Genomic DNA, 55802 nt, shown 5'->3' with positions numbered 1-55802 from the left:
TGGCTTTTGAAAAATTTGGGCGACAAATCAAACCGCATGGGAATGAGTGGAAATATTCTTTTCAACGATTGATGATTCCTTACATTCGACCAGAAATTTTCCCTAATCATTTATTGCCTTTACTGGCGAGACATTTCAAAAATCCAACAGCCAGCAGCGATACTGATGCTACTTTGGCTTTGGCACTGAAACAATTTGACCAGCAAAATGATAAAAATTATGTATTTGAAATCCCTTATGGAAGTGTTTTCCGAATCCAAAACGGAAAGATTTTTAAGAAAATAGCAGTAAGAACGAAGCGTTTTGAATGTCTCGAAATGAGTTCCGGGAAAACCTATTTATTTAATCCAAATGCTGAGGTCGAGCTGTTGAAATCAAGCTAGCTTTTTACTTTTTTAAATACGCTTCACGTAGTTTTTGGGATGTATAATAATTCTATAAAAACCTCATTATTAATTGCTTATTTTGCTACTTTAAAAGGAAAAAGGTTTTTTACGATAATTCTATGTAAATTTTATCTTATATTTACAGTGCTGTCTCTACTTCACATAAAAGAATATAATTATGAAAAATCTACTATTCCTATTCGCAACTATGCTCATATTGTCTAAAGTTTTATCATTTTAGTTAATAGAAATATGAAAAATGCATTCATTTGTTTCGTATTTATCTTTATACCTTTTTTGATAAACGCACAAGAAACTGCAGAAACCGCAATCGTCAATCCAAAAGGGAATTGGTATTTTGGTGCAGAAATGGGTTCGAATACCATAACCTCTTTCAAGCTAGGGGAGCCCAATAAATCATTTCAGGGAGGAGTTTTGGCAGAATATTATACTGGGAGGCATTGGAGTTTGAGTGGACGAATTAAATATTTTGAAACCGGAGTTTCATTTTACAAACCAGATACACATAGTGGAAGTTGGTTTGATTTGGGTAGCGATGCGTATTCTGGTATTTTTAAGGGAGCCGTTGTTTCTATTCCTGTAGCTATAAAATGGGAGTTTAGAATTTTTAAAAACCTTAGCGGAAGTTTGAAAATGGGGTATGCGCACAGTTTTGAAACCAAAAGTAGTTATACCAATTACTCTAAGAATTTAAAAACTGACTATCCGAAAAATTATGGAAGTTCAATTTCAGGATTGGGTTTAAATTATTTTTTGAACAATAAAACTGCGATCTATGTTGATTTTGAAACCTATTTTGGTGGACGAAAAGCAAAAATACCAGCGCTTATTTTTGACAATGATCAACATGTTATGAATAATCTAATCAACATTGGTGTAAAACATGACTTTAAAAAATAGATATATGCAAATACAATTATTTGTTTCGTATTTATCTCTGTCTAAAATCATTGTCAGCAAAAAATCATTTTGGATTACGTAGTTGCGTATTAAACCTTTGTCAAATATATTGTTGCTGTTGATGAAAAAAGAGCATTTGATTTAGAGTGTTTTTACTCTTTCAAATACGCTTCCCGTACTTTTTTGAATAAATTTGAAGAATAAACAAAGGCCACAACAGCCTCATTATCGGTTCTGAAAATTTCTTCTTTGTTTCCTTCCCAGGCTTTTAAACCATCTTTCAGGAATAGAATTTTCTCTCCAATTTCCATCACGGAGTTCATATCATGCGTGTTTATAACCGTAGTGATATTGTATTCTTCGGTGATTTCTTTGATAAGATTATCAATCAAAATAGCTGTATTAGGATCTAAACCAGAGTTGGGTTCATCACAAAATAAGTATTTGGGATTGTTTACAATGGCGCGGGCAATAGCAACGCGTTTTTGCATTCCGCCAGAAATTTCCGAAGGTAATTTTTTGTGTGCTTCTGTTAGATCAACTCTTTTTAATACAAAGTCAACGCGCTCCTGAATTTTTTTATTATTGTCTTTGGTGAACATTCGTAACGGAAAACCAACATTTTCCGCCACAGTCATGGAATCAAACAAAGCGCTTCCTTGAAAAACCATTCCGATTTCAGTTCGTAATTCTCGTTTCTCATCCGGATTTAATTCGGAGTAAATTCGGCCATCAAATGAAATAGTTCCAGATTCTGGAGTATGAATGCCTAAAAGGCTTTTTAGTAGAACCGTTTTTCCAGATCCACTTTGTCCAATTATCAGATTCGTTTTTCCAGTTTCAAAAACCGTTGAAATACCTTTAAGAATTTTGTTTCCGCCAAACGATTTTTCTATATTTTTTACCTCTATCATGATCCTAGTAACAACTGTGTTAATATATAATTGAAAAGTATTATGGAAACCGATGTCCAAACAAAGGATACAGTGCTGGCTTTACCTACCTCGAGTGCGCCACCTTTCATGTAATAACCATGAAAAGAAGGGATTGTGGCTAATAGCATCGCAAAAATTAATGTTTTGATAAAAGCGTAAACAATATGAAACGGAATAAAATCCATTTGGGTTCCATTTATAAACTCAGCGCTTGAGATAAAACCGCCATATACTCCAGCCATCCAACCGCCCAAAACTCCCAAGAACATTGCGATTCCTATCAGGAACGGGTATAGTAACAAAGCTATTATTTTAGGGAAAACAAGGTAGTTTAAGGAATTTACTCCCATCACTTCTAAGGCGTCGATTTGTTCCGTAACCCGCATTGTCCCTATGCTGGAAGTGATAAAAGATCCCATTTTTCCGGCCATAATAACGGAGATAAAAGTGGGAGCAAACTCTAATACTACCGATTGTCGCGTAGCAAAACCAATAAGATATTTTGGAATTAAAGGATTGGTTAAATTAAGTGCTGTTTGAATGGCAACAACACCTCCAACAAAGAAAGAAATGAAGGCAACTATACCAAGAGAATCTATGATCAAATCATCAATTTCTTTAAAAATTAGCTTTTTCATTACAGACCATTTTGTCTGTTTGTTGAAAATTTCTTTAAGCATTAGAAAGTATCTTCCTATTTGCGTTATATAGCGGATGAGCATCATAAGTTTTTCAATTATGGGCTAAATTACAAAAAATGTCAGGAGTTATCCTTTTGATTCAGGAGTTTTTGATTTTTAAAGTTAAAAATGCTTTTCCTTCATTTTCTTCAGCCGATAGTTGCGAATGAATTTTGCTTGTTCTGTGGTTACTAGCAAAGGAGTTTTAGCCGTTTTAGCTTTCCAGAAACCTTTGATATAATCGAAAAAGAGTAATGGTTTTTTTTTCATCATCGCCAGTTTTGCTGAAGCGATACAGGTGATAAGAAACCCGTAACCTAAAGTGTAAAATGCCTCGCCTTGTTTGTAACGGGCCGTTTTGTTGTAGTTTGCTCCAGTTGGTTTTAAATGTTTCACGATTAATGAAGCATCCGTAACCACTTTCCATCCATGAAATTTTGACAATAATTCATCAACGGTATCCCAACCCATAGCGGGTTTTAAATTCCCTATCTGCTCGAAACATGCTTTTCTGTAGGCTTTGAAGGCACCACGGATATGGTCTTTATCGGTAAGATTTTCTAAAATCCATTTGCCGTTTTTTTCAATATAAGCAAATCCGCCAGCCATCCCTATCGAAGGATCTTTTTCGAAAATGGTTAAGATAGTTTCAAAATAATTGTTGGGTAGAATCAAGTCGGCATCCAGTTTTACGATAATGTCATACTCTTTATCCAATGTTTCATACCCTTTTTGAAAAGCCTGAATGACTTTGCTTCCCGGCAAATGAATCGCTTCGGAGGTTTTATTTACCAAAGTTATAAACGGATTTTCTTTAGCGAAAGCAGTTACTATTTCGGCAGTTTTATCCGTAGAATTGTCATTGACAACAACAACTTTTTTGGGTAAAACGGTTTGCGAAATCAAAGAATTTAAAGTTAAAGCGATAAATGCTTCCTCGTTATGCGCCGGAATGACGATATAATAATTCATTATTTTATTTTTTCGGCGTAAACGATGTAATATCTTGGGGTGAATTTTCGTAATAGTGGTCGGATACCAAATTTGTTAACGGGATTGGTCCATTTTTCTCTGTCGATTATTTTCCAGCCGGTTTTCTCCAAAAGCCAATCGAGTTGCCAATCTTCAAATTCGTGGTAATGTCTGTCCCACATGTCCGTTTTACTGCGGTAAGCTGGTGAAAACCACAAACGCAATGGAATAGAAATAAAAAGTTTATCAGATTTGATTTCACTTAAAATGGTGAAAGGATTCAGTAAATGTTCGAAGATTTCGAAAGCAGTTACTACATCCTTTTTTTCATTTGAAAATACGGACTGGTCCAAATCTAAATCTTCTCCAGTTGTATTAGAAACGGAAAATCCCTCGGATTTCATGATTTTAGAAAAAGGATTTTCAACACCTAAATCTAATATGGTCTCCGATGTTGAGACATGTTTTTTTAGGAATTCTAAAGTGTGTTTGAATCTTTTATTGGGAAACGTTTTTTCGTACATGTTTTTTGGATTTTGCCGCAAGGGCACAAAGGCACAAATATAGTAATAAATGTGTTTTTTGGCATTGTTTTTTAGCCCGGATGGGAATGAAAATCCCGGAGCTTCAGAATGTAGTTTTTCAAGGTACAAAAAGCGACTAAAAGAAGCTTTCTTGTACCTTGGAAAAACAAATTTTGTAGTGAGGAATTGCAATGTACAGCCGGATTAGCTCTTCAATAACATATTCTAAAAGAATTAATATCGATATATAAAGGCATTGATGTTCATTCCTGCTCCAACAGAAGCGAAAATCATTACATCACCTTTGTGTATTGTTTGATTTTCAATTTCGCCGCGAATTAACAAGTCAAAAAGCGTTGGGACGGTAGCCACACTGCTGTTTCCCAGTTCATGGATGCTCATGGGCATAATGTCTTTAGGAACAGATCTATCGTATAATTTATAAAAACGTTGGATTATCGCTTCATCCATTTTTTCGTTGGCCTGATGGATTAGAATTTTTTTCACGTCGTCAATGCCAAGTCCGCTTTTGTCCAAACAACTTTTCATGGCTGCGGGAACTTGATTTAATGCAAACTCATATATTTTGCGTCCGTACATTTTTATGTAGCGCGTATCTGGATCTAAATCAGGATTGTATGATTTTCCGAAGAACAAATACCCCGCTTCGTCATTTGCATACGTTGCACTTTCATAAGCTAGCATTCCAGTTTCGTCATCTGAAGCTTCAATAATAGAAGCGCCGGCTCCGTCTGAATAAATCATAGAATCCCTGTCGTGCGCATCTACCACTCTAGAAAGGGTTTCAGAACCTATAACTAAACAACGTTTTGCCATTCCGGATTTGATGAACGCGTTAGCTTGAAGCACTCCCTCAATCCAACCGGGACAGCCAAAAAGGATATCGTAAGCGACACATTTTGGATTTTTTATCTGTAATTTATTTTTGACGCGGGTGGCTAAACTAGGAAGCATATCAGATTGAATTGTTCCGTGTTTTACATCTCCAAAGTTGTGTGCAAATATAATGTAGTCTATAGTTTCCGGATCAATTCCAGCATTTTGTATGGCTTTTTGCGAAGCAAAAAAAGCCAAATCAGAAGAATTTAAATGGTCTTCCGCATAACGCCTGTGTTCTATGCCGGTAATGCTTTTAAATTTATTAATGACTACTTCATTTGGGTAGGCGAAATCTGTTCCGTCTTCATTCAAAAAAACATGATTATTAAAGTCAGTGTTGCTTACTTTTTTCTCAGGAATATAACTTCCTATTCCAGTTATTTTTATTTTCATCGGTTTGGGTTTCCAAAAATTTAGGCTAATTTAATGATAAATAAATTAGTACACTCACAAAATTTACTATGCATGCATATAATTATGATATAATAATTTATTAGCAAAAATATTGATTATTGTGTCACGAAATGTGATAAATAATGCGATATTTATTTCCAATGCTTGCAATTGATAAAATTTTTTTTTGACAAATCGAACTCGATAATTTTTAAGCGTGAAAATTTTTAATATACTTATGTGTTTATTTTTGCGCTACGTTTGTTTTGAAAGAAAACAAAAATTAGATAGTGTAGTATCAATACTAAAAAGAGCCACTAACGAGTGGCTCATATAAGGACTATCTGATATTTATTTTTTCTAGATGTATATTTATTTCCTTTAATTTTTTATCATATTCCAATAATAAAACATTTCCAACCTTAGCAGGTAAAACTCGAAAATCTTTATTGTTAGTATCGCTTTCTAAGTAAATTTTATCTTCAGAGAGTTCTCCATTATCACAAATTATAGTTTTAAAAGCATTTTTGTTTTTCTCGCCTTTTATTCGTTCATAATCTATAAAACAAGCGTAGAAACGATCATTTGTTTTGTCTATTTGGGTATATTCGTAATCAAATGCTCCAAAAGATTTTAATGCATGTGCATTTAATTGTGGGCTACCAAAATCAGATAAACTGGGCGCTCTTGATTTTCCTTTTTCAAATTCTTGAATTCCCGTAAGTTTGAAATCGGAATTGAATTTAAAGACCACAGAATTTGCAATTGTAAGTTGCGTAACACTTGCGCCGCCACCGCCACCGCCACTTAATAAGGATAATGTTGTAAGTGCTATGCCTCCAGCATTGGCGGTTCTTTTATAAAATTCACCAATTGCATAATACTCGTTGTTATTTGTTTTTGCAATATTGTGGAAATAGATGTATCCCTTGTCTTCAATGTAATTTCCATCGACTTTTGCAATTTTTGCAACATCTTCTTTCCAACTGGTAAAATTTTCTTTTAAAGTTTTGCCGGATAAATCGACAACTTCAGTAAACAGACCTAAACTTTTATCGCCAATGATATTATCACCTTCGTTAAAATATTCTCCCATTAAAACGACATTATTGTCTTTGTCCAAGAAGGCATTATTAATTAAGCGGGGCTTGCTGTTTTTACTATATTCTTTTTCGTACAACAAAACACCAGTATTTACATCGATTATTTTTGTTTTTAATGTAATTTTGCGAGATAAAAGTCCTGGTTTTGATGTTTCTAAAGCAACAATTACTTTTTCATTTACTTCAATAGGATTTATTGCCATCATTTCTTTGGAATCATCTGGAGAATTGTATTCCCAAGATTTTCCGCCATCAGTTGGGTAATATTTCAATGAATATCCAATTTTTTTATTATCTTCAAACTTGTTGAAAAGAAATCCTTTATTCTCTACAGGAAATAAAATATTAAAATCACCTGTTTGTTGCATGTATTGTATGTATCGGATTTCTTTACTTTCTAAAGAAATGTCAACAGTGGGTAATTGGTTGACTTTTTTATCATAGCTAAGCAGGCTGATTTTTTTTTCTTTAAAATTAGCCATTGCAAACATTATTCCTTGATTGTTAAAGCTGCTTTTCATTAACAAAGTATTTTTATTGTCGATGTAAGTTTTCTTTGCAACTTCAACCAGATTTTTGTCTAAAACTTGAATTGCAAATTCGCGGTCACCTTTTTTTAGTTTGTCTAATTCATAGAAAAAATAATAACCATCAACATCTTTCTCTTTGTTTAGGATTGCACCTGAATTTTTTACTTTAAAAGTATTGACTTCGTTGATTTTTTTCTCTTGTGCAAAAGTTAAATTTGCCGCTAATGTGATTAAAAGTAATGTACTGATTCTTTTCATAATTGGTTTGTATTTGATTAGTATTAATTTTTATTTAATCCCTTGAAAAAAGTATATGCATTTTGAAATTCCGTATCGTTTTTGGATATCAATTCATTTTTTTGGCAAAAATAATAACCAATTTTTTTTAGGTCTTTTAGTTCAATATTGTTTAAAAATAATCTTATTTGGTTGATGTATATTTCCTCGGAAAAAGAGTTTATCGGACCTACATATTTTCCGAAAACATGATGTTCTTTTAAAAGATATACTTTTTTCAATAAATTAGACACTTGACTAATGAAGGTCTTTTGGTCCAATTCATTTTTTTCATGCAGTGCTAATAATTGATACAAAGCAAAGTCTAATTTTGAGGTGTCTAAAAATATTTTAATGCTGTTGTCAACTGTTTTTTGCTTTATCAAGGCTATTTTATTGTCATTTGAATTTGTAGCGGTAATATTATAATTCTGAAGAATATTGTTGATACGAAATGGAATGTCTGGGTGCGTTTTTAAGGAATCTTTGTCAAGAGTAAAATCATTTGAGCTTTCAGTAGTATCAAACATTTTGTCTTCATTCTCAATCCATACGTCTTTAAAAGGATATTCTTTATAATTAAAATTTTGTTTTAAATTTATTGGATTATTAAAAATTATATCGTCAGTCAACTCCAGTTTTTTTAAAATATTTAAAGAAGCCTGCTGGTTGAATTTTGTGTTTTTAAACAAAGTAAAGCCAAGGGAATCAGCTTGGGTTTCTGAACTTCGACTTCTTTTCATAAAATTAAAGTTCAAATCCTTCAGTAATAAAGTTACAGCAGATCTTCGTCCATACTTTTTATTAAAGGCGCTATTAAGTTGCTGTTTAACAACCTTCGAGCTGAACGTTTTGATGTATTCTTCGAGCGTTTTGTCAGTATGTTTTAAAATATGGTGTGCTAATTCATGACAGATAATAAAAGCCATTTCGTCATTATTTTCAATAAGCGTGAATAAACCTAAATTAATGGAAAATATTCCGTTTCCATGGCAGGCAGCATTAGGAATTAAAGATTTATTGATCAAAAAATAAAAATCTTTCGTGTCAATTTGGGGATTTGAACGGTATATTTCAGCAACTATTTCTTGAAGAAATCCAGTAAGGGTTGGGTCAAAAATAAATGTGCTATCCTTTACATTTTTTAAAAATGAAACTTTTCTTTCTAAAAGTATTTCCTTGACTTTCTTTCTTTGATTAACACCAAACTCATTTATTTTATTATTCGTAATTTTAGTAAGGTAATTGTCTAACGAATCAATGCTCTTAGGAGAATAACTAAATTCATAAGATTGGGCTTGACAGGTTCCGAAATAAGATAGTAATAGAAATAATATGATTTTTGTTCTCATAATACACTTGTAAGAATTGTTTTGCTAATACAAGTATAATAAAAATACCCCGATTTATCGAGGCATTTTTTTTTTTTTTTGAGCAAATCTAAAATTAGCTTTCCATGTAGGCTTCAATTGGAGCGCAAGAACAATTTAAATTTCTGTCGCCATACGCTTCATCTACTCTACGAACCGTAGGCCAGAATTTATTCTCGGCAATGTATTCTAAAGGAAATGCTGCTTTTTCACGTGTGTATGGAAAATTCCAGTTATCAGTTGTAACCATCATCAAAGTATGTGGCGCATTTTTCAATACATTATTAGGATTATCTACTGTAGCAGTTTCAATTTCTTTTCGTATCGCAATCATAGCGTCACAAAAACGATCTAACTCTTCAAGATTTTCACTTTCAGTAGGTTCAATCATTAAAGTTCCGGCAACAGGAAAGGAAACCGTTGGAGCATGAAATCCATAATCCATTAAACGTTTTGCAATATCTGTCACTTCAATTCCTTTTTGTTTAAAAGGTCGACATTCCAAAATCATTTCGTGTGCCGCACGACCCATTTCTCCTGAATATAACGTATCATAATGACCGTTTAATTTCTCTTTGATGTAGTTTGCGTTTAAAATTGCATATTCAGTAGATTGTTTCAAGCCTTCGGCACCAAGCATACAAATATATCCGTAAGATATTAAGCAAACTAATGCTGATCCCCAAGGTGCTGCAGAAATTGCCGTAATAGCGTTTTCTCCACCTGTTGGAATTATTGGGTTGGTAGGTAAAAACGGTACTAATTGTGGAGCAACACAAATTGGTCCTACTCCTGGTCCACCGCCTCCGTGAGGAATAGCGAATGTTTTGTGTAAGTTCAAGTGACAAACGTCAGCACCAATAGTTGCAGGATTTGTTAATCCAACTTGGGCGTTCATGTTCGCGCCATCCATATAGACTTGCCCACCGTTATCGTGAATCAATTGTGTAATTTCTCTAATCGCGCTTTCAAAAACACCGTGAGTTGAAGGATAAGTTACCATTAAACAAGAAAGATTGGCTGCGTGCAAAAGTGCTTTTTCACGCAAATCTTCCACGTCAATATTTCCGTTTTCCAATGTTTTAGTAACCACAACTTTCATTCCGGCCATCGCTGCCGAAGCCGGGTTTGTTCCGTGCGCTGATGATGGGATTAAAGCAATATTTCTATGGTGATCTCCTCTTGATTGGTGGTACGCACGAATTACCATTAATCCGGCGTATTCGCCTTGAGCACCTGAATTAGGTTGTAATGTTGTTCCGGCAAAACCAGTAATGACGTTTAGCTGATGTTCTAATTTAGCCAACATTTCCTGGTATCCTTGTGCCTGATCAAGCGGTGCAAACGGGTGAATGTTATTCCATTGTGCCATGCTTAAAGGCAACATTTCTGAAGCGGCATTCAGTTTCATGGTACAAGAACCTAATGAAATCATTGAATGATTCAGCGCTAAATCTTTTCTTTCTAACATTTTGATGTAACGCATCAAAGCTGTTTCTGATTGGTGTTTATTAAAAACATCGTGTTGTAAAAACGTTGATGTTCTGTTTACGTTTTCAGGAAAATGATTGGTTTCGGACAAACTTTTAATGGTGTTTACCGCAGTACCATTTGCGGAAGCGAAAACAGCAATAATTTTATTTAAATCGGTAATACTTACTGTCTCGTTTAGAGAAATTGAAATCGTATTATCGTCAATGTAATAGAAATTAATTTCGTTTTCTTCAGCAATTGTTTTTACTTTTTTGGCATCAGCCTTTACAACTATCGTATCAAAGAAAGCGGTATTGGTTTGTTGATAACCTGATTTTTCTAGAGCGTTTGCCAATGTCGCTGCCGAAGCGTGTACTTTATCAGCTATGTATTGTAAGCCTTTTGGACCATGATAAACGGAATACATTCCTGCCATAACTGACAATAAAACCTGCGCTGTACAAATGTTTGATGTTGCTTTATCACGTTTAATGTGTTGCTCGCGGGTTTGTAACGCCATACGCAAAGCGCGATTTCCATCAGTATCAACAGTTACACCGATGATTCTTCCCGGCATACTTCTTTTGTATTCGTCTTTTGTAGCAAAATAAGCAGCGTGTGGTCCACCATAACCTAACGGAATTCCGAAACGTTGTGTTGTTCCAAGAACTACTGCAGCGCCCATTTCTCCCGGTGGAGTTAGTTTTACTAAACTCAAAATATCAGCGGCAACAGCTACTTTTATCTCGTTTTCAGCAGCTTTCGCGATAAATTCAGCGTAATCATAAACTTGTCCAAATTTCCCTGGATATTGAAGGATTGCTCCAAAATATTCCGAGGAAAAATCGAATGTTTCATGGTTTCCAATAACTAATTCAACTCCAATTGGCGTCGAACGTGTTTGTAAAACCGATAAAGTTTGTGGGAATATTTCTTCAGAAACAAAAAATTTATTGATATTTTTTTTCTTTTGGTCGCGAGAACGAACGTCAAAAAGTAATGCCATTGCTTCTGCAGCGGCAGTTCCTTCGTCCAATAAAGAAGCATTAGCGATTTCCATTCCGGTCAATTCGATAACCATCGTTTGGAAATTCAGAATTGCTTCCAGACGACCTTGCGCGATTTCGGCTTGATAAGGTGTGTAAGCAGTGTACCATCCCGGGTTTTCAAAAACATTTCTTTGAATCACCGCAGGAATAATGGCGGCATTGTATCCTAGACCAATGTAGGATTGAAAAACTTTATTTTTATTCCCTAATTTCTGAATGTGATTTGCAAACTCATATTCGGTCATTGCAGGTTCTAAATCTAAATCAGATTTTAAACGAATGTCACTTGGAATCGTTTCTTGAATTAATTGTTCCAGTGTTCCTGCTCCAATTGTCTTCAACATGTGTTCTAGATCATTTTCTCTTGGGCCAATGTGTCTTAATGCAAAAGCGTCTGTTTTCATTGTATATAAAATGGGTTGTGTGTTTCTAGTTTTAAAGGCTGTAAAATTAAATATTAATATGCTATTAATTGCCTTTTTTAACGTGATTTTCTGTGAATTTTTCAACTAAAAGCCGTTCTTATTAACACTTTGATTAATTTTGTCTAATGAGGTTTTTTAAACTAATATTCAATTTTTATGTAAATGGTAGCATCCACGTGGCTTTGTCGTGTTACGCCTTGGTGCGAATGACGCAATATATGTTCCACATTCCTGAAGGTGATGCAGTTGCTAACTTTGTTTTTTTTGGTACTATTGTAGGATATAATTTTGTAAAATATGATGCTTTGGCTCGAGCCAAAAAAATACAAATGCGGTCAGAACTTAAAATAATTACTTTGTTCAGTTTTTGTTCGTTTATTTTGGTTGGCTTTTATTTTTTTCAGATGGAACGCGTTACCCAAATTGTTGCCATTGCGTTTTTGAGTATTACGTTGCTGTATACGCTGCCCTTTTTTCCGAACAAGAAAAACGCGAGAAATTGGGCCGGTGTCAAAATTTATATTGTGTCATTGTGTTGGGTGGGAGTCACGTTGGGATTACCAATTTTAGATTCGGCAATACCAATTACTCCAGACTTTTATTTAAAATGCTTGCAGCGCTTTATTTTGATTTTCGTGTTAGTTCTGATTTTTGAAATCATTGATTTGGCAAATGATGATCCGCATCTTAAAACAGTTCCGCAACAAATTGGAGTAAAGCACACCAAAATATTGGGATTGATACTTTTGATTCCATTTTATTTATTGGAGTTTTTTAAAAGTAATTTGGATAAAAACCAATTGATTATAAACTTCATTTTAGTGCTGATGATTTCGTTGTTTTTAATTTTTGCCAATGAAAAACGGTCAAAGTATTACACTTCTTTTTGCGCAGAAAGCATTCCAATTGTTTGGTGGTTGTTACTATTGTTATTTTAAAAAACACTTAATTGGTGAATACGTTCACCAATAATAGTATTAATGTGGTGAATACGTTCACCAATAACAGTATTAATTTGGTGAATAGAATATATTAGTAGTGTATTTGAATAAAATTCACAGTCATGATTGTTAGAGATATAACCCCAGTAATAAAGAATGATTTTAATAATGGAAAAGTTATAGTATTGATAGGCCCGCGTCAAGTAGGTAAAACTACATTGGTGAATTCTTTGTTGAAGGATATTCCGTTTCTGTTTCTTGATGGCGATGATGCAGTTGTGTCAGATACTTTTGCAAATGCAAAGACAGAAACCTTAAAAAATATTATTGCGAATTATAAATATGTCTTTATTGATGAGGTGCAACTCATTCCTAACATTGATCTGAAATTAAAAATTATTGTTGATCAAATCAAAAATGTACAAGTAATTGTTAACGGCTCTTCAGCTTTTGATATTAATTATGTTACTCAAGAGCCATTGACGGGTCGGAAATTTGAATACCGTTTGTATCCCATTTCATGCAATGAATTTGAGAGTAATGTTGGGTTTATAAAAGCGCAACAACAATTGGAGTTGCGGTTGCTTTATGGTATGTACCCTGATGTCATAAATAACTTTGGAAATGAATATGAAATTTTAAAAAATCTTGTTTCCAGTTACTTATATAATGATGTTTTGAGCTTAGCGGGTATTAGAAAATCGGAGGTTTTACAAAAAATTTTACAGGCATTGGCTTTTCAAGTTGGTAGTGAGGTCAGCTATAATGAAATTGCACAATTAGTTGGTGTGGATAAAAACACAGTTAATAACTACATAGATTTGCTGGAGAAAGCTTTTGTGATTTTCAGGTTAAATAGTTTTAATAAAAATTTAAGAAATGAAATAAAGTCGAATAGAAAAATCTATTTCTACGACAATGGTGTTCGAAATATGTTGATTGGAAATTTCAATTCTTTAGAATTTCGTCAAGACAAAGGAGCTATATGGGAAAATTTTCTAGTCTCGGAGCGACTTAAGACGCTGTACTATACCCAAAGTTTATCAAAACCTTATTTTTTGAGAACCACGCAGCAACAGGAAATAGATTATATTGAAACCAATGCTGATGCGGTAAAAGCTTTTGAATTTAAATGGTCTTCAAATAAAAAAATCAAATTACCTAAATCATTTCAAGATGCCTATCAACCAAGTTTTTTGGTGATAAGTAAAAAGAATTTTAGGGAATTTCTGAAATAATGTTATTTTTTTGGCTGTAAACATCCCGATTGTTTACTGGTTGTAATAGCTTACTTTCAGAAAAAGCTTTCAACACTTTGTTTCTTTCGAGAATAAAATTAATCAAATGATTTTTTAGAAACAAAAAATCAAACAATTCACCAAAAACACCATAGGGAACTTCGTAAAATACTTTGTCTTTCATGATAGTTAGTCCATTTTTTTCGTAAAAAATATGTTCATGACGGAAGGATTTGAATTTTCCTTCCTCCATTTCATCCACAAAATAATCATACTGATTCATTGCTGTTATTCGGCTTTTGTGCGTCAGATAAAAACCAAAATGTTTTCCGCGCCAAGTCACCGTTTGATTGTAATTTATCAATCCGGAAGTGACTCCATCAATAGCTGTTTCGTTTGTAGGACTGGCAGATTTTTGGTGAAAGTCGATATCTCTGGAAACGTCAAAAACAGTTTGTATGGGAGCTTTTATTTGGGTCCTAATTTTTATTCTGGTCATTACATTTGTATTTTTCGTTTGTCTTCAATTGTAATTTTCGAGCCAATGGCCAGAAATACAGAAGTAGGTTGTAAATCCTTGATAAAAGCAAATTCTTTTCCGTAAACACCTTCAAAATCAATTACTGACTCGTTCTTAATTACTTCAAATTGTTGCCATCTGGGATGCGTGACTTGGTATTCAAAAGTTGCATTTTCGTTGATTTTGGTATATCCAAAATAATGCTCCGTGATAAACTCAGCTTCAGAATCTAGTTCAATTGCAACGGGATCAATATTGGTTTCTACATGAATAGTATTCCAGTTATTGTTTACCTTCCATTGGTATGTAAATTCTCTGGAGTTTTCATTCACTTTCAAAGTATGTTTCATCGGTAGCGTTCTATAATGCTCATAGTAAAACATATTTGCGACAATTGTAATAGCATGTTTTGGAACAATTTCGCTGATAAAAACCGCACCTCTTTTCCATACTCCATTTTCTAAACGTCTCACATAAAACCGAAGATTGACCTCTTCAAAATTAGAATGAAGCGGGATTTTCATTCCCAAAACGCGCACGTTTTCAAATAGGAATCCAATAAAACTAACATAACATTTGCCGTTCCAAAAATCGATTTCCGTTCCTTTTGGGACATATTTTTCCAAAATTTGAGGATTGACTTCGTAATTAATCATTGCTAAATTATTCCATTCGGCTTTTAAAAAACTCATATTTTATTGGATTTTAATTTTTTGTAGGTATACTGAAAATCTATAAAAAAACCCGAAGCCTGTTACTCCCGTTTTTAAAATATTTAGAATTATACCAATCCGGCTCTTTTCAGTAATGCTTCCGGTTTAGGTTCCTGTCCTCTAAAGCGTTTATACAAAATCATCGGGTGTTCTGTTCCACCTTTCGAGAGTACGTTTTCTTTAAACTTGGTTGCGACTTCTTTATTGAAAATACCTTTTTCTTGGAAATATTCAAAAGCATCTGCATCCAGAACTTCGGCCCATTTATAACTGTAATAACCGCTTGAATAGCCTCCTTGAAAAATATGGGAAAAAGAAGTACTCATCGCGTTTTCTTTTACATCAGGATACAATTGTGTTGCTGCAAATTGTTCGTTTTCAAAAGCTTTGATGTCTTTGATGTTCGAAGGATTCTGGGCGTGCCATCCCATGTCCAGTAATCCTAAACTCAATTGGCGCATCGTTGCCATTCCTTCCTGAAAACTTGCGCTTTCCTTGATTTTATGGACTAATTCCATCGGAATTATTTCGCCAGTTTCAAAATGATATGCAAACAAAGCTAAAGCTTCCGGTTCATAACACCAGTTTTCAAGAATCTGACTTGGTAATTCCACAAAATCCCAATATACCGAGGTTCCGGATAAACTTGGATACGTGGTGTTGGCTAAGATGCCGTGCAACGCGTGACCAAATTCATGAAATAAAGTTGTTACTTCGTTAAAAGTTAGTAAGGATGGTTTTGTTTCGGTAGGTTTCGTGAAATTGCATACAATGGAAATATGCGGCCGTTCATTAATTCCTTTTTTGATGTATTGTGATTTAAAAGAAGTCATCCAAGCACCGTTTCGTTTGCCTTTTCTTGGAAAGAAATCAGCATAAAAAACAGCAACCAGTTGGGCGTTTTCATCTTTTACTTCGTACGTTTTTACTTCTTCATGGTATTTATCTACTTCAAAAATTTCTTCAAAAGTGATTCCGTATAATTTTTGCGCTACTGCAAAAGCACCGTCCAAAACTTTTTCTAATTGAAAATACGGTTTCAATATTTCATCATCCAAGTTGAATAGTTGTTGTTTTAATTTCTCAGAGTAATAGGCACCGTCCCATTTCTCGAGTTGCTTAATTCCGTGTAACTCTTTTGCGAAAGCGGTCAATTGTGCAAATTCTTTTAAAGCTGCCGGTTTGGCTTTTTCCAATAAATCATTCGAGAATGTTTTTACTTTCTCCGGACTTTCTGCCATTCGTTCTTCAAGCACAAAATCAGCATGAGTATCGTAACCTAAAACTTTCGCTCTGTCAAAACGCAATTTGGCAATTTTCAATACGATTTCCTGATTGTCAAATTCGTTATTTTGAAAACCTTTTGCGCCAAAAGCAATTACTATTTTCTTACGCAATTCGCGATTGTCAGCATACGTCACAAACGGAACATAACTTGGATAATCTAAAGTAAAAACCCAGCCTTCTTTTTCTTGGCTTTTAGCCAAAGAGTGAGCGGCTTCGATAGTTCCTTCCGGTAAGCCGGCTAAATCTTCATTATTTGTAATGTGTAATTGATAGGCTTGAGTTTCGGCTAATACATTTTCGCCAAACTGCAAACTCAATTTCGATAATTCTTTGTCAATTTCTCTTAATTGATTCTTTTTGTCTTCCGGTAAGTTTGCTCCGTTTCTGGAAAAGCTTTTGTATTTTTTCTCCACAAGCGTGGTTTGTTCCGGATTAAGATTTAGTTTTTCTCGTTGCTCATAAACGGTTTTTACTCGAGCAAATAAATCAGGATTAAGGCGAACGTCATTTCCAAATTCAGATAATAACGGTGAAACTTCCTGAGCGATTTTTTGAATTTCGTCATTCGTTTCTGCTGAATGCAAATTAAAAAAAATGCTTGAGATTCGGTCTAAAACATCGCCGCTGAATGCCAATGCTTCAATCGTGTTCTCGAAATTGGGATTTATTGGATTTTGTACAATTGCATCGATTTCGGATTTTGCCAATTCGATTCCTTTTTGGAAAGCGGGAAGGAAATCTTCGTTTTTAATTTTCGAAAAAGGTGCTGTATTGTATTTTGTATTGAAATGGTGGGTTAAGATGCTCATTTGTATTTTTGATAAAATAATTCCATGTTTAAAAATATCAAATGTACGGATTTAATAAAAAAAACTAGGTTGTCCAAGCAATTGATTTCGTTCAAAGTAGCGGAGGTAATTGTGTTATTTAAATGTTATTTATTTCGTTTGCCCGTAATAAAGTCCTAAATTGTACAACAAATGATTGGTTTTGGAAACAAGTAATCAGAAGATAAAATTAATAGTAAAAGAAATATGAAGTATCAAATCACAATAAATAGCACTAATACAGTAGATGAAATTGAGGAATATTGGACAAATGAAGATTACATCAACCTGTTAGAAAAGTTCGATTATCCGGATGCTTCGGATGCTGATCCTGCCACTTTAAGAGAATTGTTGTTTATGGCAATAAGCGATTTTGAACCCAGAGATGCCGCTGTTGTCGTTTTAGAATATAAGTTGTCAGAGGATTTGAATGAAGGTCAGATTCAACAAATTTCAAATGATATGTTTCTCGATAAAGTTTGTGAAGAATATCCGGAAATAGGATTGCATGCAAAATTGTTTCATATCAATCAATTGCTTTTTAAAGCATACAATGGAAAGTTTCCCAATGCAAAAGCAACAATCGTAACGCTCACAATCGCGCCATTAGAAAGTGAAAACAAGATTCAATTGACCAAAGAATATGTGCTTAAATTATTGAGTAAAGGATTGTCTGATGGTAATCTTATCAAAAGATTGTTTGATCAGGCGATGAATGAAAATGCTCCTTTCCCAGAAGCAGAGGATGTTTTGTGGGATTTGACAATTACGGATACTTTGAACTATACCATTCTCACTTCAGAATATTGGTTAAATAAGGAGGACATAATCGCTTCGGAATTTGAAGGGATTTTAGAAATAGCAGCTGAGACGGAATGATAAAAGTCAAGATTTAAGTCTAAAAAAGCTCCGTAATGGAGCTTTTTCTATTTTTGGAGACTTTCAGCAGCGATGTTTACGGCTTCTTTCAATCCTGTTTTATACTTAATGACTTTCTCCAATACACTTTTGTTGTGGCTTCCTATGATTTGAGCGGCGAGAATTCCGGCGTTTTTAGCACCGTTAAGCGCAACTGTTGCAACGGGAACTCCGCTTGGCATTTGAAGAATAGATAAAACACTGTCCCAACCATCAATGGAATTACTTGATTTTATGGGAACGCCAATTACAGGAAGTGGCGACATTGAAGCTACCATTCCAGGCAAATGTGCAGCACCGCCAGCACCGGCAATAACAACCGATATGCCGCGGATGTGTGCATTTTGGCTGAAATCAAATAGTTTTTCAGGTGTTCTGTGTGCCGAAACGATATCGACTTCTGTTTCTATATTGAATGCTTTTAGGATATCTATGGCTTCTTGCATAATAGGCATATCGGATATGCTTCCCATTATTACGGCTACTTTCATTGTTTTTTTCGTTTAAAGTTTAAAGTTGCATACTGCGACTGACCACGGATTACTATTTAATGACCACTGATTACTCGAATCGTATACTTTACCTCTTCAGCAATTCTTCGTGCTTCGATAATGTCTTCATTTACGATGGTTACGTGACCCATTTTTCTGAAAGGACGCGTTTGTTTCTTCCCGTAAATGTGCGGTGTTACACCATTCCATCCTAATATTTTTTCGATATTTTGATAAATCACATCTCCAGAAAATCCTTCGGAACCGACTAAGTTTACCATAATTCCGGCGACTTTACTGTCCGTATTTCCCAAAGGCAAATCAAGAATGGCACGCAGATGGTTTTCAAATTGCGATGTGTAGCTGGCTTCAATCGAATAATGACCCGAATTATGAGGGCGTGGAGCCACTTCATTCACGAGGATTCCATCATCTTCGGTCTGAAACATTTCAACGGCTAATAATCCCACATGATTGAATTTTTCGGAAACATTCAGTGCTATTGCTCTAGCTTTTTCGGCTACTTTGTCGTTAATTCGAGCCGGACAAATCACATATTCCACTTGGTTGGCTTCCGGATGAAATTCCATTTCCACGACAGGATACGTTTTTATTTCGCCTGATGGACTGCGGCAAACAATAACGGCCAATTCATTTTTGAACGGAACCATTTCTTCGGCAATGCATTCAACATTAGCTAAATTATCCAAATCTGAAATATGCCGAATCACTTTTACACCATTTCCATCATACCCAAATTCGGTACATTTCCATACAAATGGCAGTTTTGTTTTTGAATCCAATATAGAAACAACAAGACTTTTAAGATCGTCAAAACGTTTGTAACTGGCGGTTGGTATACTATGCTGAATGTAAAAATCTTTCTGAATTCCTTTGTTCTGAATCAGTTTCAACGTTTTTGGCGATGGATATACTTTCAGTCCTTCTTCTTCTAGTTTTACCAAAGCATCCAGATTTACCAGCTCAATTTCGAAAGTCAAAACGTCCACTTTTTTACCAAAATTATAAACCGTTTCAAAGTCCATTAAATCTCCTTTGAAAAATTGGTCACAGGCAATTTTGCATGGTGCTTGATCACTTGGATCCAAAACGTAGGTTTGTATGTCGAATTTTCGGGTATCAAACAACAGCATTTTGCCCAGTTGTCCGCCACCGAGAATTCCTAATTTGAAAGCTGAAGAAAAATAATTCATTGTTTAGTTGTATGTTTAGGCAAAGATACTTTATAATGATTGAATAGGGAAATCCTATTTTATTTTCTTCGGAATTTCTCTTGTGACTTTTATGATTGTCAATAAATTTTAGCATGTTTTTTTATGAAATTTACTTAAAAATACAAATTAAGGCCCAAGTATCAATTCACAAATCCGAATTCTATATCTTTGCACATTATTTTAAATACAAAAATAATGATACAACTTCTCGATAAACAATTTGTTCCGTTTATTTCTGCTAAAGAAATAGAATTTGCCTTGACAAAAATGGTTGCCCTGATAGAAGACGATTTTGCTGATGAAATACCAGTATTTGTAGGTGTTTTGAATGGTGCTTTTATGGTTGTTTCTGATTTTATGAAATTATATAAAAAACCATGTGAAGTATCTTTTATAAAAATGGCTTCTTATGAAGGAACTTCTTCAACAAATCAAGTGAAACAATTGATCGGACTCAACCAGGATTTGACTGGACGTTCGGTTATTATTATAGAAGATATTGTAGATACCGGTAACACATTGGTGGAATTGAAAGAATTGTTCAAGCAACAAAATGTAAAACATTTTAAGATAGCGACGCTTTTTTTCAAACCGGAAGCCTACACTAAAGACATTAAAATAGATTACGTTGGAATCCGAATTCCAAATAAATTTATTGTTGGTTTTGGCTTAGATTATAATGGATTAGGAAGAAATTTACCCGAAGTATATAAACTAAAAGAATAACTACACATCAACATGACTAACATTGTTTTATTTGGAAAACCAGGAGCTGGTAAAGGAACTCAGGCGGAGTTTTTGAAAAAAAAATATAGATTAAAGCATATTTCTACTGGTGACGTCTTCCGTTTTAATTTAAAAAACGATACAGAATTAGGCAAACAGGCAAGAGTTTATATGGATGCCGGCGATTTAGTGCCGGATGAGTTGACTACTAAAATGTTGATTGATGAGGTAAATAAACATCCGGATACCAACGGGATTTTATTTGACGGATATCCAAGAACAATCTCGCAAGCCGAAGCGTTAGACGCCTTTCTTATTTCAATTGGTTCTAATGTTGCTGCAACAATTGCGCTAGAAGCTGATGATGAAATCTTGATCCAGAGATTATTGGAAAGAGGAAAAACAAGTGGTAGAATAGACGATCAAGATGAAGAAAAAATCAGAAATCGCTACCAGGAATACAATGAAAAAACGGCTCCTTTAATGGAATATTATCAGGAGCAAGGCAAATTTCATGCAGTAAACGGAATAGGTTCTATTGCGGAAATTACCGAAAGAGTAAGTAAAGTGATAGATAATTTATAGGAGCAATTCCAGCTGTACATTACAAGTCCTCAATAAAAAAATATTTTTCTAAGTCATAAAAGGAGCTTCCTTTGGTCGCTCTTTTTTGTCAAGAAAAAGTAATTTTTTTATCTCCGGGCTTTCCACTGCCATCAGGGCTAAATGATGAGGTGGCAAACAACTGTTTTCTAAAATAAAAATTTAGGAATCACATTTTAAGATATAAACGAATCAATTAAAAAATTGGAAATAGTAATAATATTTTTTCTAATACTGCTAAATGGGGTTTTCTCAATGTCAGAAATCGCATTGATCTCAGCACGAAAAAATAGACTGGAAACTGCAGCGAAAAAAGGAAATAAAAGTGCCAAAATCGCTCTGGATTTAGCGAATTCACCGAACAAATTTTTGTCAACCGTACAAATAGGAATTACTTTGATAGGAATTCTTACCGGTATTTATAGTGGGGACAAAATAACGGTCGATGTAGAAACATTTGTAAGTGGCTTTGAGTTTTTAAAACCATACGCACATTCTGTTGCAGTGGGTTTAGTTGTTGTGATATTAACTTTTTTCTCGCTCGTTTTGGGTGAATTGTTGCCAAAAAGAATTGGACTCAACCATCCGGAAGCTATTGCAAAAGCAGTGGCGTTGCCTATGAAAATTGTGTCAATAATTACTGCACCTTTTATCTGGTTGTTAACTCACTCAACTGATTTTTTATTAAAAATTTTGCAAATAAAACCAACAGCAGACGGAAAAGTTACTGAGGAAGAAATAAAAGCAATTATCAAAGAAGGAACTGAAGGCGGTGAAGTTCAGGAGATAGAGCAAGATATTGTGGAGCGTGTTTTTCATATTGGCGACAGAAAAATAAACTCTTTAATGACTCATAGAAAATCAGTGATGTTTTTGCCATTACATTCAAATAAAGACCAAGTTAAGGAATTTATGCTGAAAGAACTTCATTCAATTTATCCGGTTTATGGGGAAAACTATGATGATATTGTTGGGGTTGTTAATCTAAAAAATATTTTTGCACATTTTGAAAATGAAAATTTTAATTTGGCAGATATCATGACCGAAGCTCCTTTTATGATGGAGCAAACGACAGCTTATGTAGCTTTAGAGGATTTCAAAAAAACAGGAATACATTACGCGTTTGTCTCTGATGAATATGGCGTTTTTCAAGGTGTGATAACGTTGAATGATATTCTGGAAGCTTTGGTAGGTGATGCTTCTGATTTTTATAAAGATGATTTTCAATTAATAGAAAGAGAAGATGGAACGTGGTTAGTTGACGGACATTATTCGTTGCACGATTTCTTGACGTACTTTGAATTAGATGAATTAATCAATGATTATGAAGTTACAACTGTGAGCGGATTAATAATGACAGAGCTCTCTCATATTCCAAAACAAGGGGAGAAATTAATTTGGCAGAAATTTGAATTAGAAGTTATCGATATGGATGGCGTGAAGATTGATAAAGTGATGGTGAAGGCGATTAAATTATAAAAATAGATGTAAGTTGGAAGTTTGAATCTATTCAAACTGAAATCTAAAATCTGAAATTAAAAAAAATGACAGAAGGGAATTTTGTAGATTATGTTAAAATATATGTTTCATCCGGTAAAGGAGGAAAAGGATCTACGCACTTGCACAGAGAAAAATTTATTGAAAAAGGTGGACCTGACGGTGGTGATGGTGGTCGTGGAGGCCATGTATATTTAGTGGGAAATAAAGGTCTTTGGACATTATTTCACTTAAAATTTGCCCGACACATCAAAGCTGGAAATGGTGGAGATGGAAGTGGCGACCGAAGTACAGGTGCTGATGGAGATGACAAATACATTGAAGTGCCATTAGGTACTGTTGTAAAAGATAAAGAAACTGGAGAAATATTATTTGAAATCACCGATGATGGTGAAAAACAAATTTTATCTCGCGGTGGAAAAGGAGGTCTTGGGAACTGGCATTTTAGAAGTTCAACAAACCAAACTCCCAGATACTCTCAACCTGGTTTACCTGGAGTAGAAATGGATGTAATTTTAGAACTAAAGGTTCTTGCTGATGTAGGTTTGGTAGGTTTTCCTAATGCTGGAAAATCAACGTTGTTATCAGTATTGACATCTGCTAAACCAAAAATTGCTGATTACCCTTTTACAACCTTAAAACCTAATCTTGGAATTGTAGCATACAGAGATTTTCAATCTTTTGTAATTGCAGATATTCCGGGGATTATAGAAGGAGCTGCCGAAGGAAAAGGATTAGGACATTATTTCCTGCGTCATATTGAGCGTAATTCAACGTTACTTTTTTTAGTCCCTGTTGATACACCAGACATTAAAGCTGAATATGATATTTTGGTAAATGAATTGACGAAGTATAATCCTGAAATGCTTGATAAAGAGCGTTTGTTGGTGATTTCTAAATGCGATATGCTGGATGATGAGTTGAAAGCAGAATTAAAAATAGAATTAGATGTAGCTTTCAAGGATGTTCCTTACATGTTTATTTCGTCTGTTGCGCAACAAGGTTTGACAGAATTGAAAGATAAATTATGGAAAATGTTGAATGACTAAAAGTACTCAAAAAGTACTATTTGTATATATATATTAAGGGTTTCAAATTTACGATACCACTAAACAAGTCTTTTTAAGCATTAATTGTTGTAAAAAAGGAGTAGAAAACAAATTTTTCTGCTCCTTTTTTCGTGTATTTAACTGTAGCCATAATGCTTTTTAGATGGTAGTTCAATAACAAAAAATTCAATTCAGTGTGTATTCTTTGTTGTATGATTTAATCGATTTTTCATTTATGTATGATGAGTTGTTGAATAAGGATTGTTCCAAAAATGGACGTGCCGCAGAAAGTCCTGTACTTATGTTCAAATATTTGGGCCTTAAAAACAATTTACACCGTTTCAGCTGTTGATTTAGTGGAGCGCTCGGGTTTTAATTTGTCCTTTAAGTATTTTTTAGGGATGACTCCAGAAGAAGGTGTTGTCAATTCTAGTTCGTTAATAAAATCTAGAAAATTAAGTTTAAAAGATACCGATCAATCAAATTTATTGATAAACAAAACAGTATTTGTAGCAGTTGAAAAGGATATTATTCGTTTCAAATTCAGTACCGTAGATGTCTCACATACTTTAGTAAGTTCAAATTCGTTTTCGGTAATTCAAGTATTGCGTGAGCGTTTCAAACTACTACGAAGAACAGTATCGTTATTAAACTACCAATTCAAAGAACGCGTGCTATAGAAGCATTGTAAGGCATTACAAATATGCAAATGCAGGGAGCAATGGCAATTTTCGCGGTCAACTTGAAAAGAATACTAATATTAATATAGGAAACGCAATCTCCATCCGCATTATGCAAAATGCACCTTTAAAAGTCAAAAATAGACTTGTACAACTTGTAATAAAAAACAGTTATAAAAAGAAAAACGTCTATTAAGGATGTTTAGAATCCTGTTGCAAACGTTTTTTAATTGGCTATAAAATAGCGCTAATCGAAAATAAGTAATGTTTTTCAATGCCCTAGATGATTTGCACCTCGTTTTTATCCCGAGTAGCTTTTTGCTGTATTTTTGAAACTATTTCATTGGCAGATTTAATTTTTCCATCATTTTCATATTCAATTACCTTAAGCTAGTTTTTGTCATAATCTTGTCCAAAAATTGAAGTAGAGATGAAAAGGAATAGTAAAAAAATATTTTTCATAATTTGTGTTTAAAATAGTGAAGAAATATTCTCTAATGTGGTTAAATTAATATCAGAAAATATTTCCTACTAAATTACTAATTTTTACTTAAAATCAAATCTAACGTATCATATTTCCCTATTTTTGAAGAATGAAACATATTATTTATTTATTTGTATTCCTGCCGGTTATGATGTGGTCTCAATCTGATTTCGATAAAGCAGAAAAGCTATTCAAAGCACAAAAATTTGATCAGGCGCAGTTAGTTTTTGAATCTATTTTAAAAACCAATCCATCAGATTTGAAGACTATTGAATATCTGGGAGATATTGCCGGACATCGTAAATCTTGGGATAAAGCTATTGGGTATTACAAAAAACTTAAGCAGCTGAAACCGTCCGAGGCCGATTATCATTTTAAATATGGAGGAGTTTTAGGCATGAAAGCTAAAGATTCAAACAAGTTTAATGCGCTTGGAATGATTGATGAAGTGAAAGCTTCCTTTGAAAAAGCCATCAGGCTAAATCCAAAACACATTGAATCGCGTTGGGCATTGATAGAGTTATATATTCAATTACCGGGAATAGTTGGCGGAAGCGAATCTAAAGCTATAAAATATTCCAACGAATTATTGCGATTATCACCCGTTGACGGATATTTGTCAAGAGGCCACATTGAGGAATATTTTAAAAGATACAATGTTGCAGAACAACAATATAAAAAAGCAATTCTTGTAGGAGATTCAAAAACAAGTTATCAAAAGTTAGCTAATTTGTACAAGAACAAAATGCGAGATTCTGAAAAAGCAAAAGCAATATTGGAAACCTACAATAAAAAAAATCAGGACTGATCTTAAACTCAACAACCATAAACCAAAATTAGAATGCGTACACATTTTATAGCTATCGGAGGAAGCGCTATGCACAATCTGGCTTTAGCATTACACAACAAAGGATATCAAGTTACCGGAAGTGACGATGCAATTTTTGAACCATCAAAATCAAGATTAGACAAAAAGGGTATTTTACCACCGGTTTTAGGTTGGTTTCCTGAAAAAATAACTAAAAATATTGAAGTTGTAATTCTTGGAATGCATGCCAAAGCAGATAATCCTGAATTATTAAAAGCGCAAGAATTAGGACTGAAAATATATTCGTACCCGGAATTCCTTTACGAACAATCCAAAAATAAAACACGAGTTGTTATCGGTGGTTCTCATGGAAAAACATCTATAACTTCGATGATTTTACATGTAATGCATTACCATAACATTGCAGTAGATTATATGGTTGGCGCGCAACTAGAAGGATTTGATACGATGGTGCATCTTACGGAGGAAAATGATTTTATCGTTTTGGAAGGAGATGAATATTTGTCTTCGCCAATTGATCGCAGACCAAAATTTCATTTGTATCAGCCTAATATTGCATTAATTTCGGGGATTGCGTGGGATCATATTAATGTTTTCCCAACGTATGAGAATTATGTAGAACAGTTTGAAATTTTCATTGGTAAAATTACTAATGGTGGGATTCTCGTTTATAATGAAGATGATTCAGAAGTAAAACGAGTTTGCGACGCCGCGACAAACCCAATTCGAAAATTAGCGTATCGTACTCCAAAATATAGCGTTAGCGATGGTGTGACACTTCTAGAAACTCCGGAAGGCGGTATGCCTATTGAGGTTTTTGGAGCGCATAATCTCAATAATTTGGCTGGAGCCAAATGGATTTGCCAAAATATGGGCGTTGATGAAGCTGATTTTTATGAAGCGATTGCCAGTTTTAAAGGTGCTTCAAAACGATTGGAAAAAATAGCCGAAAGCAAAACGAAAGTAGCCTATAAAGATTTTGCACATTCACCAAGCAAAGTGGCCGCAACTACAAAAGCAGTAAAAGAGCAATATCCAAACCGGACTTTAGTAGCTTGTTTAGAATTGCATACGTACAGCAGTTTGAATGCGGAATTCCTGAAAGAATATGAAGGTGCATTGGAATATGCTGATAAAGCAGTAGTTTTTTATTCGCCTGATGCCGTAAAAATCAAACAGCTTGAAGAAGTTACATACGACCAAATTGCAAATGCTTTCAATAGAAAAGATTTAATTATTTATACCAATCCGAAAGATTTCAAAGACTATTTATTCAACTTGAATCTTGAAAATACTTCTTTGTTATTGATGAGTTCCGGTAATTATGGTGGATTAAACTTTGATGAAGTAAAGGAATTAATAAAGTAAGTAGTGATATGAGTGATGCTATTATAATTTGTAAAAGTACAAGTGAAAATCCGGATTTCATAAATCTCATATCAGCATTAGATAAAAGTTTGTGGGAACGTTATCCGGAATTGAAAGCAGATTATTGGGGAAATAATATTTTGGAATTAAATCCAAATGTCGTTATTATTTATTTGGATAACAAAGCGGTGGCTTGTGGTTGTTTTGAAAAACACAATAAAAATACAATTGAAATAAAACGAATGTTTGTTTCGCCTGAAGCTAGAGGGATCGGTTTAGCGCAAAATATTCTACGTGAATTAGAGCTTTGGGCACATGACTTAGGATATTTATTTTCTGTTTTGGAAACTTTATACAAACAAAAGGAAGCTATTGCTTTGTATCAAAAAACGGGATATACAATAGTTGATAATTACGAGCCTTACGTGGGTTTAGACAATAGTATTTGCATGGAGAAACAAATTTAAACAACAAGATGAATGGCTGAAAATTCCTTTTTTCCTATTACCAATTGGTCCGAAGATGACAAGCCGCGAGAAAAACTGATGCTCAAAGGCAAAAGTGTTTTGAGCGATGCCGAATTGATTGCCATTTTGATTGGTTCAGGAAGCAGAAACGAGTCAGCTGTTGATTTAAGCAAACGGATTTTGGCAAGTGTAGATAATAATTTGAATGCATTAGGGAAATTATCTTTATCACAGCTCATGCAATTTAGAGGAATAGGGGAGGCGAAAGCGGTTTCTATCATTGCAGCTTTAGAATTAGGAAGACGCCGAAGAGGGGAGGATGCAGTGGAATTAAAGAAAATCACTTCGAGTAAAATCATATTCGAAATTATGCAGCCTATCATTGGCGAATTGCCGCATGAAGAATTTTGGATTATATATATGAATAATTCAAATAAGGTTATTTCGAAATCGCAGTTGAGTAAGGGCGGAATCACAGGGACATTGGTTGATGTTCGCATTGTTTTTAAAACGGCGCTCGAAATGGGAGCTACAGCTTTGATCTTGTGTCACAATCATCCTTCGGGAACATTGATTCCCAGTGATGCTGACAAACAGATTACAAGAAAATTAAAATTGGCAGGCGATAATTTAGAAATAAAAGTATTGGATCATCTCATTGTAACTGAAACTAGTTATTACAGTTTTGCAGACGAAGGAATATTTTAAAAATATAAAATGAAACAAACACATATAAAAGACGTTTTTTTTGATTTAGATCATACGCTTTGGGACTTTGATAAAAATTCAGAGTTGACATTCCAAACTATTTTCAATAGAAATCATCCTACAATAGAAACAAAAGAATTTATTGAAAAGTATGTACCGATAAACCAAGAATGTTGGAAGTTGTATCAATATGATAAAATTACCCATGGAGAATTGCGTTACAATCGACTCAAACATTCTTTTGATGCTATAAATTATTCAATTTCCGATGAAGAAATTGATTCAATATCAAATGATTATATTTGTTTTTTGCCAGAGAATAATCATCTTTTTGATGGAACGATTGAACTTTTAGAATATTTGAAACCGAAATATAATTTGCATATTATAACCAATGGTTTTGCCGATGTTCAATTTAAAAAATTAAATAATTCGAAAATCGGTTCCTATTTTCAGACGATTACTAATTCTGAAATGGCAGGAGTAAAAAAACCAAATCCTATTATTTTTGATTACGCTATAGATTTGGCTAAAGCCCAAAAAGAACATAGTATTATGATTGGCGACAGCTTAGATGCGGATGTTCAAGGAGCGTTAGATGCGGGTTTAGACGCTATTTATTTCAATGAAGGGTGTATGACTGTTGAAGATCATATCAAACAAATTAATCATTTATTAGAACTTAAAAAATATTTATAAATATGAAAAAGCAATTTTTATTAGTAGTACTACTCGTTGTTAATTATACTTATTCTCAATCTGTAAACGATTATAAAGCTTTTATTGTTCCAGTTAAATATGATTTTCTAAAAGGAGAAAATCAATATCGTTTGAATACATTAACTAAATTTAATTTGAATAAAGCCGGTTTTAATTCGTTTTACAGCAATGAAACTATTCCGGTCGAATTTAATGACAGATGTGATTTGCTATATGTTGATGTTGTTAAAGAGAATAGTTTTTTGACAACTAAACTCTACATAACCATGAAGGATTGTAATGACAAAATTATATTTCAATCCGCCGTTGGTAAAAGTAAAGAAAAAGAGTACCAAGTTGCCTATACCGAAGCGTTGAATGAAGCATTTCAGTCCATTAACAACTTGCAGTACAAGTACAGTGGTCAAAAGATTGCGAAAACTGAATTTGCTGTTAATGAACCTGAAATAAGTAAAACAGTTTCAGCTCCCGCAGCTATAGTCGAAACACCAGCTTTAAGTACACCAAAGATTATAAGTAAAACAGATGCTAATTTGCTTTACGCACAAGCCACCGCTAATGGATATCAGTTAATTGATAGTACACCAAAAGTGATTATGAAAGTTTTTCATACTTCAAATAAATACTGTTACATTGCTGTGAAAGATGACATTCAGGGAGTTTTAATACTAAAAAATAATGAATGGGTTTTCGAATATTATCAAAACGACCAGCTCTGGTCTGAAACAGTAGCGGTTAAGTTTTAGATAAAAACTTTGTATTTACTAAAATAGATAAGAAAACGTATTTAGCAATAAATGCATTTTTTTATGGTTTGATTTTAATAACCGTATTTGTTTTTCCATCGGTTTTTTAAGAATTCTCGTGTAATGTTTTCTCTTGAGTTATTTCCAGGAATATATATGGGATTATTGGATAAGGCTTCTGGTAGGAATTCTTGTTCTGCGAAATTATTGATATAATCATGAGCATATTTATATTCTTCACCATAACCCAATTCTTTCATCAACTTCGTAGGAGCATTGCGTAAGTGAATAGGTACCGGTAGATCTCCGGTTTGTTTTACAAGCTGTTGCGCAGTTCCAATTGCCAGGTACGACGCATTACTTTTTGGGGATGTCGCGAGATAAACTGCACATTGACTCAAAATAATTCTACTTTCTGGATATCCAATTGTAGCTACAGCCTGAAAAGTATTATTAGCCATAATAAAAGCTGTTGGATTGGCATTCCCTATATCTTCACTGCTTAGAATTAGCATTCTTCGCGCTATAAACTTGACATCTTCACCACCTTCAATCATTCTCGCGAGCCAGTAAACTGCTCCATTAGGATCACTTCCTCTAATGGATTTTATAAAAGCAGAAACAATGTCATAATGTTGTTCACCGGTTTTGTCATATAAAACGGTATTTTGTTGTACCAAAGAGAAAACCAAATCATTAGTGATATTAATTTCGTCTTCATTTGAAGCATTTACAACAAGTTCAAAAATATTTAATAGTTTACGTCCATCACCGCCGGAAAGTCTCAATAAAGCCTCGGTTTCACTTAAAATAATATTTTTTGTAGATAAATAAGTATCTGTTTTCATCGCACGTTCCAGTAGGGATTCTAAATCATGTTTGGTAAATGCATTCAAAACGTACACTTGACAACGAGATAGCAATGCAGGAATTACTTCAAAACTCGGGTTTTCAGTAGTGGCGCCGATAAGGGTAATCCACCCTTTTTCTACTGCAGCCAATAGGGAATCTTGTTGCGATTTACTAAAACGATGAATTTCATCAATGAATAAAATAGGATTTCTAGCAGTAAATAAACCACCACTTTGCTTCGCTTTTTCAATCACCTCGCGAATGTCTTTAACACCCGAGTTGATCGCGCTCAAAATATAAAATGGTCGTTTTGATTCCTGTGCAATAATTTGTGCTAAAGTAGTTTTTCCAGTTCCCGGTGGTCCCCAAAAAATTAATGAAGGGATAATCCCTTTCGCAATTTGTTGTGTCAATGAGCCATTTGGTCCAACCAAATGGGATTGACTGATGTAGTCTTCTAATTTTTGTGGTCGTATGCGTTCCGCAAGTGGTGCTTCCATAATGTAAAATTACAGTTTTTTTAATTTGAAACAGTTTGCGTTTGTGAAAGTTTATTTTTTAGGAGCTATTTCCAGCTTTGCACTTTATCTTTTATATCTTGTTGAAAAAACAAAATATAAAAGGATGCCGTTTCTATCTGGGCTAGGCTGTTGTTAAAAAATGCATAATCAGTTTAAATATGACAAAATAGCATTAAATTATTTTTGGACAAGTATTTGAAACAGGAGTAGAGTATATAATTGCTAGTTACTTATGGACAAACATTTTAAATTCACGAATTTAGTCATTGGACTGCCTCTTTTTTTTGTGCTTGTATTGTGGTTTGTCTTTTGGCTCGAAATCCGATTTGACTTTGATTTTGTCCAAAATGGAATTTACCCTCGAACATTTTCAGGTTTGCAAGGAATTATTTTTAGTTCGTTCATTCATGCGGACATGAAACATTTGTACAATAATTCTTTTCCGTTACTAATACTTTTGGCTTCCTTACAATTTTTTTATGCAAAACAATCACTTCAGGTCATTGGTTACGGAATTATTTTGTCCGGCTTTATTACTTGGATGATCGGCAGAGATAATTATCATATTGGTGCAAGCGGACTAATATATGTACTTTTCAGTTTTGTTTTTTTTAAAGGAATCCAGACTAGGTATAGTCGTCTTGTAGCATTGTCACTTGCCGTTATTGTGGTGTATGGCGGATTGGTTTGGTATATTTTTCCAACACCAACTGTCGAAGGTGAAAATTCTATTTCTTGGGAAGGACATTTGGGAGGGTTACTGACAGGATTGCTTCTTTCAATTATTTATAAAACTCCTGAGTATAAAAAAATCATTAAGTATGATTGGGAACATGTAAATTTTGATCCTTCAGAAGATAAATTTATGCAACGTTTTGATGCTAATGGAAATTTTGTTAATTTACCAAAAGTTGAGGTTGAAGAACAACAACAGGAATTGTTAACGTATTATACTTCCGTTTTTCAGGTAAATTATGAAGTTGTTACAAATGAGAAAAAATGAATCATAACTGAAGTTATAATTCATTTTTTAGAAGAAGATGTTATAATAAAAATTCTAAGATCGTTGTCGTACCGCTTCATATAAAAAAGCACCACAGGCTACAGAAACGTTTAATGAACCAATCGTTCCAAACATTGGAAGTTTAGCCTTCTCGTCAACAATTTTTAGAACCGATGGGTTCACACCACGATCCTCTGAGCCCATAATGATAGCTACAGGTTCATTCAAAGAAAGGTCATAAATGTTTTGATCCGTTTTCTCAGTGGCCGCAACGGTCTTTATACCACTAGCCTGCAATAAGAAGATAGCGTCTTTGATGTGTTCTACTTTACAAATTGGAATATTAAAAACCGCGCCCGCAGATGTTTTTACCGTATCACCATTCACAGGTGCTGAACCCGCTTTTTGAACGATGATTCCATTTACTCCTGTACACTCAGCCGTTCTTATGATAGCACCAAAATTACGGGCATCTGATATTTGATCCAAAATCAAAAACAAAGGTTTTTTTCCGTTTTCAATTACTGATTCGATCAAAGATTCCAAATCGAAGAAAGAGATAGGGGATATGGTAGCTACAGCACCTTGATGGTTATTAGGCGTAAGTCTGTTTAATTTTTCAACAGGAACATAGGAAAAGTTGATGTTTCCGCGCTTCATCACCTTCATTAAGTCTTTCATTAGTTCGCTGCTTGCTTCCTTTTGAATATAAACTTTGTCTACCGTTGCGCCTGCTTGTATTGCTTCAATTATCGCTCTAATCCCAAATATTTGATGTTCTTTTTCCATGGTGCAAATATATAAAAAAAAACCACCCCAAAAAGTGGGATGGTTTTTAATAATAGAATTAAGTAACAATTAGAATTTGTCCCAGAATATTTTTGTGGTTAACAAATCGCCACCGATTGCATTTGATGCTGTCGTATAGTTTGTTTTGTTAACTTGTTGTTCAAGAACAGGATAAGCCATTCTTACGGGAACTTTTCCTCCAGCGTTGGTAATAGCAGTACTTGGCGCTGTTAAAGCAGGAAAGTCTAACCTTCTCCAGAAATTCCAAGAAGTTAATCCTTGATTGTACATAGCTACCCATGCCTGCTCTCCAATTGATTTTTTCCAATTAGTAGCATTGAATGGATTTGTAGTAAGGTAGTTTCTTGCTTCTGCATCAGAACCGCCCCATTCTTTGATTGAAGCTGTTACGGCAGTATAATACGCAAGAGCAGCAGCTGTCGGATTCCAACGGGCATTAGCTTCAGCAATATAAAAAGCAACTTCAGTGTAGTTTAAGATAATCCCTGGTGTTGTTGCATTGTACGCATACGATCCTATATGTGAGAAATCACCAAATTCTCCACCTTGACCAATAATTTGGCCTACATAACCTCCGCCGGTAACCTGTTCATAGTAATTATCTATTCTTGGATCATTTGAGGCTTTCATGTAATCCACTAATGTTTTACCAGCAAAGAAATCATCTCTACCATTTGCAACAAGATTTTCATACAAAGGATTGAAGTTCGGAGATGCTGCAAGATATTGAAATTGACAATTTCCAGCTGGCGACATTATTACTCCTCCTGCAATGGCTTGTAGCGCTGTAGCTTGGGCTAAAGTAGGATTTGCATCAGCAATAGCGATCGCAAGTTTTAATTTTATAGAATTTGCTAATGCTTTCCATTTAGCAATATTTCCACCGTAGTATATGTCCCCATCATTAAAAGATTTAAAGCCAGTTGCATTGGTGTTTAGATTTGTGATGTCTTCATTAATCCTTTTAATTAAGTCAATATAGATGGTCGATGCATCATCATATGCGGGTAATGGAAAATCGTTCACATTAGCACCTTGGGTGTACGGTACGTTGCCAAAAGTATCAACTAGATTTTGATAAGTGTAAACCTGTAATACATCAATAATAGCTAATTGGTTTTTTTTGTTAACTGGCCATCCGGCTGCTTGATCTGCAGTGGGAGCATAATTAGTAATGATTTCTTTGGCTTTGCCTAAATTATTGATTACCCTTACATAGTTTCGTGAAAATATATTATTTGAAACATTTCTATTTGTAAAATCATAATTACTCTCATTTACGTATGTAGTTTCTTGCCAATATTGCATTGTAAGTCTAAAGTTATTGATGTTAACACTTGGTGTATTAACATAGTCGCTTAATTCTTTTTCTGCGAAATTCAAGAGCGATCCTGGTACTGCATTATAGGCGCTATTGGTATCGGTATTTATATCTTCGCTAACACATGCTGTCATTAACAAACAAATGGTTAGTATTGTTATGATTTTTTTCATTTTCATCTTTTTAAAAATTAACTTTAACATTGAAAGAAATATTTCTCGTAGTGGGCATAGGTCCAGACTGGTAACCTTGAGTGTTACCGGATGATAGTCCAGCTTCAGGATCAGCGTAAGGTAAACTTTTGTCTATGATCCATAGGTTATTGCCTACCACACTAAAAGATGCACCTTTTATTGATTTTCCCAGAATGCTTGACGGAAGACTGTAAGTTAAAATTACTTCTCGTAGTTTCACAAATCCAGCATCATACACGAACGCGGCAGCGGGAGGATCAGTACCCAATACTTGACTTGATTCAGACCTGTCTAATCTTGTTGTATTGGTTACATACAACGGTTGCCCGTTAGTAGGAGTATAAGTAGGATTAGCCATCACGCCTTGTAAAAGTTCCCCTCCCCCATTAGCTAGAGTGTTTCTGACAGGATTTCCTAAATCATTTGTTCCAACAGAATTAGCATAGATTCCTGTTCCGTAACCGTAATATTGGTCAAGTGAAAATATACTGCCTCCTTTTTTGATATCAATTAAAAAACTGAAAGAAAGGTTTTTGTACGTAAACTTATTATTTATGCCTCCTGACCAATCTGCTTGGTATGTTCCTAATTGATTATCTGTGGTTGTAGAAATGACATAACCGCCATTATCACCAATTATTCGATTTCCAAGATCATCTAGCACGTAAGTTGTTCCCCAAATAGAACCATAATCGCGATTCAATGGAGCATTAATGCTGATGCCACCTTGAAGGGAATTAATATTAATGTTTTCAATTCCAGGAGCCAATTCTGTAACTTTTGTGTTTGGATTTGCCCAGTTTACATTTACATCCCAGTCAAAATTCTCTGTTTTGATTGGTGTAAAATTAAGTGATACCTCAAACCCTTTTGTTGTCAATGTTCCTGCGTTTATAGTTGTAAACGCTGCCCCTGTTGCCGTTGATACGGGTAGTGGTAAAATTTGGTCAAAAGCTTTGTTCTCAAAGTATGCTACGTCAAAGCCTAATCTATTTTTTGCAAATTGCATATTTAAACCAAATTCGATATTATCCAGCTGTTGTGGCTTTAGATTTGGATTTTTAGCATTTGTATTGTAAGAATAAACAGGTGTTTGAAAAGGCGTAAGTGAATTATAAGTATTCTGTAATTGATTTGGATCTGTATCTGAGCCTACTTGTGCGTATGCGGCTCTAAATTTACCAAAATTGATAAATTCAACATCTTTTAACCAATTTGAGAAAACGACAGTTCCGGAAATCGCTGAATACCAATATGCATTATTTTCAACTGGTAATGCAGACGATTGATCTCTTCTTACAGAGCCTTCTAAATAGTACGTTCCTTTATAACCTAAAGTAGCCTGTGTAAATAAACCAAGAATTTGTTTTTTAGTATCAACAATTCTAGGTAATGTTGGAGCTGATACTGAGTTAGATATTGTGTATAATCCCGGTATAAATAAGCCGCCTGAGGTTGATTGTTGATTTGAAAATTTATTTTGTACGTTATAATTGGTACCTACAATAACGTTTAAATTTAATTCTTCTGCTAAATCTTTTTTGTACGTCGCCAAGAAGTCATAATTTTGTTCGCTAAAATTATAAAGATCCAATGCATATCCCGAAGGTTGAGCAGGTAGATTAGCTAAATTTGAGTTTGAGCCGATGACATTTGGATAAGATCCAACAGCTAATCTGTCTTCTGTTCTTAAAGTAAATCCATCAGTACCTACTCTTCCTAGTAAACTAAATTCTTCTGATACGTCGTAAGTTACGCTTGCATTAGCAGCAAACCGTTCTCTTGAATCGGTATTGTAGTTTTGGTTTCTTTGAAAATAAGGATTGTCCCAATACGCAGGGGAAATATTAGTTGCACTTCTTTGATTCCACGTGTAATTTTGCTGACCTAAATTGTAAAACTGCTTTTGTTCCTTGATATCGACATTGGTTGCCCACCATTGTCTAAAGTTAGACATTACATTTCCATTATATCCAGTCGCGTTTCTGTTTCTCGTGTTTTGATTAACATAAGTTGCATTGAAATTAGAGCTTAATTTATCGTTAAACTTATAACTTGCTGCTGCATTAAAGTTGTTTTTACTTAATAAAGCGTTTGGCAAAACATCATCACTTTTTGTGTTTGAGTAAGTCAGTCTATAAGTCGCTTTGTCTGAACCACCGCTTAAAGAGATATTATTAATTGTTGAAGTTGCTGCTTCAAAAAAGGTTTCAGGAGTATTCTGTGCAACAACCCAAGGAGTTGCTTGCCCAAAAGTAGCTGATCCAGGTACAAAAGCGTCATACTGAAAGACAAGAGATCCGTCATATTTTGGTCCGTAAGAAGCGTCGTCTCCAGTTCTTGCTCTTGGCTGTCCATTAAATGATGAAAAAAATTGTCCGAAGTAACCTTGGCCATATTCAGTTTGGTATTTTGCAAAAGTAGACTTATCAATCGTAGATCTGGTGTAAGAGGAAGAAAATTCTACTGCTAGATCATTACCTGCCTTTCCTTTTTTTGTTGTAATTATTATGGCTCCGTTTTGTGCACGTGATCCATATAATGCTGTAGCAGCTGCGCCTTTAAGTACATTGATTTCTGCAATGTTATTCGGATTAATATCCGATGCCGCATTACCAAAATCTAAACCTCCACGACCACTTTTTTGGTCGCCACTGTTTACGTTGCTGTTTAATATTGGTACTCCATCCACGACAAATAATGCTTGGTTATCCCCTAACAAAGATTTAAAACCTCTAAGAACTACATTTGTAGATCCTCCAAAGTTTGTTCCAGTAGTTACACTAAGTCCCGCAACTTTACCAGATAAATTGTTAACAAAATTTCCAGTTGGCACAGTTGACACTTGTTCAGCCGTAACTTGTTGTGAAGAATAACCAAGAGATTTTTTTTCTCGTTTAATTCCCAATGCTGTTACCACGACAGCGTCAAGTTCATTTGTAGCGTCGTTTAATTTTACGTTAATAATTAATGAGCTTGCTGTCTTTTCTTGAGTCATCATTCCGATATAACTAAATATCAAGACTTGGCTTGGAGTTGCTCTGATAGAAAATTTTCCATCAAAATCAGTTTGTGTTCCAGTTTGCGTTCCTTTCACTAATACACTCACACCTGGTAAAGGCAATCCTGCATTATCAGAAACAACACCTGAAACAGCTCTTTCTTGCGCCAAGGTAACTTGCGCCACAAGTACTAAAAGTAGTACTAAGAATCCATTAAACTTTAGTTTCATTTTTAAATATTTTGAATTAGTCCTGCAATTTCTTAATAATTTGTTAACTTTCCTAATATATGAATCTCTAATTTACGCACTGATTAAAATTTAACATTATAACTGATATGTACAATTGTGTTATATATTTCAAATTTTTGATTTTTGGCATGGCCATTTGCTATGGCTAATTTGAAAAATCCGTTTTTGGTGTGTAGTCCCATTCCTAGACCAATTCCAAGTAAGGTGTCTTTTATGTCGGTGCTTTTGTCTTCGTAATAAGCGTAGTCTAAGATGGTGTGTATATAAAAATCGGGCGATAGTGTATAGCGGTATTCGGTAAGAATAGAAGTTATTAAATAAGCCTGTAAACTATTTTCTGTGAATCCTCTTATGCTGTTAAATCCCCCGAAACGAAAAAGTTCATTTACAACATAGGTATTACTTTGTAGAAAGTAATTATGACTATTAATATTTATCGCGTTCTTTTTATTTAAGTTAAAATTATGTGAAGCTTGAACGCTTAAAAAAAACTGATTGCTTTTTGTGTTATTTTCTAATTGATTTTTAATTTCGCGCTTTCCGGTTCCGGCAGTTATCAAAACAAAAGTTTTTATCGGAAAAGTAAAATTAGCTAAGTCAAGTTTTGTGTAATTAAAACTGGATGTTAAAAATGAATTGCTAAAATCGCTTACCGATGTGTCTATTGAGTTTTGAATGTCGCTCGATTCTGTGGTTTGGTAACCCAAATATAAACGGGTGTTGTAATTTGGGAAGTAGCTTAAATCAATTGCGCTTTTTGTGTTTTGAAAAGTGCTGTCTTGTCTGAATAAGTGAATTTGGGCTTTTAATCCTATTGGGCTTTTGAGTAAATACGGAAGTTCAATGCTTGCGTTAAATGTTTTTTGATCATTTCCGTCGCTTTTCCAGTAAACAGCTAATTGTTCTCCGGAACCTAAAATATTTTCAAGTTTTACATCTAAGTATCCATTTAGAATTATTTTTTTGTTTTCATTATTTGAAAATCCAATAAAGCCATCAAAAGTGTTTGATTTTTTTTTCTCAAGATATACATAAACTTTTGTTGTGTCTTTCGTAAATAAAATTTCTGGATATTTCACTTGGTTAATAAATCCAAATTTCTCAAAATCATTATAAATTTTGTCTACTATTTTTTGATTAAAAACGCCATTTTTATATTTTCGGTTAATTTGCGCTAAATGTCCATTGGGAAATTTATTGGATCGGCTGTTTTCTGCGTAATTGACTATGATGGAGTTTAGTGTTCTTTTCGTGTCTGATTCCATTTTTAAATCGGCATAAATTTTAGTGTCGACTCTTCTTATGTTTGTTAGTTTCAGTTTTGCTAATGCGAATCCGTTTTGCTCTAATTTCTCAACAGTTTGCTTTAAAAAAGAATTAATTTCTGTGTAGGGTAATTTTACAGTGTCGTTTACTTTACTTGGTTCAGTTGAGTTTTCGAGAATTAAATTTGTACCTATATATATATGTATTGTTTTTATTTTTTTTCCTAATGTAAAATTGGCTATGTAAACTGAGTCCTTCGTTTTATTAAATTCAACGGTACTATTATCTATATAGCCTATTTCGGATAATTTTTCTGAAAGTTTGATTATCTCTTCGCGCACTGACTTAGTATTCTGGTGAGCTGTATTGTATTTTAAGGAGTCTATAGTTTTTGTTTCTAATGAGTTGCTTCCGGATATTAACAATCGGAAATTTTGTGCCGAGCAATTGAGGCAAAAATTTAGAAAGAAGAATAAAATAATTATAAATTTCAAGTGAATATGTGTTTTTAATAAAAGTAATGTAAATATCTAATGTTTGTGATAAAAATCAAATGATAAAATAATCTTATTGAAAATTAATAGATTAACTTTTGTAGAGTAAAAAATATTTTCTACATTTGCAACCCCGTAAAAAGCGGGAATTTAATATAATAAGAAATTTTTAGTATTAATTATGCCAACAATTCAACAATTAGTAAGAACAGGAAGAACTCAGATAACTAAGAAGAGTAAATCGGTTGCTTTAGATTCTTGTCCTCAAAGAAGAGGGGTTTGTACGCGTGTTTACACTACAACACCAAAAAAACCAAACTCTGCAATGCGTAAAGTAGCGCGTGTACGTTTGACAAATGGTAATGAAGTAAATGCTTACATCCCTGGTGAAGGACACAATTTACAAGAGCACTCGATAGTATTAGTTAGGGGTGGAAGGGTAAAAGATTTACCAGGAGTTAGATACCACATCGTTCGTGGTGCGCTTGATACGTCAGGAGTAGCAGGAAGAACGCAAAGAAGATCTAAGTACGGAGCAAAACGCCCAAAAGAAGCAAAAAAGTAATTTAAAAAGTTATTACATAAGGATGTGATTAGTCGCATTCTTACAAGTATGACCTTTTATTAAAAAAAAGACATGAGAAAAAGAGCGGCAAAGAAAAGACCACTTTTACCAGATCCAAGGTTTAATGACCAACTGGTAACACGTTTTGTGAACAACTTAATGTGGGATGGAAAAAAATCGACAGCGTTTAAAGTATTTTATGATGCAATTGACATCATTGAGTCTAAAAAACAAGATGCAGAGAAACCATCATTAGAAATTTGGAAAGATGCGTTAACCAATGTTATGCCTCACGTAGAAGTACGTAGTCGTAGAGTAGGTGGAGCTACATTTCAAATTCCAATGCAAATTCGTCCAGATAGAAAAATTTCTATGGCTATGAAATGGTTAATTCTTTACTCTAGAAGAAGAAACGAAAAATCTATGGCTCAAAGGTTAGCTTCAGAATGTTTAGCTGCGGCTAAAGAAGAAGGAGCAGCTGTTAAGAAAAGGATGGATACTCACAAAATGGCAGAAGCTAACAAAGCATTCTCTCACTTTAGATTTTAATTCTTAAGAAATGGCTAGAGATCTTAAATATACAAGAAACATAGGAATTGCTGCTCACATTGATGCTGGTAAAACAACGACAACGGAGCGTATATTATTCTATACAGGAAAATCACACAAAATTGGTGAAGTACACGATGGTGCTGCAACAATGGACTGGATGGCACAAGAGCAAGAGAGAGGTATTACAATTACTTCTGCTGCAACAACTTGTGAATGGAACTTTCCAACTACACAAGGTAAAGTTTTGCCTGAAACATTACCTTATCACTTCAATATTATTGATACACCGGGACACGTTGACTTTACAGTTGAAGTAAACCGTTCGTTGCGTGTACTTGATGGTTTGGTTTTTTTATTTAGTGCTGTTGATGGTGTTGAGCCGCAATCGGAAACTAACTGGAGACTAGCGGATCAATACAGAGTACCACGTATTGGATTCGTTAATAAAATGGATAGACAAGGTTCTAACTTCTTGATGGTTTGTCAACAAGTAAGAGATATGTTAAAATCAAACGCAGTTGCAATCACTTTGCCAATTGGCGAAGAGAATGATTTCAAAGGTGTTGTTGATTTAGTAAGAAACCAAGCTATAGTTTGGGATGAAGAAGGTATGGGAGCAACTTACGAGATTGTGCCTATTCCAGAAGATATGCTTGAAGAAGTGAAAGAATACAGATCGATTCTTATCGAAGCAGTAGCTGATTATGATGAGACTTTGCTTGAAAAATTCATGGAAGATGAAAACTCAATCACAGAGGAAGAAATCAACATTGCTTTACGAGCAGCTGTAATGGATATGGCTATCATTCCGATGATTGCTGGTTCTTCTTTCAAAAACAAAGGAGTTCAATTCATGTTAGATGCAGTATGTAAATATTTGCCGTCTCCAATGGATAAAGATGGTATTGAAGGAATTCATCCTGATGACGCTGATTTATTAGAAGAAGATCAAACTAAAATATTGCGTAAGCCAGATGTTAAAGAGCCGTTCGCTGCTTTAGCTTTTAAAATTGCTACTGACCCATTCGTAGGTCGTTTAGCTTTCTTCCGTGCTTATTCAGGACGTTTAGATGCTGGTTCTTATGTCTTGAATACCCGTTCAGGAAACAAAGAAAGAATTTCTCGTATCTATCAAATGCATGCTAACAAGCAAAACCCAATTGATTATATTGAAGCTGGTGATATTGGAGCGGCAGTTGGATTTAAAGATATTAAAACTGGAGATACATTGTGTGATGAAAAGAACCCAATTATCTTAGAAAGTATGAAATTCCCTGCACCGGTAATTGGTATTGCAATTGAGCCTAAAACTAAAGCGGACGTAGATAAAATGGGTATGGCTTTGGCTAAATTAGCCGAAGAGGATCCTACATTTACTGTTAGAACAGATGAAGCTTCAGGGCAAACTATTATCTCGGGTATGGGTGAGCTTCACTTGGATATCTTAGTTGATAGAATGAGACGTGAATTCAAAGTGGAAGTAAACCAAGGTGAGCCTCAAGTTGAATATAAAGAAGCATTTACAAAGTCTGCTCAACACAGAGAAACGTACAAGAAACAATCTGGTGGTCGTGGTAAATTCGGTGATATCGTATTTAGATTAGAGCCAGCTGATGAAGTTGATGGTAAAGCTCCTGTGGGATTGCAGTTCGTTAATGCCGTCAAAGGTGGTAACGTTCCCAAAGAATATATTCCATCTGTAGAAAAAGGTTTCAGAGAAGCTATGAAAACAGGTCCTTTAGCAGGATACCAAGTTGATAGTTTGAAAGTAACTTTATTAGACGGATCTTTCCACCCGGTGGATTCTGATGCACTTTCTTTTGAGCTTGCAGCAAGAATGGGGTATAGAGAGGTAGCTAAGGCAGCGGGTGCTGTTATATTAGAGCCAATCATGAAAATGGAAGTGATTACACCAGAAGAAAACATGGGAGATATCGTAGGTGATATCAACCGTCGTAGAGGTCAGGTGAATGATATGGGTGATAGAGCTGGTGCAAAAACCATAAAAGCAGATGTGCCATTATCTGAAATGTTTGGATACGTTACTACGTTAAGAACACTTTCATCAGGTAGAGCAACATCTACTATGGAATTTTCACACTACTCTGAAACGCCTTCTAATATTTCGGAAGCAGTTATCAAAAAAGCAAAAGGAAACGCATAATCTTTAAGAAAATGAGTCAAAAAATCAGAATAAAATTAAAATCTTACGATCACATGTTGGTAGACAAGTCTGCTGAGAAGATTGTAAAAACGGTAAAAAGTACCGGTGCAGTTGTTACAGGACCAATTCCATTGCCAACGCACAAAAAACTTTTTACAGTGCTACGTTCTCCACACGTTAACAAAAAAGCGAGAGAGCAATTTGAAGTAATGTCATACAAGAGATTAATTGACATTTATTCATCTTCATCAAAAACTATTGATGCTTTGATGAAACTTGAATTGCCTAGCGGTGTTGAAGTAGAGATCAAAGTTTAAATAGCTTACTAGTAAGAAAAGAACGCTGTTTTTAAGCGAAAAATATTTTTTTGGTTTGTGTGTAAATAAGTTATACATTTGCACCCACTAAAAAAATAAGATTCGGTTAAAAGCTGCGTTCTATATTTATATTTAATAATTAATAATTAATATTTATGTCTGGGTTAATTGGTAGAAAAATCGGCATGACTAGCATCTTCGACGAGAACGGGAAGAACATTCCTTGTACTGTAATCGAAGCTGGTCCATGTGTTGTTACCCAAGTCAGAACCAAAGGTGTTGACGGGTACGAAGCGTTGCAACTTGGTTTCGATGACAAAAACGAGAAACATTCCACGAAAGCGGCTTTAGGTCACTTTAAAAAAGCGGGAACTGTAGCTAAGAAAAAAGTCGTTGAATTCCAAGATTTCGCAACTGAGCAAAAATTAGGAGATCTTATTGATGTTTCTATTTTTTCTGAAGGAGAATTTGTAGATGTACAAGGTGTATCTAAAGGTAAAGGTTTTCAAGGGGTTGTAAAACGTCACGGTTTTGGTGGTGTTGGTCAAGCAACTCACGGTCAACACAACCGTTTAAGAGCGCCAGGTTCTGTAGGAGCTTCTTCTTATCCATCTAGAGTATTCAAAGGAATGCGTATGGCTGGAAGAATGGGAGGAGACAATGTAAAAGTTCAAAACCTTAGAGTTTTAAAAGTAGTAGCTGAAAAGAACCTACTTGTTATAAAAGGATGTATTCCTGGTCATAACAACTCTTATGTAATCATTCAGAAGTAATGGAAGCAAAAGTATTAGATTTCAACGGAAAAGATACTGGAAGAAAAGTGCAACTTTCTGATTCAGTATTTGGTATAGAACCAAACAATCACGCAGTATATCTTGATGTTAAGCAATATCTTGCTAATCAAAGACAAGGAACGCACAAAGCAAAAGAAAGAGCTGAAGTTGCGGGAAGTACTCGTAAGATTAAAAAACAAAAAGGAACTGGTACTGCTCGTGCGGGTAGTGCAAAGAATCCATTGTTTAAAGGTGGTGGAACAGTTTTTGGACCAAGACCAAGAAGTTATTCATTTAAATTGAATAAAAGCTTGAAACGTTTGGCTAGAAAATCTGCTTTCTCAATTAAAGCAAAAGAATCAAACATTATCGTTCTTGAAGACTTTAATTTTGAAACACCAAACACTAAAAATTTCATTAATGTTTTGAAGGCTTTAGAGTTAGAAAATAAAAAATCCCTGTTTGTGTTGGGTGATGTGAATAAAAATGTATATTTGTCGTCACGCAATTTAAAAGGCTCTAATGTAGTAAGTAGCTTAGAATTAAGTACTTACGCTATATTAAACGCTAATAATTTAGTGCTTTTAGAGAGTTCTTTGGAGATAATTGAAGAAAATTTAAGTAAATAATAGGATATGAGCATCATAATTAAGCCTATAGTAACGGAAAAAGTAACCAAAGAAAGTGAAGTTCTGAACCGCTTCGGATTCGTTGTTGACAAAAAAGCAAATAAAGTGCAAATTAAGAAGGCTATTGAAGCTGCTTATGGAGTAACTATTTTGAGTGTTAACACGATGAACGTAAGACCGGACAGAACTACAAAATACACTAAAAGTGGTTTAATCAGTGGAAAGACAAATGCTATTAAAAAAGCAATTGTTCAAGTACAAGAAGGACAAACAATTGATTTTTACAACAATATCTAAGATAAAATGTCAGTAAGAAAATTAAAACCTATTACCCCAGGTCAGCGATTTAGAGTTGTGAATGGTTATGACGCCATTACAACTGATAAGCCGGAACGCTCTTTGATAGCGCCGATAAAAAACTCTGGTGGTAGAAATAGTCAAGGAAAGATGACCATGCGTTATACGGGTGGTGGTCACAAGCAGAGATATCGTATTATTGATTTTAAACGTACAAAAGAAGGAATTCCGGCTACAGTGAAATCAATTGAATATGATCCAAATCGTACTGCTTTTATCGCTTTGTTAGCATATGCTGATGGAGAGAAAACGTATGTTATTGCTCAAAACGGATTGAAAGTAGGTCAGAAACTTGTTTCTGGTCCAGAATCTCAACCTGAAATTGGTAATACTTTACCTTTAAGCAGAATTCCATTAGGAACTGTTATTTCTTGTATCGAATTGAGACCAGGACAAGGGGCTGTAATCGCTCGTTCTGCTGGAACATTTGCTCAGTTAATGGCAAGAGATGGAAAATATGCTACAATTAAAATGCCTTCTGGGGAGACAAGGTTGATCTTGTTGACTTGTTCGGCTACAATTGGAGCAGTTTCTAATTCAGACCATCAATTAGTTGTATCTGGTAAAGCTGGTAGAACAAGATGGTTAGGAAGAAGACCTAGAACAAGACCTGTTGCAATGAACCCTGTCGATCACCCAATGGGTGGTGGTGAAGGACGTTCTTCTGGTGGACATCCACGTTCAAGAAATGGAATACCAGCAAAAGGTTATAGAACTCGTTCTAAGAAAAACCCGAGTAACAAGTATATCGTAGAACGTAGAAAGAAATAATAAGATATGGCACGTTCATTAAAAAAAGGACCTTTCGTTCATTATAAGTTAGACAAGAAAGTTCAGGAAAACATCGCTGGTGGAAATAAAGGAGTTGTAAAGACTTGGTCTAGAGCTTCAATGATTACTCCAGACTTCGTTGGACAAACAATTGCAGTTCATAACGGTCGTCAATTTGTACCAGTTTACGTAACAGAAAACATGGTAGGTCACAAATTAGGAGAATTTTCACCAACTAGATCTTTTAGAGGTCATGCTGGAGCAAAAAATAAAGGTAAAAAATAAGAAGCAATGGGAGTTCGTAAAAGAGAAACAGCAGATGCAAGAAAAGAGGCTAACAAGTCATTGGCTTTTGCAAAGTTAAATAACTGCCCTACTTCACCTAGAAAAATGCGCTTAGTAGCAGATCTAGTAAGAGGTCAGAAGGTAGAAAGAGCACTTAACATCTTAAGATTTAGTTCTAAAGAAGCTTCAAGAAAATTAGAAAAATTGGTTTTATCTGTAATTGCCAACTGGCAAGCAAAAAACCCTGATGCTAATATGGAAGAAGCTGGTTTATTTGTTAAAACGATTACAGTTGATGGTGGTATGATGTTGAAAAGACTTCGTCCAGCTCCACAAGGTCGTGCTCACAGAATCAGAAAACGTTCTAATCACGTAACAATCGTGCTTGGATCTATTAATAACACACAAGCAATTTAATACAAGATGGGACAAAAGACAAATCCAATTGGAAATAGACTTGGTATCATCAGAGGATGGGACTCAAACTGGTATGGTGGAAATGATTACGGTGATAAGCTTGCCGAAGATTATAAAATCAGAAAGTATATCCATGCTCGTTTATCAAAAGCTAGTGTATCAAAAGTAATCATTGAGAGAACTTTGAAACTTGTAACCGTTACTATCACTACTGCCAGACCTGGTATCATTATCGGTAAAGGTGGACAAGAGGTAGACAAGTTAAAAGAAGAACTTAAGAAAATTACTGACAAAGAGGTTCAAATCAACATCTTTGAAATCAAAAGACCTGAACTTGACGCGTATCTAGTTGCTACAAGCATCTGTCGTCAAATTGAAAGCAGAATTTCTTACAGACGTGCAATCAAAATGGCTATTGCTGCCTCTATGCGTATGAACGCAGAAGGTATCAAAGTTTTGATTTCTGGTCGTTTGAATGGCGCAGAGATGGCTCGTTCAGAGGGTTTCAAAGAAGGTAGAATTCCTCTATCAACTTTCAGAGCTGACATTGATTATGCTTTGGCTGAGGCTCATACTACTTATGGTAGAATGGGAATCAAAGTATGGATCATGAAAGGTGAAGTTTACGGAAAGAGAGATCTTTCTCCACTTGCCGGAATGGACAAAAAACAGTCTGGTGCTGGCGGTAAAGGTAATGATTCTCCAAGAGGAGATAGAAAACCTTTTAACAAAGGTGGAAAACCAGACGCTCGTAAACGAAAGTAAATTTTTAAACTAAAGAAAAATGTTACAGCCTAAAAGAACAAAATACCGCAAGGTACAAAAAGGTAAAATGAAAGGGAATTCTCAAAGAGGACATGAACTTTCTAATGGAATGTTTGGTATTAAATCTGTACATGAAGATGGAATGTTCTTAACCTCTCGTCAAATCGAAGCTGCACGTATTGCTGCAACTCGTTTTATGAAAAGAGAAGGACAATTATGGATCAAAATATTTCCAGACAAACCAATTACTAAGAAGCCTCTTGAGGTACGTATGGGTAAAGGTAAAGGGGCAGTTGAGTATTGGGCTGCCGTTGTTAAACCCGGAAGAATTATGTTTGAAGTTGGAGGAGTACCTTTGTCAGTTGCAAAAGAGGCGTTACGTCTTGCGGCTCAAAAGCTTCCAGTAAAAACTAAATTCGTCGTTGCTAGAGATTTCGAAGCATAATCTATATTATATTATGAAACAATCAGAAATAAAAGATCTTTCTGCAGCAGAGTTGCAAGAAAAGCTTAGCCAGACTAAGAAAACATATGCTGATCTAAAAATGGCTCACGCTATTTCGCCAATTGAGAATCCACTTCAAATTAGGGGTGTAAGAAGAACAGTTGCAAGATTAGCTACCGAACTTACTAAAAGACAATAACTGTAGTCTGCTGAAAGATGGAAGAAAAAAGAAATTTAAGAAAAGAAAGAGTTGGTGTTGTTACTTCTGACAAAATGGATAAATCTATTGTTGTTGCTGAAGTACGTAAAGTAAAACACCCGTTATACGGTAAGTTCGTGTTGAAAACTAAAAAGTATCACGCACACGACGAAAAGAACGACTGTAACGTTGGAGATACTGTAAGGATTAGCGAAACGCGTCCCTTAAGTAAGACAAAATGTTGGAGGTTAGTTGAAATCTTAGAAAGAGCTAAATAATTATGGTACAACAAGAATCAAGACTAAAAGTAGCAGATAACACTGGAGCAAAGGAAGTTTTAACTATCCGTGTTTTAGGAGGTACCAAAAGAAGGTATGCCTCTGTTGGTGACAAGATTGTAGTTTCTATCAAAGATACTGCTCCTAACGGAAGCGTTAAAAAAGGAGCTGTTTCAACTGCAGTTGTTGTACGTACCAAAAAAGAAGTAAGAAGAGCCGATGGTTCATACATTAGATTTGATGACAACGCATGTGTGTTATTGAATGCTGCTGGTGAAATGAGAGGAACTCGCGTTTTTGGTCCGGTAGCAAGAGAACTTCGTGAAAAACAATTCATGAAAATTGTATCATTAGCACCAGAAGTGCTTTAATTCGTTTTTAAGATGATAAAGCTAAAAATAAAATCAGGTGACATTGTAAGAGTAATTGCTGGAGACCATAAAGGTGCTGAAGGTAAGGTAGTGCGTGTATACCGTGAGAAGAATAAAGCGATTGTTGAAGGTGTAAACATGGTTTCAAAACATACTAAACCTAGTGCAAAAAGCCCTCAGGGTGGTATCGTAAAGAAAGAAGCTTCTATACAAATATCTAATATTTCTTTAATTGATCCTAAAACTAAGGAAACAACTAGAGTAGGTATTAGAGTAGAAGGAGATAAGAAAGTAAGATTTTCAAAAAAATCTAATCAAGTACTATAGTAATGGAGTATATACCTAGACTAAAAGAAGAATATAAGAGCAGAGTAATTGCTGCTCTTAAAGAGGAATTCGGATACGTAAACGTAATGCAAGTTCCAAAACTGGAAAAAATCGTTTTAAGTAAAGGAGTTGGTGCAGCTGTATCTGATAAAAAACTTATTGACTATGCAGTTGATGAGTTAACAAAGATCACTGGACAGAAGGCAGTATCTACTATTTCAAAGAAAGACGTTGCGTCATTCAAATTGAGAAAAGGGATGCCTATTGGAGCAAAAGTTACTTTGCGTGGAGAAAGAATGTATGAGTTTTTAGACAGACTTATTACTTCAGCTTTACCACGTGTTAGAGATTTCGGTGGCATTAAAGCTACTGGTTTTGACGGAAGAGGAAATTACAACCTTGGAGTTTTGGAACAAATCATTTTCCCAGAAATTGATATTGATAAAGTAAACAAAATTTCAGGAATGGATATTTCTTTTGTAACTAGCGCAAAAACAGACAAAGAAGCAAAGTCTTTATTAACAGAATTAGGATTACCTTTTAAAAAGAATTAAGACATGGCTAAAGAATCAATGAAAGCCCGCGAGGTTAAGAGAGAAAAAACAGTAGCTAAGTATGCAGAGAAAAGAAAAGCTTTGTTAGAAGCTGGAGATTTCGTAGGTTTGCAAAAGTTACCAAAAAATGCTTCGCCAGTTCGTTTGCACAATCGTTGTAAATTAACAGGTAGACCAAGGGGGTATATGCGTCAATTCGGTCTTTCACGTGTTACATTTCGTGAAATGGCAAATAACGGATTGATACCTGGGGTTAAAAAGGCATCTTGGTAAGACGTAATTTATTACGTACTGATACAGACTTAACTTACGTTTTGTCTGTATCATAAACATTTATAAATTGGTTTTAGGTTCGGCAAATCGTTTGTTGAAAACCAAAACCGCAAATTAATACATATGTATACAGATCCTATTGCAGATTATTTGACAAGAGTTCGTAACGCTGTGGCTGCAAACCACAAAGTTGTCGAAATTCCTGCTTCTAATCTAAAAAAAGAAATAACTAAGATCTTATTTGATCAAGGTTATATCTTGAGTTACAAATTTGAAGACAACGCTGTTCAGGGTTCAATCAAAATCGCTTTGAAGTATGATAAAGATACTAAAGAGTCAGTAATTAAAGATATCCAAAGAATTAGTAAACCAGGTTTACGTAAATATTCAAGTTCGTCAAGTATTCCTAGAATCCTTAACGGATTAGGAATTGCTATTGTTTCTACTTCTAAAGGTTTAATGACTGGAAAGAAAGCTAAACAATTAAATGTTGGTGGCGAAGTAATTTGTTACGTATACTAATTTTAAAGACTATATAAGATGTCAAGAATAGGTAAAAACCCAGTAACAATACCAGCAGGAGTAACTGTTTCAGTTGCTGATGGTATTATTACGGTAAAAGGAAAAAATGGTCAACTAACTCAGGAGTTTTCGGACGTAACTGTAACAGTTGAAGGGGATCTAGTTCAAGTAGATAGGTCTTCTGATCACAAAGACCAAAGAGCAAAACACGGTTTGTACAGATCTTTAATCAATAACATGATTATCGGTGTAACAGATGGTTTTACTAAGTCATTAGAATTGGTAGGAGTTGGTTATAGAGCTTCAAATCAAGGACAAAAATTAGATTTAGCACTTGGTTACTCTCACAATATAGTTCTAGAAATTGCTCCAGAAGTAACTTTAGAAACGATATCTGAAAAAGGTAAAAACCCGATCGTTAAGTTAACATCATTTGACAAACAACTTTTAGGTCAGGTAGCTGCGAAAATCAGAGGTTTCCGTAAACCTGAGCCGTACAAAGGAAAAGGTGTTAAATTTGTAGGTGAAGTATTAAGAAGAAAAGCAGGTAAATCAGCTTAAAAAATAAGATTATGTCATTAACAAAACCTGAAAGAAGACAACGAATTAGATTCAGAATTAGAAAAACAATTAGTGGTACTGCTACTAATCCAAGACTATCTGTTTTTAGAAGTAACAAAGAAATTTACGCTCAACTTATTGATGACGTAAACGGAGTTACATTGTTGGCGGCTTCTTCAAGAGAAAAAGAAATAGGTAACGGTACGAACATTGAAGTTGCTACAGCGGTTGGAAAACTAGTTGCTGAAAAAGCTTTAATAGCTGGGATAGAAGTAGTAACTTTCGATAGAGGAGGTTATTTGTATCACGGACGTATTAAATCATTAGCGGAAGGCGCAAGAGCGGCTGGACTTAAATTCTAATATAGTATGTCTAATAGTAAATACAAGAATGTAGAGTTAGTAAAACCAAGTGGACTTGAATTAAAAGATCGTTTGGTAAGTGTTAATCGTGTTACTAAGGTTACAAAAGGTGGTAGAGCTTTCGGTTTTTCTGCTATTGTAGTTGTAGGTGATGAAAATGGTGTGGTTGGACACGGATTAGGAAAATCTAAAGATGTTTCTGAGGCAATTGCGAAAGCAGTGGAAGATGCTAAGAAAAATTTAGTTAAAATTCCTTTGAATGGTCAATCGGTGCCTCACGAACAAAAAGGTAAATTTGGTGGTGCACGTGTATTCTTAATTCCTGCCTCTCATGGTACAGGAGTTATTGCTGGTGGAGCTGTTCGTTCGGTTCTTGAATCAGTGGGAATTCATGATGTATTATCTAAATCTCAAGGATCTTCAAATCCTCACAACGTAGTGAAAGCAACTTTTGATGCTTTATTACAAATGAGAAGTGCTTACACTGTTGCAAAACAAAGGGGTGTTTCTTTAGAAAAAGTTTTTAAAGGTTAATTCAAGGAAATTATGGCTAAATTATTAGTAAAACAAGTTAGAAGCAAAATCAACTGTCCACTTACTCAAAAAAGAGGATTAGAAGCTTTAGGTCTACGTAAAATGGGACAAGTTGTAGAGCACGATTCAAATCCTACAATCCTTGGGATGATAAATAAAGTTAAACACTTAGTTTCTGTTGAAGAAGCTAAATAACAAATACTGTTATGAATTTAAGTAACTTACAACCTGCTGAAGGTTCTACACACAATCAAAATAAAAGATTAGGTAGAGGAGAAGGTTCTGGAAAAGGTGGTACTTCTGCAAGAGGTCACAAAGGAGCAAAATCTCGTTCTGGTTATTCAAAAAAGATTGGTTTTGAAGGTGGGCAGATGCCGCTTCAAAGACGTGTTCCTAAGTTTGGTTTTACAAACATCAATCGTAAAGATTACGAAGGTGTAAATCTTGATACACTTCAACTTTTAGTTGATAATGGTGTTATTAAAGATACTGTTGATATGACAGTTTATGTTGCTAATCGTTTAGCTACCAAAAATGAAATCGTTAAGATTTTAGGTAGAGGTGAATTGACAGCAAAATTAAAAGTAACCGCTCACAAATTTACTGCTACTGCAAAAGCTGCTATTGAAGCTGCTGGTGGAGAAGCTGTAACAATGTAATTTTTCAATTAAGATGAAGAAATTTATTGGATCAATAAGTAATGTTTGGAAAATCGAAGAACTGAAAAATAGAATCTTAATAACATTAGGTTTACTTTTGGTTTATCGTTTTGGGGCGCAAGTGACCCTGCCAGGTATTGATGCTACTCAATTAGGTAATTTAGCTGGGCAAACAAAAGAAGGGATTGGTTCAATTCTTGACATGTTTACTGGAGGCGCTTTTTCACAAGCCTCCGTTTTTGCCTTAGGTATTATGCCTTATATTTCCGCTTCTATTGTTGTTCAGTTGATGGGAATTGCGATTCCTTATTTGCAAAAACTTCAAAGTGATGGAGAGAGTGGCAGAAAAAAGATTAATCAAATTACTCGTTGGTTGACAATAGGGATTACTTTAGTTCAAGGTCCAACTTACATCTACAATTTGTATAGAACATTACCCAGTAATGCATTTTTATTAGGATTCAATTCTTTTGAATTCTTATTTTCCTCAGTAGTTATCTTAGTTACAGGTACAATTTTTGCCATGTGGTTAGGTGAAAAGATTACAGATAAAGGAATTGGAAATGGTATATCATTGTTGATCATGGTTGGTATATTGGCTAGATTACCTCAAGCCTTTATTCAGGAGTTTACAACAAGGGTTACCAATAATAATGGTGGTCCAATGTTATTGGTTATCGAAATCATTATTTGGTTATTGGTTATTATTTGTTGTGTACTTTTAGTAATGGCGGTCAGAAGAATTCCGGTTCAATATGCTCGTCGCACTACTTCAGGTGATTTCGAACAAGACATGTTGAATGGCAATAGACAATGGATTCCTTTAAAGCTTAACGCGTCAGGGGTTATGCCGATAATATTTGCACAAGCAATTATGTTTATACCAGCTGCTTTAGCTGGGTTGTCTAAATCTGACGCATCACAATCTGTCGTTGGCGCTTTTAGTAATATGTTTGGTTTTTGGTATAATTTTGTATTTGCAACTTTAATAATTGTATTTACTTTCTTTTACACTGCGATTACTGTTCCTACTAATAAGATGTCTGATGATTTAAAGAGAAGCGGTGGGTTTATTCCAGGTATCAGACCAGGAGTTGAAACATCGGATTATCTTGATAAAGTGATGTCTTTAATAACTTTTCCAGGATCTTTATTTCTTGCTCTAATCGCTGTGTTCCCGGCTATAATTGTAAGTGTTATGGATGTTCAACAATCTTGGGCAATGTTTTTTGGAGGTACTTCATTAATAATTATGGTTGGAGTTGCCATAGACACAATGCAGCAAATCAATTCATATTTGTTGAACAGACATTATGACGGTTTAATGAAAAGTGGTAAAAATAGAAAAGCAGTAGCTTAACTTTATGGCAAAACAATCAGCAATAGAACAAGACGGATCAATCATTGAAGCATTATCAAATGCGATGTTCCGTGTGGAATTAGAAAACGGACATATTGTAATCGCCCACATATCTGGAAAAATGCGTATGCATTACATCAAATTATTACCTGGTGATAAAGTGAAACTAGAAATGAGCCCTTACGATTTGTCAAAAGCAAGAATTACTTATAGATATTAAAGGATATTCAAAATGAAAGTTAGAGCTTCAGTAAAAAAGAGAAGTCCCGAGTGCAAGATTGTGCGAAGAAAAGGGAGATTGTACGTAATAAACAAAAAGAATCCTAGATTTAAACAAAGACAAGGATAATTATGGCAAGAATAGCAGGGGTAGATATCCCAAAAAATAAGAGAGGTGTTATAGCACTTACCTACATCTTTGGATTAGGAAAAAGTAGAGCTGTTGAGATTTTAGAAAAAGCTCAAGTTAGCCAAGATAAAAAAGTTCAAGATTGGAATGATGACGAGATCGGAGCAATTCGTGAAGCGGTATCAACTTTTAAAATTGAAGGAGAATTACGTTCAGAAGTTTCTTTAAACATCAAACGTTTAATGGATATTGGATGTTATAGAGGTATCCGTCATAGAACTGGTCTTCCTTTAAGAGGACAAAGAACTAAAAACAACTCTAGAACAAGAAAAGGTAAAAGAAAAACTGTTGCCAACAAGAAAAAAGCAACTAAATAATAAGTAATATGGCTAAAGCAACTGCAAAAAAACGTAAAGTTATCGTTGAATCAACGGGAGAGGCTCATATTTCTGCTACCTTCAATAACATCATCATTTCTTTGACAAACAAAAAAGGTGAAGTTATTTCTTGGTCTTCAGCTGGTAAGATGGGTTTTAGAGGTTCTAAAAAGAACACTCCATACGCAGCCCAAATGGCAGCAGAAGATTGTAGTAAAGTAGCTCTTGAGGCTGGACTTAAAAAAGTAAAAGTTTATGTTAAAGGACCAGGAAACGGACGTGAGTCTGCTATTCGTTCGTTGCATAATGGTGGAATTGAAGTTACAGAGATTATCGATGTCACTCCAATGCCTCACAATGGATGTCGTCCTCCTAAAAGACGTAGAGTTTAATAATATATTTTTAGTATAACCTGGGTAGAATAACGATTATCGAAGGATAAGACCTGAATTCATAATCTCTACCTTAAACAATTTAAAATGGCAAGATATACTGGTCCAAGTACAAGAATCGCCCGTAAATTCGGCGAAGCAATTTTCGGAGACGATAAAGCTTTCGAAAAAAGAAATTATCCACCCGGACAACACGGGATGGCTAAAAAAAGAGGTAAAAAATCTGAATTTGCTATCCAGTTAATGGAAAAACAAAAAGCTAAATATTCTTACGGAATTTTAGAAAAACAATTCAGAGGTTTATTTAAAAAAGCGTCAGCTACTAAAGGTGTTACAGGTGAAGTTCTTTTACAATTATGTGAGGCAAGATTAGATAACGTTGTTTTTAGAATGGGTATTGCTCCTTCTAGAAGAGGCGCTAGACAACTTGTTTCTCATAGACATATCACTGTCAACGGTGATGTTGTAAATATTGCTTCTTACCACCTTAAACCTGGTGATAAAGTTGCTGTTCGTGAAAAATCTAAGTCTTTAGAAGCTATCGAACGTTCTTTATCTAATTCAAGTCATGTTTATGAATGGATTACTTGGAATAGTGATATCAAAGAAGGTACTTTTGTTTCTGTACCTGCGAGACTTCAAATCCCAGAAAACATTAAAGAACAATTAATCGTAGAGTTGTACAACAAATAATAATTGACTTAGTCGAAATTTATGGCAATATTTAATTTTCAGAAGCCCGATAAAGTTATCATGATCGATTCAACCGATTTTGAAGGTAAGTTTGAATTCAGACCTTTAGAACCTGGTTACGGATTGACCGTTGGTAATGCACTTAGAAGAGTTTTGCTTTCAGCATTAGAAGGTTATGCAATTACATCTGTTCGCATTGAAGGTGTAGATCATGAATTTTCTACTATTCCAGGAGTTGTTGAAGACGTTACCG

At 34.6% G+C, this 55802-nt stretch carries 65 protein-coding genes and 1 pseudogene (2 of these 66 running past the window's edge); 48 read left to right on the top strand and 18 right to left on the bottom strand.

Going from position 1 to position 55802, the window contains the following annotated elements; genetic code table 11:
- Positions 1-383: the 3' portion of a SprT-like domain-containing protein gene (locus ACP7AV_RS10525; protein WP_426091911.1), read on the top strand. Its footprint begins 220 nt before the window's first position; 383 of the gene's 603 nt are visible here — the last part of the coding sequence; its start codon lies beyond the left edge, outside the window; the stop codon is at positions 381-383.
- Between the two features lie 255 nt (positions 384-638).
- Complete coding sequence (locus tag ACP7AV_RS10520; protein ID WP_426091910.1) at positions 639-1307, top strand: outer membrane beta-barrel protein; 669 nt, start codon at positions 639-641, stop codon at positions 1305-1307.
- Between the two features lie 152 nt (positions 1308-1459).
- On the opposite strand, the gene ACP7AV_RS10515 is transcribed toward ACP7AV_RS10520, so the two are convergent.
- From ACP7AV_RS10515 to gcvP, 8 genes are all read right to left on the bottom strand, one after another.
- Complete coding sequence (locus ACP7AV_RS10515; protein WP_426091909.1) at positions 1460-2221, bottom strand: ABC transporter ATP-binding protein; 762 nt, start codon at positions 2219-2221, stop codon at positions 1460-1462.
- Entirely contained in the window at positions 2218-2967 is a 750-nt protein-coding gene (locus ACP7AV_RS10510) for an MlaE family ABC transporter permease (protein WP_426091908.1), read from the bottom strand. Before ACP7AV_RS10510 ends, ACP7AV_RS10515 begins: the two co-directional genes overlap by 4 nt.
- A gap of 78 nt (positions 2968-3045) precedes the next feature.
- On the bottom strand, positions 3046-3894 hold the full coding sequence (locus ACP7AV_RS10505; protein WP_426091907.1) for a glycosyltransferase family 2 protein: 849 nt from the start codon (positions 3892-3894) through the stop codon (positions 3046-3048).
- Positions 3894-4418, bottom strand: a complete 525-nt coding sequence (locus ACP7AV_RS10500; RefSeq protein ID WP_426091906.1) for a methyltransferase — start codon at positions 4416-4418, stop codon at positions 3894-3896. The genes ACP7AV_RS10505 and ACP7AV_RS10500 overlap by 1 nt, the downstream gene beginning before the upstream one ends.
- Before the next feature lie 234 nt (positions 4419-4652).
- Complete coding sequence (locus ACP7AV_RS10495) at positions 4653-5711, bottom strand: 3-oxoacyl-ACP synthase III family protein (protein ID WP_426063403.1); 1059 nt, start codon at positions 5709-5711, stop codon at positions 4653-4655.
- 340 nt (positions 5712-6051) lie between these two features.
- Positions 6052-7602 carry a DUF6770 family protein gene (locus ACP7AV_RS10490; protein WP_426091905.1) on the bottom strand — a complete coding sequence of 517 codons (1551 nt, stop codon included), beginning with the start codon at positions 7600-7602 and terminating at the stop codon, positions 6052-6054.
- A gap of 23 nt (positions 7603-7625) precedes the next feature.
- The gene (locus tag ACP7AV_RS10485; RefSeq protein WP_426091904.1) at positions 7626-8972 is read right to left on the bottom strand and encodes a M48 family metalloprotease; all 1347 of its coding nucleotides are present in this window, start codon (positions 8970-8972) and stop codon (positions 7626-7628) included.
- Positions 8973-9066: 94 nt separating this feature from the next.
- On the bottom strand, positions 9067-11916 hold the full coding sequence (gene gcvP, locus ACP7AV_RS10480) for an aminomethyl-transferring glycine dehydrogenase (protein WP_426091903.1): 2850 nt from the start codon (positions 11914-11916) through the stop codon (positions 9067-9069).
- 146 nt (positions 11917-12062) lie between these two features.
- On the opposite strand from gcvP, the gene ACP7AV_RS10475 reads away from it, so the two are divergent.
- Both ACP7AV_RS10475 and ACP7AV_RS10470 read left to right on the top strand, forming a co-directional pair.
- Entirely contained in the window at positions 12063-12875 is an 813-nt protein-coding gene (locus ACP7AV_RS10475; protein WP_426091902.1) for a hypothetical protein, read from the top strand.
- 125 nt (positions 12876-13000) lie between these two features.
- Positions 13001-14116, top strand: a complete 1116-nt coding sequence (locus tag ACP7AV_RS10470; protein ID WP_426091901.1) for an ATP-binding protein — start codon at positions 13001-13003, stop codon at positions 14114-14116.
- On the opposite strand, the gene ACP7AV_RS10465 is transcribed toward ACP7AV_RS10470, so the two are convergent.
- The 3 genes from ACP7AV_RS10465 to ACP7AV_RS10455 all read right to left on the bottom strand — a co-directional run bounded on the left by ACP7AV_RS10465 (position 14097) and on the right by ACP7AV_RS10455 (position 17445).
- On the bottom strand, positions 14097-14615 hold the full coding sequence (locus ACP7AV_RS10465) for an SRPBCC family protein (protein ID WP_426091900.1): 519 nt from the start codon (positions 14613-14615) through the stop codon (positions 14097-14099). The genes ACP7AV_RS10470 and ACP7AV_RS10465 overlap by 20 nt on opposite strands.
- A complete protein-coding gene (locus ACP7AV_RS10460) occupies positions 14615-15328 on the bottom strand; it encodes a YqjF family protein (protein ID WP_426091899.1) in 714 nt (237 codons plus the stop codon). The genes ACP7AV_RS10465 and ACP7AV_RS10460 overlap by 1 nt, the downstream gene beginning before the upstream one ends.
- A gap of 89 nt (positions 15329-15417) precedes the next feature.
- Entirely contained in the window at positions 15418-17445 is a 2028-nt protein-coding gene (locus tag ACP7AV_RS10455; RefSeq protein WP_426091898.1) for a M3 family metallopeptidase, read from the bottom strand.
- A gap of 225 nt (positions 17446-17670) precedes the next feature.
- On the opposite strand from ACP7AV_RS10455, the gene ACP7AV_RS10450 reads away from it, so the two are divergent.
- On the top strand, positions 17671-18342 hold the full coding sequence (locus ACP7AV_RS10450) for a hypothetical protein (protein WP_426091897.1): 672 nt from the start codon (positions 17671-17673) through the stop codon (positions 18340-18342).
- 47 nt (positions 18343-18389) lie between these two features.
- On the opposite strand, the gene purE is transcribed toward ACP7AV_RS10450, so the two are convergent.
- On the bottom strand, positions 18390-18872 hold the full coding sequence (purE, locus tag ACP7AV_RS10445) for a 5-(carboxyamino)imidazole ribonucleotide mutase (protein WP_426091896.1): 483 nt from the start codon (positions 18870-18872) through the stop codon (positions 18390-18392).
- 56 nt (positions 18873-18928) lie between these two features.
- On the bottom strand, positions 18929-20086 hold the full coding sequence (locus ACP7AV_RS10440) for a 5-(carboxyamino)imidazole ribonucleotide synthase (protein WP_426091895.1): 1158 nt from the start codon (positions 20084-20086) through the stop codon (positions 18929-18931).
- Between the two features lie 216 nt (positions 20087-20302).
- Between ACP7AV_RS10440 and hpt the strand changes: the two genes are divergently transcribed.
- The 11 genes and pseudogenes from hpt (at position 20303) to ACP7AV_RS10385 (ending at position 29984) form a co-directional block, all read left to right on the top strand.
- A complete protein-coding gene (gene hpt / locus ACP7AV_RS10435; RefSeq protein WP_426063417.1) occupies positions 20303-20833 on the top strand; it encodes a hypoxanthine phosphoribosyltransferase in 531 nt (176 codons plus the stop codon).
- A 12-nt stretch (positions 20834-20845) separates the two neighbouring features.
- Positions 20846-21418, top strand: coding sequence for an adenylate kinase (locus ACP7AV_RS10430; RefSeq protein WP_426091894.1), 573 nt, complete (start codon positions 20846-20848; stop codon positions 21416-21418).
- Positions 21419-21640: 222 nt separating this feature from the next.
- Positions 21641-22915, top strand: coding sequence for a hemolysin family protein (locus ACP7AV_RS10425; protein ID WP_426091893.1), 1275 nt, complete (start codon positions 21641-21643; stop codon positions 22913-22915).
- 65 nt (positions 22916-22980) lie between these two features.
- Complete coding sequence (gene obgE / locus ACP7AV_RS10420; RefSeq protein ID WP_426063420.1) at positions 22981-23982, top strand: GTPase ObgE; 1002 nt, start codon at positions 22981-22983, stop codon at positions 23980-23982.
- Between the two features lie 184 nt (positions 23983-24166).
- Positions 24167-24656 (top strand): annotated as a pseudogene (locus tag ACP7AV_RS10415) (transposase); the annotation flags it as partial.
- Positions 24657-25255: 599 nt separating this feature from the next.
- Complete coding sequence (locus ACP7AV_RS10410; protein ID WP_426091892.1) at positions 25256-25954, top strand: tetratricopeptide repeat protein; 699 nt, start codon at positions 25256-25258, stop codon at positions 25952-25954.
- Positions 25955-25987: 33 nt separating this feature from the next.
- Positions 25988-27343 carry a UDP-N-acetylmuramate--L-alanine ligase gene (locus ACP7AV_RS10405; RefSeq protein WP_426091891.1) on the top strand — a complete coding sequence of 452 codons (1356 nt, stop codon included), beginning with the start codon at positions 25988-25990 and terminating at the stop codon, positions 27341-27343.
- Between the two features lie 8 nt (positions 27344-27351).
- Complete coding sequence (locus tag ACP7AV_RS10400; protein ID WP_426091890.1) at positions 27352-27810, top strand: GNAT family N-acetyltransferase; 459 nt, start codon at positions 27352-27354, stop codon at positions 27808-27810.
- Between the two features lie 12 nt (positions 27811-27822).
- Entirely contained in the window at positions 27823-28518 is a 696-nt protein-coding gene (gene radC, locus ACP7AV_RS10395) for a RadC family protein (protein ID WP_426091889.1), read from the top strand.
- Between the two features lie 9 nt (positions 28519-28527).
- Positions 28528-29217: a YjjG family noncanonical pyrimidine nucleotidase gene (locus tag ACP7AV_RS10390; RefSeq protein WP_426091888.1), complete on the top strand. Its 690-nt coding sequence runs from the start codon at positions 28528-28530 to the stop codon at positions 29215-29217.
- Positions 29218-29219: 2 nt separating this feature from the next.
- Positions 29220-29984: a hypothetical protein gene (locus ACP7AV_RS10385; RefSeq protein WP_426091887.1), complete on the top strand. Its 765-nt coding sequence runs from the start codon at positions 29220-29222 to the stop codon at positions 29982-29984.
- 74 nt (positions 29985-30058) lie between these two features.
- Here ACP7AV_RS10385 and ACP7AV_RS10380 read toward each other — a convergent pair whose 3' ends face one another.
- On the bottom strand, positions 30059-31336 hold the full coding sequence (locus ACP7AV_RS10380; protein ID WP_426091886.1) for a replication-associated recombination protein A: 1278 nt from the start codon (positions 31334-31336) through the stop codon (positions 30059-30061).
- Positions 31337-31589: 253 nt separating this feature from the next.
- Here ACP7AV_RS10380 and ACP7AV_RS10375 point away from each other — a divergent pair, with 253 nt between their 5' ends.
- Positions 31590-32360, top strand: coding sequence for a rhomboid family intramembrane serine protease (locus tag ACP7AV_RS10375; protein ID WP_426091885.1), 771 nt, complete (start codon positions 31590-31592; stop codon positions 32358-32360).
- Positions 32361-32414: 54 nt separating this feature from the next.
- Here ACP7AV_RS10375 and rlmB read toward each other — a convergent pair whose 3' ends face one another.
- The 4 genes from rlmB to ACP7AV_RS10355 form a co-directional block, all read right to left on the bottom strand.
- A complete protein-coding gene (gene rlmB, locus ACP7AV_RS10370) occupies positions 32415-33149 on the bottom strand; it encodes a 23S rRNA (guanosine(2251)-2'-O)-methyltransferase RlmB (RefSeq protein WP_426091884.1) in 735 nt (244 codons plus the stop codon).
- A 69-nt stretch (positions 33150-33218) separates the two neighbouring features.
- The gene (locus tag ACP7AV_RS10365; RefSeq protein ID WP_426091883.1) at positions 33219-34664 is read right to left on the bottom strand and encodes a SusD/RagB family nutrient-binding outer membrane lipoprotein; all 1446 of its coding nucleotides are present in this window, start codon (positions 34662-34664) and stop codon (positions 33219-33221) included.
- 10 nt (positions 34665-34674) lie between these two features.
- Positions 34675-37917 (bottom strand): SusC/RagA family TonB-linked outer membrane protein, encoded by a 3243-nt coding sequence (locus tag ACP7AV_RS10360; RefSeq protein ID WP_426091882.1) that lies wholly within the window; start codon positions 37915-37917, stop codon positions 34675-34677.
- A gap of 83 nt (positions 37918-38000) precedes the next feature.
- Complete coding sequence (locus ACP7AV_RS10355) at positions 38001-39545, bottom strand: hypothetical protein (protein WP_426091881.1); 1545 nt, start codon at positions 39543-39545, stop codon at positions 38001-38003.
- 334 nt (positions 39546-39879) lie between these two features.
- On the opposite strand from ACP7AV_RS10355, the gene rpsL reads away from it, so the two are divergent.
- The 31 genes from rpsL to ACP7AV_RS10200 all read left to right on the top strand — a co-directional run.
- A complete protein-coding gene (gene rpsL / locus ACP7AV_RS10350; RefSeq protein WP_007136570.1) occupies positions 39880-40263 on the top strand; it encodes a 30S ribosomal protein S12 in 384 nt (127 codons plus the stop codon).
- Positions 40264-40335: 72 nt separating this feature from the next.
- Positions 40336-40812, top strand: a complete 477-nt coding sequence (rpsG, locus tag ACP7AV_RS10345; protein WP_035668130.1) for a 30S ribosomal protein S7 — start codon at positions 40336-40338, stop codon at positions 40810-40812.
- Positions 40813-40822: 10 nt separating this feature from the next.
- Positions 40823-42979 (top strand): elongation factor G, encoded by a 2157-nt coding sequence (gene fusA / locus ACP7AV_RS10340; RefSeq protein ID WP_091203670.1) that lies wholly within the window; start codon positions 40823-40825, stop codon positions 42977-42979.
- Between the two features lie 11 nt (positions 42980-42990).
- Positions 42991-43296, top strand: coding sequence for a 30S ribosomal protein S10 (rpsJ, locus tag ACP7AV_RS10335; RefSeq protein ID WP_011963470.1), 306 nt, complete (start codon positions 42991-42993; stop codon positions 43294-43296).
- 155 nt (positions 43297-43451) lie between these two features.
- On the top strand, positions 43452-44069 hold the full coding sequence (gene rplC, locus ACP7AV_RS10330) for a 50S ribosomal protein L3 (protein WP_091203669.1): 618 nt from the start codon (positions 43452-43454) through the stop codon (positions 44067-44069).
- A complete protein-coding gene (gene rplD, locus ACP7AV_RS10325) occupies positions 44069-44698 on the top strand; it encodes a 50S ribosomal protein L4 (protein WP_426063434.1) in 630 nt (209 codons plus the stop codon). The genes rplC and rplD overlap by 1 nt, the downstream gene beginning before the upstream one ends.
- Positions 44699-44704: 6 nt before the next feature.
- Positions 44705-44995, top strand: a complete 291-nt coding sequence (gene rplW, locus ACP7AV_RS10320; RefSeq protein ID WP_073018945.1) for a 50S ribosomal protein L23 — start codon at positions 44705-44707, stop codon at positions 44993-44995.
- Positions 44996-45001: 6 nt separating this feature from the next.
- Entirely contained in the window at positions 45002-45826 is an 825-nt protein-coding gene (rplB, locus tag ACP7AV_RS10315) for a 50S ribosomal protein L2 (protein ID WP_059114053.1), read from the top strand.
- Positions 45827-45832: 6 nt separating this feature from the next.
- On the top strand, positions 45833-46111 hold the full coding sequence (gene rpsS, locus ACP7AV_RS10310) for a 30S ribosomal protein S19 (protein ID WP_007136562.1): 279 nt from the start codon (positions 45833-45835) through the stop codon (positions 46109-46111).
- Positions 46112-46117: 6 nt separating this feature from the next.
- Positions 46118-46528, top strand: coding sequence for a 50S ribosomal protein L22 (gene rplV, locus ACP7AV_RS10305; protein WP_091203668.1), 411 nt, complete (start codon positions 46118-46120; stop codon positions 46526-46528).
- 6 nt (positions 46529-46534) lie between these two features.
- The gene (rpsC, locus tag ACP7AV_RS10300; RefSeq protein WP_426063435.1) at positions 46535-47293 is read left to right on the top strand and encodes a 30S ribosomal protein S3; all 759 of its coding nucleotides are present in this window, start codon (positions 46535-46537) and stop codon (positions 47291-47293) included.
- Positions 47294-47312: 19 nt separating this feature from the next.
- Complete coding sequence (rplP, locus tag ACP7AV_RS10295) at positions 47313-47738, top strand: 50S ribosomal protein L16 (RefSeq protein WP_007803637.1); 426 nt, start codon at positions 47313-47315, stop codon at positions 47736-47738.
- Between the two features lie 13 nt (positions 47739-47751).
- Positions 47752-47937, top strand: a complete 186-nt coding sequence (gene rpmC, locus ACP7AV_RS10290) for a 50S ribosomal protein L29 (protein ID WP_091173697.1) — start codon at positions 47752-47754, stop codon at positions 47935-47937.
- Between the two features lie 17 nt (positions 47938-47954).
- Positions 47955-48215: a 30S ribosomal protein S17 gene (gene rpsQ, locus ACP7AV_RS10285; protein WP_091203665.1), complete on the top strand. Its 261-nt coding sequence runs from the start codon at positions 47955-47957 to the stop codon at positions 48213-48215.
- Positions 48216-48217: 2 nt separating this feature from the next.
- Entirely contained in the window at positions 48218-48586 is a 369-nt protein-coding gene (gene rplN, locus ACP7AV_RS10280) for a 50S ribosomal protein L14 (protein WP_026717863.1), read from the top strand.
- 12 nt (positions 48587-48598) lie between these two features.
- Positions 48599-48913, top strand: a complete 315-nt coding sequence (gene rplX / locus ACP7AV_RS10275; protein ID WP_091203664.1) for a 50S ribosomal protein L24 — start codon at positions 48599-48601, stop codon at positions 48911-48913.
- 2 nt (positions 48914-48915) lie between these two features.
- Entirely contained in the window at positions 48916-49467 is a 552-nt protein-coding gene (gene rplE, locus ACP7AV_RS10270; protein WP_426063436.1) for a 50S ribosomal protein L5, read from the top strand.
- 3 nt (positions 49468-49470) lie between these two features.
- Entirely contained in the window at positions 49471-49740 is a 270-nt protein-coding gene (rpsN, locus tag ACP7AV_RS10265; RefSeq protein ID WP_007136553.1) for a 30S ribosomal protein S14, read from the top strand.
- 123 nt (positions 49741-49863) lie between these two features.
- Complete coding sequence (gene rpsH / locus ACP7AV_RS10260; protein ID WP_026707006.1) at positions 49864-50262, top strand: 30S ribosomal protein S8; 399 nt, start codon at positions 49864-49866, stop codon at positions 50260-50262.
- Between the two features lie 18 nt (positions 50263-50280).
- The gene (gene rplF / locus ACP7AV_RS10255; protein WP_426063437.1) at positions 50281-50823 is read left to right on the top strand and encodes a 50S ribosomal protein L6; all 543 of its coding nucleotides are present in this window, start codon (positions 50281-50283) and stop codon (positions 50821-50823) included.
- 11 nt (positions 50824-50834) lie between these two features.
- Positions 50835-51185: a 50S ribosomal protein L18 gene (gene rplR, locus ACP7AV_RS10250; RefSeq protein ID WP_426063438.1), complete on the top strand. Its 351-nt coding sequence runs from the start codon at positions 50835-50837 to the stop codon at positions 51183-51185.
- A gap of 6 nt (positions 51186-51191) precedes the next feature.
- Positions 51192-51719, top strand: a complete 528-nt coding sequence (gene rpsE, locus ACP7AV_RS10245) for a 30S ribosomal protein S5 (protein ID WP_035668102.1) — start codon at positions 51192-51194, stop codon at positions 51717-51719.
- 12 nt (positions 51720-51731) lie between these two features.
- Positions 51732-51914 (top strand): 50S ribosomal protein L30, encoded by a 183-nt coding sequence (gene rpmD, locus ACP7AV_RS10240; RefSeq protein WP_027310825.1) that lies wholly within the window; start codon positions 51732-51734, stop codon positions 51912-51914.
- A gap of 11 nt (positions 51915-51925) precedes the next feature.
- On the top strand, positions 51926-52378 hold the full coding sequence (gene rplO / locus ACP7AV_RS10235; RefSeq protein WP_066081007.1) for a 50S ribosomal protein L15: 453 nt from the start codon (positions 51926-51928) through the stop codon (positions 52376-52378).
- A gap of 13 nt (positions 52379-52391) precedes the next feature.
- Entirely contained in the window at positions 52392-53738 is a 1347-nt protein-coding gene (secY, locus tag ACP7AV_RS10230) for a preprotein translocase subunit SecY (protein ID WP_426091880.1), read from the top strand.
- A gap of 4 nt (positions 53739-53742) precedes the next feature.
- A complete protein-coding gene (infA, locus tag ACP7AV_RS10225; protein ID WP_007136545.1) occupies positions 53743-53958 on the top strand; it encodes a translation initiation factor IF-1 in 216 nt (71 codons plus the stop codon).
- 12 nt (positions 53959-53970) lie between these two features.
- Positions 53971-54087: a type B 50S ribosomal protein L36 gene (ykgO, locus tag ACP7AV_RS10220; RefSeq protein ID WP_008992256.1), complete on the top strand. Its 117-nt coding sequence runs from the start codon at positions 53971-53973 to the stop codon at positions 54085-54087.
- Positions 54088-54089: 2 nt separating this feature from the next.
- Positions 54090-54464 carry a 30S ribosomal protein S13 gene (rpsM, locus tag ACP7AV_RS10215; protein WP_091203660.1) on the top strand — a complete coding sequence of 125 codons (375 nt, stop codon included), beginning with the start codon at positions 54090-54092 and terminating at the stop codon, positions 54462-54464.
- 8 nt (positions 54465-54472) lie between these two features.
- The gene (gene rpsK / locus ACP7AV_RS10210; RefSeq protein WP_024981527.1) at positions 54473-54856 is read left to right on the top strand and encodes a 30S ribosomal protein S11; all 384 of its coding nucleotides are present in this window, start codon (positions 54473-54475) and stop codon (positions 54854-54856) included.
- Positions 54857-54943: 87 nt separating this feature from the next.
- The gene (gene rpsD, locus ACP7AV_RS10205; protein ID WP_426063440.1) at positions 54944-55549 is read left to right on the top strand and encodes a 30S ribosomal protein S4; all 606 of its coding nucleotides are present in this window, start codon (positions 54944-54946) and stop codon (positions 55547-55549) included.
- Positions 55550-55570: 21 nt separating this feature from the next.
- Positions 55571-55802, top strand: partial view of a DNA-directed RNA polymerase subunit alpha gene (locus ACP7AV_RS10200; protein ID WP_091203658.1) — the beginning only. 761 nt of this gene lie beyond the right edge of the window; the window shows 232 of its 993 coding nt (coding positions 1-232); the start codon lies at positions 55571-55573; its stop codon lies off the right edge, out of view.

Origin of the sequence: Flavobacterium sp. DSR3-2, from assembly GCF_049896525.1 — a bacterium.
Lineage (GTDB): Bacteria > Bacteroidota > Bacteroidia > Flavobacteriales > Flavobacteriaceae > Flavobacterium.
Note: the sequence above shows the minus strand (reverse complement) of the source record. Positions and strands in the feature narration are given on the sequence as shown.

Bases quoted from the DNA above. Each gene is read 5' to 3' on its own strand.
- ACP7AV_RS10520 (WP_426091910.1), top strand. From the start codon at position 639: ATGAAAAATGCATTCATTTGTTTCGTATTTATCTTTATACCTTTTTTG.
- ACP7AV_RS10515 (WP_426091909.1), bottom strand. From the start codon at position 2,221: ATGATAGAGGTAAAAAATATAGAAAAATCGTTTGGCGGAAACAAAATT.
- ACP7AV_RS10510 (WP_426091908.1), bottom strand. From the start codon at position 2,967: ATGATGCTCATCCGCTATATAACGCAAATAGGAAGATACTTTCTAATG.
- ACP7AV_RS10505 (WP_426091907.1), bottom strand. From the start codon at position 3,894: ATGAATTATTATATCGTCATTCCGGCGCATAACGAGGAAGCATTTATC.
- ACP7AV_RS10500 (WP_426091906.1), bottom strand. From the start codon at position 4,418: ATGTACGAAAAAACGTTTCCCAATAAAAGATTCAAACACACTTTAGAA.
- ACP7AV_RS10495 (WP_426063403.1), bottom strand. From the start codon at position 5,711: ATGAAAATAAAAATAACTGGAATAGGAAGTTATATTCCTGAGAAAAAA.
- ACP7AV_RS10490 (WP_426091905.1), bottom strand. From the start codon at position 7,602: ATGAAAAGAATCAGTACATTACTTTTAATCACATTAGCGGCAAATTTA.
- ACP7AV_RS10485 (WP_426091904.1), bottom strand. From the start codon at position 8,972: ATGAGAACAAAAATCATATTATTTCTATTACTATCTTATTTCGGAACC.
- gcvP (WP_426091903.1), bottom strand. From the start codon at position 11,916: ATGAAAACAGACGCTTTTGCATTAAGACACATTGGCCCAAGAGAAAAT.
- ACP7AV_RS10475 (WP_426091902.1), top strand. From the start codon at position 12,063: ATGAGGTTTTTTAAACTAATATTCAATTTTTATGTAAATGGTAGCATC.
- ACP7AV_RS10470 (WP_426091901.1), top strand. From the start codon at position 13,001: ATGATTGTTAGAGATATAACCCCAGTAATAAAGAATGATTTTAATAAT.
- ACP7AV_RS10465 (WP_426091900.1), bottom strand. From the start codon at position 14,615: ATGACCAGAATAAAAATTAGGACCCAAATAAAAGCTCCCATACAAACT.
- ACP7AV_RS10460 (WP_426091899.1), bottom strand. From the start codon at position 15,328: ATGAGTTTTTTAAAAGCCGAATGGAATAATTTAGCAATGATTAATTAC.
- ACP7AV_RS10455 (WP_426091898.1), bottom strand. From the start codon at position 17,445: ATGAGCATCTTAACCCACCATTTCAATACAAAATACAATACAGCACCT.
- ACP7AV_RS10450 (WP_426091897.1), top strand. From the start codon at position 17,671: ATGAAGTATCAAATCACAATAAATAGCACTAATACAGTAGATGAAATT.
- purE (WP_426091896.1), bottom strand. From the start codon at position 18,872: ATGAAAGTAGCCGTAATAATGGGAAGCATATCCGATATGCCTATTATG.
- ACP7AV_RS10440 (WP_426091895.1), bottom strand. From the start codon at position 20,086: ATGAATTATTTTTCTTCAGCTTTCAAATTAGGAATTCTCGGTGGCGGA.
- hpt (WP_426063417.1), top strand. From the start codon at position 20,303: ATGATACAACTTCTCGATAAACAATTTGTTCCGTTTATTTCTGCTAAA.
- ACP7AV_RS10430 (WP_426091894.1), top strand. From the start codon at position 20,846: ATGACTAACATTGTTTTATTTGGAAAACCAGGAGCTGGTAAAGGAACT.
- obgE (WP_426063420.1), top strand. From the start codon at position 22,981: ATGACAGAAGGGAATTTTGTAGATTATGTTAAAATATATGTTTCATCC.
- ACP7AV_RS10410 (WP_426091892.1), top strand. From the start codon at position 25,256: ATGAAACATATTATTTATTTATTTGTATTCCTGCCGGTTATGATGTGG.
- ACP7AV_RS10405 (WP_426091891.1), top strand. From the start codon at position 25,988: ATGCGTACACATTTTATAGCTATCGGAGGAAGCGCTATGCACAATCTG.
- ACP7AV_RS10400 (WP_426091890.1), top strand. From the start codon at position 27,352: ATGAGTGATGCTATTATAATTTGTAAAAGTACAAGTGAAAATCCGGAT.
- radC (WP_426091889.1), top strand. From the start codon at position 27,823: ATGGCTGAAAATTCCTTTTTTCCTATTACCAATTGGTCCGAAGATGAC.
- ACP7AV_RS10390 (WP_426091888.1), top strand. From the start codon at position 28,528: ATGAAACAAACACATATAAAAGACGTTTTTTTTGATTTAGATCATACG.
- ACP7AV_RS10385 (WP_426091887.1), top strand. From the start codon at position 29,220: ATGAAAAAGCAATTTTTATTAGTAGTACTACTCGTTGTTAATTATACT.
- ACP7AV_RS10380 (WP_426091886.1), bottom strand. From the start codon at position 31,336: ATGGAAGCACCACTTGCGGAACGCATACGACCACAAAAATTAGAAGAC.
- ACP7AV_RS10375 (WP_426091885.1), top strand. From the start codon at position 31,590: ATGGACAAACATTTTAAATTCACGAATTTAGTCATTGGACTGCCTCTT.
- rlmB (WP_426091884.1), bottom strand. From the start codon at position 33,149: ATGGAAAAAGAACATCAAATATTTGGGATTAGAGCGATAATTGAAGCA.
- ACP7AV_RS10365 (WP_426091883.1), bottom strand. From the start codon at position 34,664: ATGAAAAAAATCATAACAATACTAACCATTTGTTTGTTAATGACAGCA.
- ACP7AV_RS10360 (WP_426091882.1), bottom strand. From the start codon at position 37,917: ATGAAACTAAAGTTTAATGGATTCTTAGTACTACTTTTAGTACTTGTG.
- rpsL (WP_007136570.1), top strand. From the start codon at position 39,880: ATGCCAACAATTCAACAATTAGTAAGAACAGGAAGAACTCAGATAACT.
- rpsG (WP_035668130.1), top strand. From the start codon at position 40,336: ATGAGAAAAAGAGCGGCAAAGAAAAGACCACTTTTACCAGATCCAAGG.
- fusA (WP_091203670.1), top strand. From the start codon at position 40,823: ATGGCTAGAGATCTTAAATATACAAGAAACATAGGAATTGCTGCTCAC.
- rpsJ (WP_011963470.1), top strand. From the start codon at position 42,991: ATGAGTCAAAAAATCAGAATAAAATTAAAATCTTACGATCACATGTTG.
- rplC (WP_091203669.1), top strand. From the start codon at position 43,452: ATGTCTGGGTTAATTGGTAGAAAAATCGGCATGACTAGCATCTTCGAC.
- rplD (WP_426063434.1), top strand. From the start codon at position 44,069: ATGGAAGCAAAAGTATTAGATTTCAACGGAAAAGATACTGGAAGAAAA.
- rplW (WP_073018945.1), top strand. From the start codon at position 44,705: ATGAGCATCATAATTAAGCCTATAGTAACGGAAAAAGTAACCAAAGAA.
- rplB (WP_059114053.1), top strand. From the start codon at position 45,002: ATGTCAGTAAGAAAATTAAAACCTATTACCCCAGGTCAGCGATTTAGA.
- rpsS (WP_007136562.1), top strand. From the start codon at position 45,833: ATGGCACGTTCATTAAAAAAAGGACCTTTCGTTCATTATAAGTTAGAC.
- rplV (WP_091203668.1), top strand. From the start codon at position 46,118: ATGGGAGTTCGTAAAAGAGAAACAGCAGATGCAAGAAAAGAGGCTAAC.
- rpsC (WP_426063435.1), top strand. From the start codon at position 46,535: ATGGGACAAAAGACAAATCCAATTGGAAATAGACTTGGTATCATCAGA.
- rplP (WP_007803637.1), top strand. From the start codon at position 47,313: ATGTTACAGCCTAAAAGAACAAAATACCGCAAGGTACAAAAAGGTAAA.
- rpmC (WP_091173697.1), top strand. From the start codon at position 47,752: ATGAAACAATCAGAAATAAAAGATCTTTCTGCAGCAGAGTTGCAAGAA.
- rpsQ (WP_091203665.1), top strand. From the start codon at position 47,955: ATGGAAGAAAAAAGAAATTTAAGAAAAGAAAGAGTTGGTGTTGTTACT.
- rplN (WP_026717863.1), top strand. From the start codon at position 48,218: ATGGTACAACAAGAATCAAGACTAAAAGTAGCAGATAACACTGGAGCA.
- rplX (WP_091203664.1), top strand. From the start codon at position 48,599: ATGATAAAGCTAAAAATAAAATCAGGTGACATTGTAAGAGTAATTGCT.
- rplE (WP_426063436.1), top strand. From the start codon at position 48,916: ATGGAGTATATACCTAGACTAAAAGAAGAATATAAGAGCAGAGTAATT.
- rpsN (WP_007136553.1), top strand. From the start codon at position 49,471: ATGGCTAAAGAATCAATGAAAGCCCGCGAGGTTAAGAGAGAAAAAACA.
- rpsH (WP_026707006.1), top strand. From the start codon at position 49,864: ATGTATACAGATCCTATTGCAGATTATTTGACAAGAGTTCGTAACGCT.
- rplF (WP_426063437.1), top strand. From the start codon at position 50,281: ATGTCAAGAATAGGTAAAAACCCAGTAACAATACCAGCAGGAGTAACT.
- rplR (WP_426063438.1), top strand. From the start codon at position 50,835: ATGTCATTAACAAAACCTGAAAGAAGACAACGAATTAGATTCAGAATT.
- rpsE (WP_035668102.1), top strand. From the start codon at position 51,192: ATGTCTAATAGTAAATACAAGAATGTAGAGTTAGTAAAACCAAGTGGA.
- rpmD (WP_027310825.1), top strand. From the start codon at position 51,732: ATGGCTAAATTATTAGTAAAACAAGTTAGAAGCAAAATCAACTGTCCA.
- rplO (WP_066081007.1), top strand. From the start codon at position 51,926: ATGAATTTAAGTAACTTACAACCTGCTGAAGGTTCTACACACAATCAA.
- secY (WP_426091880.1), top strand. From the start codon at position 52,392: ATGAAGAAATTTATTGGATCAATAAGTAATGTTTGGAAAATCGAAGAA.
- infA (WP_007136545.1), top strand. From the start codon at position 53,743: ATGGCAAAACAATCAGCAATAGAACAAGACGGATCAATCATTGAAGCA.
- ykgO (WP_008992256.1), top strand. From the start codon at position 53,971: ATGAAAGTTAGAGCTTCAGTAAAAAAGAGAAGTCCCGAGTGCAAGATT.
- rpsM (WP_091203660.1), top strand. From the start codon at position 54,090: ATGGCAAGAATAGCAGGGGTAGATATCCCAAAAAATAAGAGAGGTGTT.
- rpsK (WP_024981527.1), top strand. From the start codon at position 54,473: ATGGCTAAAGCAACTGCAAAAAAACGTAAAGTTATCGTTGAATCAACG.
- rpsD (WP_426063440.1), top strand. From the start codon at position 54,944: ATGGCAAGATATACTGGTCCAAGTACAAGAATCGCCCGTAAATTCGGC.